Annotated in this window: 55 protein-coding genes, 2 tRNA genes, 1 rRNA gene and 3 pseudogenes (1 of these 61 running past the window's edge); 37 read left to right on the top strand and 24 right to left on the bottom strand. The window is 60.0% G+C overall.

The window, feature by feature from the left end; translation table 11 throughout:
• Positions 1-2,859 carry the 3' portion of an autotransporter domain-containing protein gene (locus QMX88_RS11985; RefSeq protein ID WP_282369498.1) on the top strand. It extends 240 nt beyond the left edge of the window, so 2,859 of the gene's 3,099 nt are visible here — the last part of the coding sequence; its start codon lies off the left edge, out of view; the stop codon is at positions 2,857-2,859.
• A 4-nt stretch (positions 2,860-2,863) separates the two neighbouring features.
• Here the strand turns inward: QMX88_RS11985 and QMX88_RS11980 are convergent, their stop codons facing one another.
• Entirely contained in the window at positions 2,864-3,133 is a 270-nt protein-coding gene (locus QMX88_RS11980; protein WP_172609708.1) for a hypothetical protein, read from the bottom strand.
• Between the two features lie 140 nt (positions 3,134-3,273).
• Between QMX88_RS11980 and QMX88_RS11975 the strand changes: the two genes are divergently transcribed.
• Positions 3,274-3,477, top strand: a complete 204-nt coding sequence (locus QMX88_RS11975; protein WP_065991803.1) for a hypothetical protein — start codon at positions 3,274-3,276, stop codon at positions 3,475-3,477.
• Positions 3,478-3,578: 101 nt separating this feature from the next.
• Here QMX88_RS11975 and QMX88_RS11970 read toward each other — a convergent pair whose 3' ends face one another.
• Complete coding sequence (locus QMX88_RS11970) at positions 3,579-4,160, bottom strand: YajG family lipoprotein (RefSeq protein WP_192174929.1); 582 nt, start codon at positions 4,158-4,160, stop codon at positions 3,579-3,581.
• A gap of 221 nt (positions 4,161-4,381) precedes the next feature.
• On the opposite strand from QMX88_RS11970, the gene QMX88_RS11965 reads away from it, so the two are divergent.
• The 3 genes from QMX88_RS11965 (at position 4,382) to mqo (ending at position 6,855) form a co-directional block, all read left to right on the top strand.
• On the top strand, positions 4,382-4,615 hold the full coding sequence (locus QMX88_RS11965; protein WP_282369492.1) for a hypothetical protein: 234 nt from the start codon (positions 4,382-4,384) through the stop codon (positions 4,613-4,615).
• 540 nt (positions 4,616-5,155) lie between these two features.
• Positions 5,156-5,350 carry a hypothetical protein gene (locus QMX88_RS11960; RefSeq protein ID WP_133771915.1) on the top strand — a complete coding sequence of 65 codons (195 nt, stop codon included), beginning with the start codon at positions 5,156-5,158 and terminating at the stop codon, positions 5,348-5,350.
• Complete coding sequence (gene mqo, locus QMX88_RS11955) at positions 5,350-6,855, top strand: malate dehydrogenase (quinone) (protein WP_282369489.1); 1,506 nt, start codon at positions 5,350-5,352, stop codon at positions 6,853-6,855. Before QMX88_RS11960 ends, mqo begins: the two co-directional genes overlap by 1 nt.
• 117 nt (positions 6,856-6,972) lie before the next feature.
• Here mqo and QMX88_RS11950 read toward each other — a convergent pair whose 3' ends face one another.
• From QMX88_RS11950 to QMX88_RS11935, 4 genes are all read right to left on the bottom strand, one after another.
• Positions 6,973-7,434, bottom strand: coding sequence for a hypothetical protein (locus QMX88_RS11950; protein WP_282369488.1), 462 nt, complete (start codon positions 7,432-7,434; stop codon positions 6,973-6,975).
• A gap of 226 nt (positions 7,435-7,660) precedes the next feature.
• A complete protein-coding gene (locus QMX88_RS11945; protein WP_282369487.1) occupies positions 7,661-7,948 on the bottom strand; it encodes a PA4642 family protein in 288 nt (95 codons plus the stop codon).
• A gap of 67 nt (positions 7,949-8,015) precedes the next feature.
• Positions 8,016-8,501, bottom strand: a complete 486-nt coding sequence (locus QMX88_RS11940) for a hypothetical protein (RefSeq protein WP_192174934.1) — start codon at positions 8,499-8,501, stop codon at positions 8,016-8,018.
• Positions 8,502-8,610: 109 nt separating this feature from the next.
• Positions 8,611-9,168, bottom strand: a complete 558-nt coding sequence (locus tag QMX88_RS11935; protein ID WP_282369484.1) for a hypoxanthine-guanine phosphoribosyltransferase — start codon at positions 9,166-9,168, stop codon at positions 8,611-8,613.
• Between the two features lie 197 nt (positions 9,169-9,365).
• Here QMX88_RS11935 and upp point away from each other — a divergent pair, with 197 nt between their 5' ends.
• Both upp and QMX88_RS11925 read left to right on the top strand, forming a co-directional pair.
• Positions 9,366-10,004 (top strand): uracil phosphoribosyltransferase, encoded by a 639-nt coding sequence (gene upp, locus QMX88_RS11930; protein WP_133771905.1) that lies wholly within the window; start codon positions 9,366-9,368, stop codon positions 10,002-10,004.
• Positions 10,004-11,284 carry a uracil-xanthine permease family protein gene (locus tag QMX88_RS11925; RefSeq protein ID WP_037018282.1) on the top strand — a complete coding sequence of 427 codons (1,281 nt, stop codon included), beginning with the start codon at positions 10,004-10,006 and terminating at the stop codon, positions 11,282-11,284. The genes upp and QMX88_RS11925 overlap by 1 nt, the downstream gene beginning before the upstream one ends.
• 217 nt (positions 11,285-11,501) lie before the next feature.
• Here QMX88_RS11925 and hemH read toward each other — a convergent pair whose 3' ends face one another.
• Together hemH and QMX88_RS11915 are read right to left on the bottom strand one after the other, a co-directional pair.
• A complete protein-coding gene (hemH, locus tag QMX88_RS11920) occupies positions 11,502-12,530 on the bottom strand; it encodes a ferrochelatase (protein ID WP_282369477.1) in 1,029 nt (342 codons plus the stop codon).
• A 14-nt stretch (positions 12,531-12,544) separates the two neighbouring features.
• Positions 12,545-13,447, bottom strand: coding sequence for a TIGR01777 family oxidoreductase (locus QMX88_RS11915; RefSeq protein ID WP_282369475.1), 903 nt, complete (start codon positions 13,445-13,447; stop codon positions 12,545-12,547).
• A 299-nt stretch (positions 13,448-13,746) separates the two neighbouring features.
• Here QMX88_RS11915 and QMX88_RS11910 point away from each other — a divergent pair, with 299 nt between their 5' ends.
• The 6 genes from QMX88_RS11910 to QMX88_RS11885 all read left to right on the top strand — a co-directional run bounded on the left by QMX88_RS11910 (position 13,747) and on the right by QMX88_RS11885 (position 18,856).
• The gene (locus QMX88_RS11910) at positions 13,747-14,733 is read left to right on the top strand and encodes an NAD(P)/FAD-dependent oxidoreductase (RefSeq protein ID WP_282369473.1); all 987 of its coding nucleotides are present in this window, start codon (positions 13,747-13,749) and stop codon (positions 14,731-14,733) included.
• Positions 14,730-14,945: a TIGR02450 family Trp-rich protein gene (locus tag QMX88_RS11905; protein WP_192174940.1), complete on the top strand. Its 216-nt coding sequence runs from the start codon at positions 14,730-14,732 to the stop codon at positions 14,943-14,945. Before QMX88_RS11910 ends, QMX88_RS11905 begins: the two co-directional genes overlap by 4 nt.
• Before the next feature lie 169 nt (positions 14,946-15,114).
• Entirely contained in the window at positions 15,115-16,095 is a 981-nt protein-coding gene (locus tag QMX88_RS11900; RefSeq protein ID WP_192174941.1) for a YbgA family protein, read from the top strand.
• Between the two features lie 2 nt (positions 16,096-16,097).
• A complete protein-coding gene (locus QMX88_RS11895) occupies positions 16,098-17,036 on the top strand; it encodes a MerR family transcriptional regulator (protein ID WP_192174942.1) in 939 nt (312 codons plus the stop codon).
• Positions 17,037-17,045: 9 nt separating this feature from the next.
• Positions 17,046-18,491, top strand: coding sequence for a deoxyribodipyrimidine photo-lyase (gene phrB / locus QMX88_RS11890; protein WP_282369470.1), 1,446 nt, complete (start codon positions 17,046-17,048; stop codon positions 18,489-18,491).
• A gap of 53 nt (positions 18,492-18,544) precedes the next feature.
• Positions 18,545-18,856, top strand: coding sequence for a YkgJ family cysteine cluster protein (locus QMX88_RS11885; RefSeq protein ID WP_122536194.1), 312 nt, complete (start codon positions 18,545-18,547; stop codon positions 18,854-18,856).
• 186 nt (positions 18,857-19,042) lie between these two features.
• On the opposite strand, the gene QMX88_RS11880 is transcribed toward QMX88_RS11885, so the two are convergent.
• From QMX88_RS11880 to hemA, 6 genes are all read right to left on the bottom strand, one after another.
• Positions 19,043-19,561, bottom strand: a complete 519-nt coding sequence (locus QMX88_RS11880; protein WP_192174944.1) for an acyloxyacyl hydrolase — start codon at positions 19,559-19,561, stop codon at positions 19,043-19,045.
• A gap of 113 nt (positions 19,562-19,674) precedes the next feature.
• The gene (gene murI / locus QMX88_RS11875) at positions 19,675-20,475 is read right to left on the bottom strand and encodes a glutamate racemase (RefSeq protein ID WP_192174945.1); all 801 of its coding nucleotides are present in this window, start codon (positions 20,473-20,475) and stop codon (positions 19,675-19,677) included.
• A complete protein-coding gene (locus QMX88_RS11870; RefSeq protein WP_282369462.1) occupies positions 20,468-21,241 on the bottom strand; it encodes a molybdopterin-synthase adenylyltransferase MoeB in 774 nt (257 codons plus the stop codon). The genes murI and QMX88_RS11870 overlap by 8 nt, the downstream gene beginning before the upstream one ends.
• Positions 21,235-22,068: a peptide chain release factor N(5)-glutamine methyltransferase gene (prmC, locus tag QMX88_RS11865; RefSeq protein ID WP_282369460.1), complete on the bottom strand. Its 834-nt coding sequence runs from the start codon at positions 22,066-22,068 to the stop codon at positions 21,235-21,237. The genes QMX88_RS11870 and prmC overlap by 7 nt, the downstream gene beginning before the upstream one ends.
• Complete coding sequence (gene prfA, locus QMX88_RS11860; protein WP_192174948.1) at positions 22,069-23,151, bottom strand: peptide chain release factor 1; 1,083 nt, start codon at positions 23,149-23,151, stop codon at positions 22,069-22,071.
• Positions 23,148-24,425, bottom strand: coding sequence for a glutamyl-tRNA reductase (gene hemA, locus QMX88_RS11855; RefSeq protein WP_192174949.1), 1,278 nt, complete (start codon positions 24,423-24,425; stop codon positions 23,148-23,150). The genes prfA and hemA overlap by 4 nt, the downstream gene beginning before the upstream one ends.
• A 258-nt stretch (positions 24,426-24,683) precedes the next feature.
• On the opposite strand from hemA, the gene QMX88_RS11850 reads away from it, so the two are divergent.
• From QMX88_RS11850 to ychF, 8 genes are all read left to right on the top strand, one after another.
• Positions 24,684-26,411 carry a tetratricopeptide repeat protein gene (locus QMX88_RS11850; RefSeq protein ID WP_282369452.1) on the top strand — a complete coding sequence of 576 codons (1,728 nt, stop codon included), beginning with the start codon at positions 24,684-24,686 and terminating at the stop codon, positions 26,409-26,411.
• Positions 26,412-26,415: 4 nt separating this feature from the next.
• The gene (gene lolB / locus QMX88_RS11845; RefSeq protein ID WP_282369450.1) at positions 26,416-27,033 is read left to right on the top strand and encodes a lipoprotein insertase outer membrane protein LolB; all 618 of its coding nucleotides are present in this window, start codon (positions 26,416-26,418) and stop codon (positions 27,031-27,033) included.
• Between the two features lie 2 nt (positions 27,034-27,035).
• A complete protein-coding gene (gene ispE / locus QMX88_RS11840; protein WP_282369448.1) occupies positions 27,036-27,887 on the top strand; it encodes a 4-(cytidine 5'-diphospho)-2-C-methyl-D-erythritol kinase in 852 nt (283 codons plus the stop codon).
• 36 nt (positions 27,888-27,923) lie between these two features.
• Positions 27,924-27,998, top strand: a tRNA-Gln gene (locus tag QMX88_RS11835).
• A 47-nt stretch (positions 27,999-28,045) separates the two neighbouring features.
• On the top strand, positions 28,046-28,987 hold the full coding sequence (locus QMX88_RS11830) for a ribose-phosphate pyrophosphokinase (protein WP_037018241.1): 942 nt from the start codon (positions 28,046-28,048) through the stop codon (positions 28,985-28,987).
• Between the two features lie 140 nt (positions 28,988-29,127).
• Entirely contained in the window at positions 29,128-29,739 is a 612-nt protein-coding gene (locus QMX88_RS11825; RefSeq protein ID WP_065991778.1) for a 50S ribosomal protein L25/general stress protein Ctc, read from the top strand.
• A gap of 75 nt (positions 29,740-29,814) precedes the next feature.
• Complete coding sequence (gene pth, locus QMX88_RS11820) at positions 29,815-30,399, top strand: aminoacyl-tRNA hydrolase (RefSeq protein ID WP_108120616.1); 585 nt, start codon at positions 29,815-29,817, stop codon at positions 30,397-30,399.
• 21 nt (positions 30,400-30,420) lie between these two features.
• Positions 30,421-31,521, top strand: coding sequence for a redox-regulated ATPase YchF (ychF, locus tag QMX88_RS11815; RefSeq protein WP_282369436.1), 1,101 nt, complete (start codon positions 30,421-30,423; stop codon positions 31,519-31,521).
• A gap of 123 nt (positions 31,522-31,644) precedes the next feature.
• On the opposite strand, the gene QMX88_RS11810 is transcribed toward ychF, so the two are convergent.
• Together QMX88_RS11810 and QMX88_RS11805 are read right to left on the bottom strand one after the other, a co-directional pair.
• Positions 31,645-32,301, bottom strand: a complete 657-nt coding sequence (locus QMX88_RS11810; RefSeq protein ID WP_282369434.1) for a class I SAM-dependent methyltransferase — start codon at positions 32,299-32,301, stop codon at positions 31,645-31,647.
• 147 nt (positions 32,302-32,448) lie between these two features.
• Positions 32,449-34,506 (bottom strand): methyl-accepting chemotaxis protein, encoded by a 2,058-nt coding sequence (locus tag QMX88_RS11805; RefSeq protein WP_282369432.1) that lies wholly within the window; start codon positions 34,504-34,506, stop codon positions 32,449-32,451.
• Between the two features lie 431 nt (positions 34,507-34,937).
• Here QMX88_RS11805 and QMX88_RS11800 point away from each other — a divergent pair.
• The 4 genes from QMX88_RS11800 to QMX88_RS11785 all read left to right on the top strand — a co-directional run bounded on the left by QMX88_RS11800 (position 34,938) and on the right by QMX88_RS11785 (position 39,112).
• A tRNA-Met gene (locus tag QMX88_RS11800) sits at positions 34,938-35,014 on the top strand.
• Between the two features lie 803 nt (positions 35,015-35,817).
• Positions 35,818-36,261 carry a helix-turn-helix domain-containing protein gene (locus QMX88_RS11795; RefSeq protein ID WP_336620227.1) on the top strand — a complete coding sequence of 148 codons (444 nt, stop codon included), beginning with the start codon at positions 35,818-35,820 and terminating at the stop codon, positions 36,259-36,261.
• A 424-nt stretch (positions 36,262-36,685) separates the two neighbouring features.
• A complete protein-coding gene (locus QMX88_RS11790) occupies positions 36,686-37,390 on the top strand; it encodes a hypothetical protein (RefSeq protein WP_282369428.1) in 705 nt (234 codons plus the stop codon).
• A gap of 141 nt (positions 37,391-37,531) precedes the next feature.
• A complete protein-coding gene (locus QMX88_RS11785) occupies positions 37,532-39,112 on the top strand; it encodes an aldehyde dehydrogenase (NADP(+)) (RefSeq protein ID WP_282369426.1) in 1,581 nt (526 codons plus the stop codon).
• Between the two features lie 81 nt (positions 39,113-39,193).
• On the opposite strand, the gene QMX88_RS11780 is transcribed toward QMX88_RS11785, so the two are convergent.
• A complete protein-coding gene (locus QMX88_RS11780; protein WP_282369424.1) occupies positions 39,194-39,802 on the bottom strand; it encodes a flavin reductase family protein in 609 nt (202 codons plus the stop codon).
• Positions 39,803-39,984: 182 nt separating this feature from the next.
• Here QMX88_RS11780 and QMX88_RS11775 point away from each other — a divergent pair, with 182 nt between their 5' ends.
• The 5 genes from QMX88_RS11775 to QMX88_RS11755 all read left to right on the top strand — a co-directional run bounded on the left by QMX88_RS11775 (position 39,985) and on the right by QMX88_RS11755 (position 43,444).
• Positions 39,985-40,122, top strand: a complete 138-nt coding sequence (locus QMX88_RS11775) for a hypothetical protein (protein ID WP_282369422.1) — start codon at positions 39,985-39,987, stop codon at positions 40,120-40,122.
• Positions 40,119-40,871, top strand: coding sequence for a metal ABC transporter ATP-binding protein (locus QMX88_RS11770; RefSeq protein ID WP_282369420.1), 753 nt, complete (start codon positions 40,119-40,121; stop codon positions 40,869-40,871). The genes QMX88_RS11775 and QMX88_RS11770 overlap by 4 nt, the downstream gene beginning before the upstream one ends.
• Positions 40,868-41,737: a metal ABC transporter permease gene (locus tag QMX88_RS11765; protein WP_282369418.1), complete on the top strand. Its 870-nt coding sequence runs from the start codon at positions 40,868-40,870 to the stop codon at positions 41,735-41,737. Before QMX88_RS11770 ends, QMX88_RS11765 begins: the two co-directional genes overlap by 4 nt.
• Before the next feature lie 27 nt (positions 41,738-41,764).
• Entirely contained in the window at positions 41,765-42,652 is an 888-nt protein-coding gene (locus tag QMX88_RS11760; RefSeq protein ID WP_282369416.1) for a metal ABC transporter substrate-binding protein, read from the top strand.
• A 141-nt stretch (positions 42,653-42,793) separates the two neighbouring features.
• Positions 42,794-43,444, top strand: a complete 651-nt coding sequence (locus QMX88_RS11755; RefSeq protein ID WP_282369414.1) for an HD domain-containing protein — start codon at positions 42,794-42,796, stop codon at positions 43,442-43,444.
• A 13-nt stretch (positions 43,445-43,457) separates the two neighbouring features.
• Here the strand turns inward: QMX88_RS11755 and QMX88_RS11750 are convergent, their stop codons facing one another.
• Positions 43,458-43,739 carry a BrnA antitoxin family protein gene (locus QMX88_RS11750; protein ID WP_282369412.1) on the bottom strand — a complete coding sequence of 94 codons (282 nt, stop codon included), beginning with the start codon at positions 43,737-43,739 and terminating at the stop codon, positions 43,458-43,460.
• 9 nt (positions 43,740-43,748) lie between these two features.
• Positions 43,749-43,970, bottom strand: coding sequence for a BrnT family toxin (locus tag QMX88_RS29450; protein ID WP_336620225.1), 222 nt, complete (start codon positions 43,968-43,970; stop codon positions 43,749-43,751).
• A 216-nt stretch (positions 43,971-44,186) separates the two neighbouring features.
• Between QMX88_RS29450 and QMX88_RS29660 the strand changes: the two are divergent.
• The 3 genes and pseudogenes from QMX88_RS29660 to QMX88_RS11740 form a co-directional block, all read left to right on the top strand.
• A pseudogene (locus tag QMX88_RS29660) lies at positions 44,187-45,017 on the top strand (MCP four helix bundle domain-containing protein); the annotation flags it as partial.
• Positions 45,012-45,875: a methyl-accepting chemotaxis protein gene (locus QMX88_RS29655; RefSeq protein ID WP_442969449.1), complete on the top strand. Its 864-nt coding sequence runs from the start codon at positions 45,012-45,014 to the stop codon at positions 45,873-45,875. The pseudogene QMX88_RS29660 and the gene QMX88_RS29655, both read left to right, overlap by 6 nt.
• Before the next feature lie 120 nt (positions 45,876-45,995).
• Positions 45,996-47,162: a hypothetical protein gene (locus tag QMX88_RS11740; protein WP_282369410.1), complete on the top strand. Its 1,167-nt coding sequence runs from the start codon at positions 45,996-45,998 to the stop codon at positions 47,160-47,162.
• Between the two features lie 122 nt (positions 47,163-47,284).
• Here the strand turns inward: QMX88_RS11740 and can are convergent, their stop codons facing one another.
• Positions 47,285-47,926 (bottom strand): carbonate dehydratase, encoded by a 642-nt coding sequence (gene can, locus QMX88_RS11735; protein WP_065991764.1) that lies wholly within the window; start codon positions 47,924-47,926, stop codon positions 47,285-47,287.
• Positions 47,927-48,087: 161 nt separating this feature from the next.
• Here can and QMX88_RS11730 point away from each other — a divergent pair, with 161 nt between their 5' ends.
• Complete coding sequence (locus QMX88_RS11730) at positions 48,088-48,501, top strand: serine kinase/phosphatase (RefSeq protein ID WP_282369396.1); 414 nt, start codon at positions 48,088-48,090, stop codon at positions 48,499-48,501.
• 56 nt (positions 48,502-48,557) lie between these two features.
• Here QMX88_RS11730 and rimI read toward each other — a convergent pair whose 3' ends face one another.
• From rimI to QMX88_RS29650, 3 genes and pseudogenes are all read right to left on the bottom strand, one after another.
• The gene (rimI, locus tag QMX88_RS11725; protein WP_282369395.1) at positions 48,558-49,010 is read right to left on the bottom strand and encodes a ribosomal protein S18-alanine N-acetyltransferase; all 453 of its coding nucleotides are present in this window, start codon (positions 49,008-49,010) and stop codon (positions 48,558-48,560) included.
• Positions 49,003-49,605 (bottom strand): annotated as a pseudogene (locus QMX88_RS11720) (energy transducer TonB); the annotation flags it as partial. The pseudogene QMX88_RS11720 and the gene rimI, both read right to left, overlap by 8 nt.
• A gap of 68 nt (positions 49,606-49,673) precedes the next feature.
• Positions 49,674-49,809: pseudogene (locus tag QMX88_RS29650) on the bottom strand (energy transducer TonB); the annotation flags it as partial.
• 144 nt (positions 49,810-49,953) lie between these two features.
• On the opposite strand from QMX88_RS29650, the gene mksB reads away from it, so the two are divergent.
• From mksB to mksF, 3 genes are read left to right on the top strand one after another with little or no spacing between them, the layout of a single operon-like run.
• Positions 49,954-51,231, top strand: coding sequence for an Mks condensin complex protein MksB (gene mksB, locus QMX88_RS11715; protein WP_192174971.1), 1,278 nt, complete (start codon positions 49,954-49,956; stop codon positions 51,229-51,231).
• Complete coding sequence (gene mksE, locus QMX88_RS11710; protein WP_122536222.1) at positions 51,221-51,928, top strand: Mks condensin complex protein MksE; 708 nt, start codon at positions 51,221-51,223, stop codon at positions 51,926-51,928. The genes mksB and mksE overlap by 11 nt, the downstream gene beginning before the upstream one ends.
• Positions 51,925-54,759, top strand: coding sequence for an Mks condensin complex protein MksF (mksF, locus tag QMX88_RS11705; protein WP_282369390.1), 2,835 nt, complete (start codon positions 51,925-51,927; stop codon positions 54,757-54,759). The genes mksE and mksF overlap by 4 nt, the downstream gene beginning before the upstream one ends.
• Positions 54,760-54,946: 187 nt before the next feature.
• Here mksF and rrf read toward each other — a convergent pair.
• Positions 54,947-55,062, bottom strand: a 5S ribosomal RNA gene (gene rrf, locus QMX88_RS11700).
• Positions 55,063-55,064: the final 2 nt, after the last annotated feature.

The raw sequence follows: 55,064 nt of genomic DNA, 5'->3' as shown, positions 1-55,064 counted from the left end.
CGTACCCTCGCTCAGGAAACAGCCGCTTACTTCGATGACCGCCGTGATCAGAGTTACAGCGCCATCAGCGGCCTTGGCTCGTTGAGCGCTGCCTACAAGGCAGGCGCTGGCGCCTTCACGACCATCACGCAGTTCGACGACAGCAACAAAACCGTCAAGTACGACGATAAAGGCAATGGCGCAGGCAGTTCGTCTTCGGCGCTGGGCAAAGTCGTCGATCTGGTCGGCGCTGTACGCAACGACGCCTCGACAACGCCCGCCAAATCCCACTATTTGTATCCGCGGCCATGGCGGCAAAGTCTGGACGGTCAGAGCCTGGCCTTCGTGGTGGCGCCCTCCCTGCGCCCGGCAGAAAGCACCACGCCGGCCAGCGACTCGGGTTTCCCCAGCGGCCATACCAACGCCGCGTACCTGTCTTCATACGCACTGGCCTATGCCATTCCCGAGCGTTTCAGCGAGTTGATGCTGCGCGCCTCGGAAATTGGCGACAACCGCATTGAAGCCGGCATGCACTCGCCGTTCGACGTGATGGGCGGGCGCATCACCGCGACGTACTTCGCCATCGACAACCTCTCCAATCCGGCCAACGCCCAACTGCGCGCCGATGCGCGTGCTCAGGCACTGAGTTATTTCACGGCGCAATGCGGCGGCGACGTCAACGACTGCATGGCGAGCATTGACCCGGCCACCGATCGCACGTCTCAACACGCTCAGGACAAGGCGCTGTTCACCTCGCGCATGACCTACGGCTTCGATCCGGTGGGCCCGACCAACCTGGCCGCCGTTGTACCGACCAACGCCGAAGTGTTGCTGGAAACCCGCTTCCCGTACCTGGACGCCAGTCAGCGGCGCGAGATACTGGCGACCACCGAGATTTCATCCGGCTATGCGGTGATCGATCAGTCAGGTGGCTACGGCCGTCTGAACCTGTATGCAGCGGGCGATGGTTATGCAGCGTTCAATTCCAACGTCACGGTCAACATGGACGCCAGCCTGGGCGGCTATAACGCCATCGACGCCTGGCGCAACGACATCAGCGGCAGCGGCGGGCTGATCAAGAACGGCAGCGGCAATCTGATGCTGACCGGCAATAACACTTACTCGGGCGGCACCGTGATCAACGGTGGCGTGCTGACCGGCCATGCCAAGGCGTTCGGCAGCGGGACGATCACCGACAACGCGACGCTGGTCGTCGATCAGTCGACCAACGACACCCTCGCCAACAGCCTGACGGGCAACGGTGCGTTGATCAAACGTGGCATCGGCTCGCTGAACCTGACGGGCAACAACAGCCTGTCCGGCGCAACGACGGTGCAAGGGGGTCGGCTGGCGGTCAATGGCAATCTGGGCAACTCCATCGTCAGCGTGCAGCAAGGCGCAACGCTGGGTGGCAATGGCACCGTCGGGGGCATCAATGTCGCTCGGGGCGGCGTGGTTGCACCGGGTAATTCGGTCGGGCAACTGAACGTCAACGGTGATGTGAACCTGGCTCAGGGCTCGGTCTACCAGGTCGAATCGGACGCCAATGGCAATGCCGACCGCATCGTCGCCAGCGGCCGTGCAACCCTCAATAACAGCACGCTGTCGCTGGTTGAAGGCGGTAACTGGCTGGCCGCGAGCCGTTACTCGATTCTCTCGGCAGCCGGTGGCGTCAGCGGTGCGTTTGCCAATGTGCAAACCAACTTCGCCTTCCTCACCCCGACGCTGAACTACACGGCAACCGATGTCGGGCTGACGCTGGACCGTAACGCACAAACGTTCGCCAGCCTGGCGACGACCCGCAATGCCCGAGCGGTCGCGCAAGGGCTGGACAGCGCGGGCGCTGGCAACACGCTCTGGCGTGAGGTGGTGCAGGACGACGCGTCGACCGCACAGGCCACGTTCAAGGCGTTGTCCAACGAGCTGCATGCGTCGACGCAGTCGGCGCTGATCGAAGACAGCCGTCTGGTGCGCAACGCCGTGAACGATCGCTTGCAACAAGCGCAGTCAGCACCGGCACTTCGCGGCACGACGCAAACCCTCGTCGGTGACGACTCCCGTGGCGTGGTTTGGACTCAGGCCATCGGTGCGACCGGCAAAACCGACAGCACCCGTGATGTGTCGGGCCTCGACACGCACACCAGCGGTTTGCTGTTCGGCGCTGACGTGCCGCTCGACGACACCTGGCGCGTGGGCGCGATGGCCGGTTTCAGCAACAGCAGCTTCGACCTGCGCCATGCCTCCGGCTCCACCGACAGCGACAACTACCATCTGGGCGTCTATGCCGGCGCCAAGTGGGGCCAGTTGGGCCTGCGCCTCGGCGCGGTACGCACCTGGCACGAGCTGACAGCCAAGCGCACGCTGGACTTGCCCGGTGCTTCCGAGCACTTCAAGGAAGATTACAATGCGGCGACCAATCAGGTATTTGGCGAACTGGGTTACGCCATCGAGCTGGGCAATGCGCAACTTGAGCCCTTCGCCAACCTCGCCCATGTGCGACTGGACACAGATTCCTTCGATGAAAACAGCAACGCGATCAGGCTGGAGAACAAGTCTCAGGACAACAACATCACCTTCAGCACCCTCGGCCTGCGTGCGGCTACTCGCTTGAAGGCGGGCAGCGTCGCGATCAAGCCCAACGCGACACTGGGCTGGCGTCGCGCCTACGGTGACGTGACGCCAGAGAGCCGCGCGGCCTTCAGCGGCGGCGACACCTTCGATCTCTCCGGCGCACCGATTGCCCGCAACGCAGCAGTGCTTGGTGCGGGGGTCGATCTGGGCTTGAGCGACACGCTGAGCGTCGGGCTGAGTTACAACGGACAAGTGAGCAGCGATGCGTCGGATCAAACCCTGAACGCCAGGGTGACGCTGGCCTTTTAAGCGATCACAGCTTAGTGCTCACCCACGACAACAGCAGCGCGAACGCGAGGCACGCCGTGCCGAACCGATAGCTCAGGCGGATCATGCGCAAGGTGGGCACATCCATCAGGTGCATCGGTTCGTCGATTGGGGCTTGTTCGGTGAGATGGTGCAGATGGGCCATCTCCCGCTGCTCGCGAGTGCGGGTGGTGTGCAGCAGCCAGATGCCGGGGCCGGCGGCGAGCAAGGCGCAGAGGTTGATGGCTAGACCGGGGGCGTGATGGATAAGCGACATGGTGCCTCGATGACGCCGGATTAATGGGCGCCGCAGACTCTGTTTGGATCTGCCGCTCACACTAGTCGCTGTCACCTTAACGTCACCTGAACCGGGCACTGTGTGGGACCTCAAATCGACCCACCGCCACGGAGAGCGTCATGCTGCACGCCCACAACCAGGACCGCCTTTACCTCATCGCCCCCAGCGACGAACAGGAAGCATTGATCGACGCACTGGCGTTCAACGTTCAGGACAGGCACTGGCTGGTGTACTGCGCGCTCGGCGGCCATGCGCACAACGATCTGCCGGAAGTGGATCTGCAGACCGGTTTCAGTTTTCTGGATTTCTATCAGGCGGCTTGACCCCCGCGCTGCGAGCCCAAGGTGACGTCGCTGAACAAACAAAAAGCCCCGGCTTCTCGCGAAACCGGGGCTTTTTTGTACGTCAGAAGCAGGCGCTGAACTTACTGGCCGAGGGTGCGGCCAATCGTCTGATCCTGGAACAGGCGGGTCAGTGCGTCACTGAGCACGTCGCTGATCAGCTTGGTGTTGGTCTCTTCGTTTGGCGCCATGCCGAAGCGTTGATCCAGTGAGGCCGCGTAGCGACCGCTGTAGTTACGGCCGGCGTTCTGAACGTCAGCGCGGAACGTAGAGCTGATGTTGGCTTCGGTGACGTACAGGCCTTCTTTCGGCGATTGATACTTCAGGTCTGCCAGGGTGACGGTCAGCTGCGGACCATTACCATTCTGCACGGGCGTGAAACCCAGCAACCGCACGCCGGCTTCAGCCTGAGCCTGCAGCTGCGGCAGCAACTGCTGACCGTTGACGGTGATCGAACTGGTTTCCGGGTACAGGCCACCACGGGTGCCCAGTTGCTGCGACTGACGACCGTCAACCACGCGCACGACCACTTGCTGGCCGTGGCCGACCGGCGCCAGTTGAGCGTTCAGCTTGGGTTCCGGGGTAAGGGATTGCGGGCTGTGGGCACAGCCCGCCAGGGTCAGACTGCCAGCGGCAAGCAAACCGAACAGAACGCGACGCAACATGCTCATTTCTCCATGGGCCAAGGCACAAAATGTGCCGCAGTATAGCGACCTCCCAAGGCCGCTCACTAGGGTAAAGATACGACAAAGTGCCATCCCACCGGTTCCGGGTAGACGACGGTGTCCACACGATCAAAATCAACACAATTGCGCAATCGCAACGTCACAGCGGTGTCATGCCTGCCGACCATACTTTTTTCAACTCTCCAGCAAGGAGTCCTGCCATGGACTTTCTTTGGTCGTTGTTCTCGTTGCGCCGCCGTCATCGTCACTATGCCCGTCTGGACCAGCACGGCATTTGCCTGGCATTCAAGCACTGCGCAGAAACGCCCTGTGGTCAGGGCTGGGTCGAAGTCCACGAAGCAAACCTGTGCTGGCTGCAGCGCCCACTCCCCTCCAGCGCCTGCGTGACTTCCCGGTCACGGGCGATTACCGCCCGACATATGCTCAGCATCTGACCAAAAGACGAATAAAAGTCATCTTTCCTGGATCATTTCTGCCCGTTTCATCGCTATAATCTTCCCCCGATTATAAGGACGTCTCCTGATCGGGCCTCGCAGCATCGTCGATAGCCATTATCGACTCCTTCGTAACGCCCACAGAGAGCCTTCCACACAGACATGTGCAGCCCGATGTGGCCGCAGCGCAGACGCCGGATCGTCGACTAATCCGAACGTCCTTCGCCAGTTCTTGCCTCACATCGCGTATGAACCTGATCTGCAGAGCTGCCATCGCGCAGCCCTTTTTGAGGTTCGCGTCTCCAAAAGAGCGTGAAAAAAAACGGGTTTTCACAACTTCACAAGAGTGTGGCAAGCAAATGAATAGTTTCGCGTTTGTAAATGCACCGTTAGCGTCTGACCCAGCCCCCTTGCAAAGGACCGACCGCACCGCAGTCTCCGTCAAAAGAGCCTGAAGCCTGTCCGCTACGGATTTGGTTGCACAACCGGACGCCTTGACGATAGTCGAATGGCTGTACGGGCCGAAAAATGCGTTCATGCTTGCCTTATAAAAGCATCAACCAGGCTCGTTCGGTGGCGTCCGCTGAAGATGCAAAAAATTGCGAAGAATCGGACATGGCGATCCCGGCCAGGTTGAACGAGGCACTGCGCGAACACCGCGCCGCCCGAACCTGGCGACTGACCACGGGAACGCATGCCGTCAATTTGGTGCTGCAGATTTTGGAGACGCGTTAATGGCGCATAACGAAGCAGTCGATGTAGTGCTGGTCGGGGCAGGCATCATGAGTGCCACCCTCGCCGTACTGCTCAAAGAGCTGGACCCGAGCCTCAAGGTTGAAGTCGTCGAGCTGATGGATTCCGGTGCTGCAGAGAGCTCCAACCCCTGGAACAACGCAGGTACCGGCCACGCCGGGCTGTGCGAGCTGAACTACACGCCGGAAGCGGCCGACGGCTCGATCGACACCAAGAAAGCGATTCACATCAACACCCAGTTCGAAGTCTCCAAACAGTTCTGGGCCTACCTGGCTCGCAAAGGCACGTTCGGCTCCTCGCGCTCGTTCATCACGCCGGTTCCGCACCTGAGTTTCGTTCAGGGCGAAAAAGGCATGGCGTACCTGAAAAAACGCTACGAAGCACTGCGTCCGCACCACGCCTTTTCCTCGATGGAATACACCGAAGACAAAAGCAAGCTGGCAGAGTGGATGCCGCTGATGATGCCCGGCCGTCCAGCCGATGAGCCTATCGCGGCGACGCGGGTCATGCACGGCACCGACGTCAACTTCGGCAACCTGACCAACATGCTGCTCAAGCATTTGGCCAACGCGCCCGATGCGCAGGTCAAATACTGCAAACGCGTCACCGACCTGAGCCGCCAGGGTGACGGCTGGACCGTCACCATCAAGGACGTGACCAGCGGCGAGACTCGCAACATCGACGCCAAATTCGTGTTCCTGGGCGCAGGCGGCGCGGCGTTGCCATTGCTGCAGATGTCCGGCATTGAGGAAGGCAAGGGTTTCGGCGGCTTCCCGGTGAGCGGCCAGTGGCTGCGTTGCGATAACCCTGAAGTGGTGAAGCATCATCAGGCCAAGGTGTACAGCCAGGCGGCAGTGGGGTCGCCACCGATGTCGGTGCCTCACCTGGACACCCGCGTTGTCGACGGCAAGAAGTCCCTGCTGTTCGGACCTTACGCCGGCTTTACCACCAAGTTCCTCAAGCACGGTTCGCTGCTGGACCTGCCGCTGTCGATCCGCGCAGCCAACATCGCGCCGATGCTGGCAGTGGCCCGCGACAACATGGACCTGACCAAGTACCTGATTAGTGAAGTTCGGCAGTCGATGGAACAGCGGCTCGATGCACTGCGCCGCTTCTACCCGGAAGCCAAAGCCGAAGACTGGCGCCTGGAAGTGGCCGGTCAACGGGTACAGATCATCAAGAAAGACCCGAAAAAAGGCGGCGTTTTGCAGTTCGGTACCGAGCTGGTGTCGGCGAAGGACGGCTCCCTTGCCGCACTGCTGGGCGCCTCGCCGGGCGCTTCAGTGACCGTTTCGATCATGCTGGACCTGATCGAGCGTTGCTTCCCGGACAAGGCGCGCACCGAGTGGGCCACCAAGCTGAACGAGATCTTCCCGGCTCGCGAAAAGGCACTGGAAACCGATGCGCAGCTTTATCAGCGTGTCAGTGCTCAGAGCGATGCCAGCCTGGATCTGGTGCAGAACAGCGAAGCAGCCACTTTCGCCTGATCGTTGGGTTGCTTCAAAAAGCTGTAAAAGAAAACCCCGCCAAACCAGGCGGGGTTTTCTGTTTTTGCACTCAATGGCAGCCGCTTTAACCGGAAGATCCGGGCTGCAGCTTCAACGCTACTTCATCACGAATCTGACGGAGTACGCCTGCATCGAGTTCGTCCCTTTGGTCACCGATGCGATGCATTCCGCCGGTACTGTTCCGAGCGACCTGCCCGTTGCCGACTTCTCCGGCGCCGGTGTGATCGAGACCCAACTGAACGTCACCGAGTGGGCTGCCGTGAACTCGCAGGTCTTGCCTACGCCGCTCACGCGGAAGCTCGCAGAATCATTGCGAGGATTCTTCAGCGGGATGGACACAGATGCAGTGGGTGCGTCAGCCGAAAAGCCGTAACCGGTGTAATCAGCATTGGGTTTGGCCCAGCTGGACCATACCAGCGCGAGGTCGATGCCTGTCTGATTCCACATTTCCATGTTGAGCTGGATTTTATTGGGGTAAGCCGCCTGAGCGGATGCTGCCGCGACCATCATTGCGATGGCGGCGATTGTGCGCGTGAAGCAAGTCTTTACGTTTTTCATGTTACGAGTTCCTTTTCGCTTGATGATGCGAGCGTCCTGCTCGCGTTCCTGTAAGCATTGTCACGGGGCTGAGTATGAATCAGCGTGCCGCTTTCGATAGTCGCAAACGCCGAAGAAGGCGGTAGGAAGGGTCTTTCGATTCTGTAGTGAGAGCGCGTAAGCAGGAATCTGATTACCGGAGGGAAGCATCAGGCGCCGAGGGACGGCGCCCGGGAAGCGGGTCGAATCAGCCTTTCGCCCTGTCGATCAGTTCGATGTATTCCTCGGCGTTGCGTTGATCCTTGATCAGCGCCACGAAGTCATTGCCGTGTTCGTCTTTGCCGTCGAGGTCGTAACCGGCTTCCTTGAAGAACGTCAGAAACCGCCCGAAGTCGTCGATGCGAAGGCCGCGGTAGGCCTTGATCAGCTTGTGCAGCGACGGCGACGTGGCGTCGACCGGCTCGAAATCCAGGAACAGCTTGATCTGGGCGTCGCCGATTTCATCGCCAATCACCTGCTTCTTATCTTTACGCATTGCTGACTCCAACTGACTTGCGGGACATTTCACGGGCGGGCAGTTTACCCCCCGCCCGGTCGCCGGCTCAACGCGCGCGTACGCTGCCGGTGTGCAGGTCGGCCCAGACGTGACCGTTGGCATAGCTGAGGAACTGGCAGTAGACCTTTTCGTTACGCAGCAAGTCCACGAGCACGCGGTATTGCGTCGCCGGGTAATAGAGCGTCAGCGTGCGCGACGGCTCGTCGTACGTCGGTTTTTTCAGGCTTTTGCTTTCGCCGTCGAAGTGGATCAGCACGTCGGCAATGGTCGCTCCCTTGTTCATGGGCTTGCCTTTCAGGCGCAGAATCAGCGGCGAGGTGACCGGGATCGGTTGCTGATTGGACTGACGCTGGCTGCCGACCACCACCGAATACTCAGTGATCTGCAGCAATTGCTGCTGCTCGGGTTCGCCCTCGCGCACGGACAACTCGTCCGGCGGCAGGTACTGCGCGTGCATGGGTTCGGCGAGTGCGGGGAGCGGCAGCGTCAACAGCAACATCAACGCGGCGGTACTTCGAAACGATAACGGCATGGGCGCCTCCCGAAAAAGTGGGAGGCACTCTAGCATGGGCTATGCCCGGATCAGGCAGATCCTGTGGGAGCGGCCGGGTGGTGCTCCCACAATAAAGCGGTGCTTGCTGTTACATCCCCTTCACGGCATAGATCCCGGCCGCGTTGCGCCAGTAGCCTTTGTAGTCCATGCCGTACCCGAAGATGTAGCGGTCAATGCAAGGCAGACCGACGAAGTCTGCTTTCAGGTCAGGGCGCGCCTTGCGGTCGTGGTCCTTGTCGATCAGCACAGCGGTATGAACAGCGCTTGCACCGGCATGTTTGCAGAAGTCGATGATCGCCCCGAGGGTGTGACCTTCGTCGAGGATGTCGTCGATGATTAGCACATCGCGGTCGATAAACGAAACTTCAGGTTTAGCTTTCCAGAACAGGTCGCCACCGCTGGTTTCGTTGCGATAGCGGGTAGCGTGCAGGTAGGACGCTTCCAGCGGGAAATTCAGATGAGTGAGCAGCTTGCCGGCGAAGATCAGGCCGCCGTTCATGACGCAAAATACCACCGGGTTACGGTCGGCCAGCACGCTATTGATTTGCTCGCCGACGCGGGCGATGGAGGCTTCGACTTCGGCCTCGTTGTAAAGGCAGTCAGCCTCGCGCATGACTTGACGGATATGCTCGAGATCAGCGGACATGACGCTCTCCAAGGGGGCTGTGTAAGGAAAAGCGGGCAAAGGTACGCATCCGCCGACATCAGGGCAAGTGTTTCTGGACTAACGTTGCACTGCCGTTCCAGAAATCTCGACACGCGAACCTAACCGTCAGGACAAGTTACAGCTGAATAGATTAATCTAAGCCGTTTTTTTTGCCCGCCCGCTGGAGCCTTCCCCCTATGCCCATTCGTGAGATCCGCCATCCGCTGATCCGCCACAAGCTCGGCCTGATGCGCCGTGCCGATATCAGCACCAAGAATTTTCGTGAACTGGCTCAGGAAGTCGGCGCGCTGCTGACGTATGAAGCGACCAAGGATCTGCCGCTGGAAACCTACGAGATTCAGGGCTGGGCCGGCACGGTTCAGGTCGAGAAGATCGCCGGCAAGAAGATCACCGTGGTGCCGATCCTGCGGGCCGGCATCGGCATGCTTGAAGGCGTGCTCAGCCTGATCCCGGGTGCCAAGGTCAGTGCCGTGGGCGTCGCGCGCAATGAAGAAACCCTCGAAGCCCACACGTACCTGGAAAAACTCGCCCCCGAGATTGACCAGCGTCTGGCGCTGATCATCGACCCGATGCTCGCCACCGGCGCCTCCATGGTTGCCACCATCGACCTGCTGAAAAAAGCCGGCTGCCGCGACATCCGCGCGATGGTGCTGGTTGCCGCGCCGGAAGGCATCGCTACCGTCGAGAAGGCCCACCCGGACGTCAACATCTACACTGCGTCCATCGATCAGCAACTGAACGAACACGGCTACATCATTCCGGGCCTGGGCGATGCCGGTGACAAGATTTTCGGCACCAAGCAGAAGGACGCCTGATGAAGCCGGATGAGTTCAACGATCCACTCTGGCGCACCATCTTGTCGGGCGCGCAGATGCTGTTCGTGGCATTCGGCGCGCTGGTATTGATGCCGCTGATCACTGGCCTCGATCCCAACGTTGCGCTGTTCACGGCAGGCCTGGGCACCCTGTGCTTCCAGGTGGTGACAGGCCGTCAGGTGCCGGTCTTCCTCGCGTCGAGCTTTGCTTTCATTACCCCGATCATTCTCGCCAAGGGCCAGTTCGGCCTGGCGGCGACCATGGGCGGGGTCATGGCAGCAGGCTTCGTCTACACCTTCCTCGGCCTGGCCGTTAAGATCAAAGGCACCGGTTTCATCGACCGCCTACTGCCGCCGGTGGTCATTGGGCCGGTGATCATTTCCATTGGTCTGGCGATGGCACCCATTGCCGCCAACATGGCAATGGGGCGGACGGGTGACGGCGCCGCAGAGCTGATCCCGTACAACACCGCCATCATCATTTCGATGGCGGCGCTGCTGACGACGTTGATCGTTGCGGTGTTCGGCAAAGGCATCTTCCGTCTGGTGCCGATCATCTCGGGTGTGCTGGTGGGTTTTGCGCTGTCGTTCTATTTCGGCGTGGTCGATGTGGCGAAAATTGCTGCCGCGCCATGGCTGGCCTTGCCGCACTTCACGGCACCGGAATTCAACTGGCAGGCGATCCTGTTCATCGTACCGGTGGCACTGGCTCCGGCCATCGAGCACATCGGTGGCGTGATTGCGGTCGGCAGCGTGACGGGCCGTGATTACCTGAAGAAACCCGGCCTGCACCGCACCTTGCTGGGTGACGGCATCGCGACGACCGTGGCTGGCGCTTTCGGTGGCCCGCCCAACACCACCTACGCCGAAGTGACCGGCGCAGTGATGCTGACCAAAAACTACAACCCGAAGATCATGACCTGGGCGGCCATTTTCGCCATTACCCTGGCCTTCATCGGCAAGTTCGGCGCGTTGCTGCAAAGTATTCCGGTGCCGGTCATGGGCGGGATTCTGTGCCTGCTGTTCGGCTCGATCGCGGCGGTGGGCATGAACACGCTGATTCGCCACAAGGTCGACCTGGCCGAAGCGCGCAATCTGGTGATCGTGTCCGTGACGCTGGTGTTCGGCATCGGCGGCGTGCTGATCGGCACCGGCAACGGCCCTGATGATTTCGGCATGAAAGGCATCGCGCTGTGCGCCGTGACCGCCATCGTGCTGAACCTGATCCTGCCGGGGAATGACGCGTGGAAGAACAAGCACCTGGATGATCAGTTGCCGTAGTTCGCAAGCGTTATGAGAGAGGGGGCATCACACACGTGATGCCCCCTTTTTTTGGGATTCTGTAGGAGTAGCTTAGATTTGCGGCGTACACCGAAACTGTGGGAGTGAGCTTGCTCACGAAGGCGGCGCATCAGGTTCATCAATGCCGCTTGAACAGACGCATTCGCGAGCAAGCTCGATCCCACGGGGAATGAACACAACACCTAATTTCAGGTTATTACACCACCATCGCCGGTGCCTTTTCGCACAATGTGTTCAGCGCCTTCGCCCAGTTCGGGTCGTCGTTCAGACACGGAATCAGCACCAGCTCCTCGCCCCCGGCTTCCCTGAACACTTCAGCCCCGCGATCACCAATTTCTTCCAGCGTTTCGATGCAGTCCGCGACAAACGCCGGGCACATGACCAGCAGTCGCTTCACGCCTTGAGCAGCAAGCTCCTCCAGATGCGGTTCGGTGTAGGGTTCGATCCACTTGGCGCGGCCCAGGCGCGACTGAAACGACACCGACCATTTGCCATCGGGAATCCCCATCAGCTTGGCGAATTCAGCCGATGAGCGCATGCATTGGGCGCGGTAGCAGACCGCCAGAACTTCGGGCGACGCCGTCTCACAGCAATTCCCGCTCTTGAAACAGTGGTTGCCGGTCGGGTCCAGCTTGGTGATATGCCGCTCGGGCAGACCATGAAAACTCAGCAGCAGGTGATCGTAATCCTGCTGCAGATGCGGCCGCACGCTCGCCACTAGGGCGTCGAGGTATTCCTGCTGATTGAAGAACGGCGTCAGCAGCGAGAAGTCAAAATTCAGCTTTTTCTCACGCACTACGCGCTTGGCTTCTTCAATCACCGTGGTAACGGTACTGTCCGCAAACTGCGGATACAGCGGCGCCAACGTGACCTTTTTGATGCCCTGGGCTGCCAGGCGCGTGAGCACGGTTTCAATCGAAGGCTCGCCATAACGCATCGCCAGCTCCACCGGCCCGTGTTTCCACTCCTTGACCATGGCCTGCTGCAGTCGCTTGCTCAGCACCACCAGCGGCGAACCCTCGTCCCACCAAATCGAGGCATAGGCGTGGGCCGACTGCTCCGGGCGCTTGATCAGAATCAGCGACACGATCAGGCGACGCACTGGCCACGGCACGTCAATAACGTAAGGGTCCATCAGGAACTGATTGAGGTAGCGGCGCACGTCAGCGACCGACGTGGACGCCGGTGAACCCAGATTAACCAGCAATAAAGCGTGATCGGTCATGCAACACCTTGATGTCAGTGGCGGCCCAAAAGGTTTTCCAGGGCCGCGCGCAGATCAGTGAATCGGAAAGTGAAACCCGCCTCTTGCAGGCGGTCTGGCCGGGCGCGTTGACCGCCCAGCAACAGGATCGATAGCTCGCCCAGCAACACTCGAAGCGCAACGGCCGGCATCGGCATGAAGGATGGTCGGTGCAGCACGGACGCGAGGGTCTTGGCGAAATCCCGGTTGCGGGCCGGTGACGGCGCGCAGGCATTATAAGGACCTCGGGCATCGTCCCGGCTCATCAGAAAATCAATCAGGGCGATTTGATCTTCTATATGAACCCACGGCATCCATTGGCGTCCGTTGCCGATTGGCCCGCCCATGCCCATCTTGAACGGCGGCAACAGCCGCTGCAGCATGCCGCCTTCGTCGGCCAACACCAGTCCGGTGCGCACCAGCACCACGCGGATGCCCAGGGTCTCGGCACGTTGCGCGGTCTCTTCCCAGGCAATGCACAGACGGCTGGCGAAGTCTTCGCTGACCGGTTGCGCATTTTCGTCGAGCTCGCGCTCACCGCCGTCGCCATACCAGCCTACCGCCGAGCCGGATATCAACACGTCGGGTTTCTGCTCGCGGCGCTCAAGCCACGTGACCAATTGCTCAGTCAGGGTGATACGGCTGTCCCACAGCAGTATTTTGCGTTTGCGGGTCCACGGACGGTCGGCGATGGGTGCGCCGGCCAGATTGATCACCGCGTCGACGTGCTGGCTGCCTATGTCGTCGAAGTGAGCTATCCCGCGAACGTTGGCGCCGCAGAGCCGCGCAACGTCATCGGGTTTGCGACTCAAGACCGTCAGCTGATGGCCCTGCGTGAGCCAGTGTTTACACAAACGACGCCCTATCAAGCCTGTACCGCCGGTCAGCAAGATGTGCATGACTGAGTTCCTTACGTGGCGTTCATCGCAATTGCGGAGTCTATTTCTTCACAAGCCATGAGCTCGTGCGCGGAGTGATCACTCAACTTTAGGTCAGGTTAGAGCGATCCACTTCACTGCTGTTCTTTAGGACAGCCCGATCGTGCAGTTGAACGATTGAAGCAAAGCGTCAGACTTGTCAGCGAGCCCTTGGAAAGGTCCGCGTCCTGCGTGTGCAGGGCGACAACTTATACCGAAAAACGGCATTGTACAGCTTTTGCCTGAGGCGTAGTCTGTGCAGACAAGGTAACGAGGCCCCTATGACTGTCCCCATTGCAATCATCGGTACCGGCATCGCCGGACTCTCCGCCGCCCAGGCGTTGCAAGCCGCCGGGCATAGCATTCATCTCTTTGACAAGAGCCGCGGCAGTGGCGGCCGGATGTCCAGCAAACGCAGCGATGCCGGCGCACTGGACATGGGCGCCCAATACTTCACCGCCCGCGACCGTCGCTTCGCCGCCGCCGTCCAGCAGTGGCAAGCCGAGGGCCACGTGGCCGAGTGGAAGCCGCTGCTCTACAACTATCATGGTGGAAAACTCAGCCTGTCGCCCGACGAGCAAGTGCGCTGGGTCGGCGCGCCGCGCATGAGTGCAATCACCCGGGCCATGCTCGGCGACATGCCGGTGACCTTTTCCTGCCGCATCACTGAAGTCTTCCGTGGCGAACAACACTGGAATCTGCTGGACGCCGACGGCCAAAGCCACGGCCCGTTCAGTCAGGTCGTGATCGCCATCCCCGCGCCCCAGGCCACCACCCTGCTGGCCGACGCGCCGAAACTGGCGAGCGTTGTCGCGGGCGTGAAGATGGAGCCGACCTGGGCGGTCGCGCTGGCTTTCGATACCCCGCTGGACACGCCCCTCGAAGGCTGCTTTGTGCAGGACAGCGCCATCGACTGGCTGGCCCGCAATCGCAGCAAACCCGGGCGCGACAGCCAGATGGATACCTGGATTCTGCACGCCACCAGCGCCTGGAGCCGCCAGCATGTGGACATGGCCAAGGAGGACGTCATCGATCACTTGCACGGCGCGTTCGCCGAGCTGATGAATTGCGCGATGCCTGCCCCGGCATTCACCCTCGCCCACCGCTGGCTGTACGCAAGGCCGGCTGGCGGACGCGAAGTCGGCGCGTTGTCCGATGCAGATCTGGGTCTGTACGTCTGCGGCGACTGGTGCCTGTCGGGCCGAGTCGAAGGCGCCTGGCTGAGTGGTCAGGAAGCCGCGCGACGTCTGCTGGAACACCTCAAATGAATCGAATCAACCCGCGCAAGCTGCTGCTGTCGAAATGGACGGCAGCGTCTCCTCAGAACCGTGAAAAGCACTTTTTGGTCACCGAGTTGTTTTGTGATGAAGAAGGGACGGTGCTGGAGATCGAACTGCAAGCCGTCATGACCAAGCGCAGCCAGACGCTGGCCTGGCAGACCCTGCAGAATGACCAGAGCTGGCAGATGGGCTGGAAGTAAACCCTTCCCAACTGCCGCCTCAGCCCGTCATTACGGCTGAATTCCCGCACCTTGTCGTTTCATTCACCGATCTTGTACAAATTATTTGACTTGCACTGCTACAAACCTATGATGGGCAAATGTTGTACAGAGAAACGGATCTGTATAAGAAGTTCATCGAGGGTTTGTCATGTCTGCTGTACTCGATCATTCATCAGAGCAAGCCTCCAAACCCAAGCTGGGCGTCAGCGCCTGCCTGATGGGTGTGGAGGTCAGGTTCAATGGCGGGCACAAGGAATCGCACCTTCTGACCCGGGCCCTCAACGAATACTTCGATTTCGTGCCGGCGTGCCCCGAGGTCGCCATCGGTATGGGCATCCCTCGCGAAGCCATTCGTTTGGTGGGAGACACAGATCACCCTCGGGCGATCGGCACGGTTCATCACGCCATGGATGTTACCGAGCAACTGGCTGATTACGGCGAGCACATGGCTACTGAGATGAGCGACATCTGCGGCTATATCTTCATGCAGAAATCGCCGTCGTGTGGCCTGGAGCGGGTCAAGGTGTACCGCGATAACGGCGTGCCGTTCGAAACCGGCGGACGTGGCATTTATGCCCAGGCGTTCTGCGCGCGTCATCCTGATCTGCCGGTTGAAGAAGACGGCCGTTTGAACGACCCGGTGCTGCGGGAGAATTTCATCACCCGCGTGTTTGCCTATGCCGCGTGGCAAGAGCTGCTGAAAAGCGGCATCACCCGCCGTGCGCTCACCGAGTTTCACGCCCGCTATAAATACCAATTGATGGCCAACGATCCCGTCCAGTACAAGGCGCTGGGGAATCTGCTGGGCACCATGGGCCGGAATGACCCTGCCGAGATCGCCCCGCGCTACTTCAGTCAATTGATGAGCGCGCTGAAAAAACCGGCGACCCGGCGCACCCACACCAATGTGCTGCAGCATCTGTGCGGTTATCTGCGCCAGACCCTCAGCGCATCCGACAAGAAAGAAATTCAGGGCGTCATCAATCAGTACCACCAGGGCATCGTGCCGCTGGTTGTGCCGCTGACGCTGCTCAAACACCATTTCCGCCGACACCCCGATCCGTACATTGCGCTGCAGGTTTATCTGCAGCCGCATCCGGAAAACCTCAGTCTGCGCAACGCGATTTGAACATGACAACTACCGAGCAAGAACCGCCGGAAGGCGACCCGCAGGACCCCGCGAACGCCTTTGAAAACGGCTGGCTGCCGATTCGCGAAATCGCCCGACTGACCGGTGTGAACGCAGTGACCCTGCGCGCCTGGGAACGTCGATATGGCCTCATCGTTCCGCACCGTACAGCCAAGGGCCATCGTCTTTACAGCAACGAACATGTCGACCGCGTGCTGACCATCCTCACGTGGCTGAATCGCGGCGTGTCGGTCAGTCAGGTCAAGCAGTTGATCGACGATCAGCAGGCGCCAGCGCCCAGTGTCGAGAATGACTGGGACATTCTTCGCCAGACTCTGCAGGAAGCCATCGGCGCCCTGGCCGAGCGGCGACTCGATGATTCCCTCAACCGCGCGATGTCGCTGTATCCGCCGCGCACGCTTTGCGAACAACTGTTGCTGCCGCTGCTGGCGTCACTTGAGCAGCGCTGGCAGGGCCAGTTCGGCGCGCAGCTTGAGCGGGTGTTTTTCTACTCGTGGCTGCGCAGCAAGTTCGGCGCCCGGCTGTACCACAACAACCGTCAGGTCAGCGGCGCGCCCTTGCTGCTGGTCAATCAGTCCGACCTCCCGCTCGAGCCGCATCTGTGGCTGACCGCGTGGCTGCTCAGCAGCGCCGATTGCCCGGTGGAAGTGTTCGACTGGCCATTGCCGGCTGGCGAGCTGGCCCTGGCCTGCGAATACCTCAAGCCGCGCGCAGTGCTGTTGTATTCCAGCAAGTCACTGAACGTCGGCCAGTTGCCTCGCCTGCTGCACAACATCGAGTGCCCTAAGCTGATCGTCGGGCCTGCGGTGCGTATTCATTCGACGGAATTATCTGCAGCCGAGGGTGAAGTCTCCGGCCTGTCCCTCGCCGAAGACCCTTTGACCGCCCAGGCTGCCTTGCAGCGGCTGGGGCTTATCTAAGGAATAACTATGCAATTGATATGGCTGCGCAGTGATCTGCGTGTGCACGACAACACCGCGCTGAGCGCTGCCATGGAGCAGGGCCCGACTCTGGCCGTGTACATGATCAGCCCGGGCCAGTGGCAGAGCCATGACGATGCCCCATGCAAAGTCGATTTCTGGCTGCGCAACCTTCGCGAATTGAGCAAGTCACTTGCGGCGCTCAACGTCCCTTTGCTGATTGTCCATGCGGACACGTGGGCGCAGGCACCCAAGGCGATCCTGAAGCTGTGTCAGCAACACGGGATCGAAGGCGTACACGTTAACGACGAGTACGGCATCAACGAGACCAAACGAGACCGTGAAGTGGAGGCGGCTCTCGACGGCGCCGGCATTCCGTTTCGTCGTCACCTCGACCAGCTGTTCTTTCAGCCGGGCAGCGTGCTGACCAAAAGCGGCGGCTATTTCAAGGTCTTCACCCAGTTCCGCAAGGTCTGTTACGCCCGCTTGCATTACTCGATGCCGGCGCTGGTTGCACGGCCCAAGCCGCAACAGAAGCTGTCCGTCAAAAGTGACGTCGTTCCCGATGGCGTCAAGGGCTTCGCTGCGCCGACCGAGACCCTGCGCTCGCTGTGGCCGGCCGGTGAAGATGAGGCGCGCGATCGCCTGCACAACTTCACCGACGAGCAGGTGCATTACTACGATCAAGAGCGCGACTTCCCCGCCAAGCCCGGGACCAGCCAGCTGTCTGCGTACCTGGCGGCCGGGGTGATCTCGCCCCGCCAATGCCTGCATTCAGCACTGCGCAGCAACAACGGCGAATTCGAGACCGGTAATCCGGGCTCAGTCACCTGGATCAACGAGCTGCTCTGGCGTGAATTCTACAAGCACGTGCTGGTGGGCTTCCCCCGTGTCTCCCGTCACCGCGCCTTCCGCCCGGAAACCGAAGCGCTGAAGTGGCGCAATGCGCCGAAGGATCTGGAAGCCTGGCAACAGGGTCGTACCGGGCTGCCGATTGTCGATGCAGCCATGCGCCAGCTGCTTGAAAACGGCTGGATGCACAACCGCCTGCGGATGATCTCGGCGATGTTCCTGACCAAGAATCTGCTGATTGACTGGCGCGAGGGTGAACGCTATTTCATGCAGCACCTGATCGACGGCGATCTTGCGTCGAACAATGGCGGCTGGCAGTGGAGCTCATCGACCGGTACCGACGCATCGCCCTACTTCCGGATTTTCAATCCACAAAGTCAGTCGGAGCGCTTCGACCCTGAAGGTCGATTCATCAAGCAATGGGTGCCTGAACTGGCTGAGTTGAACAAGCGAGACATTCATAACCCGTCCGCGCTGGGCGGGCTGTTCGGCGTGGAAGGCTATCCCGCGCCCATCGTCGATTTGAAAGCCAGCCGCGAACGCGCCCTGCAAGCGTTCAAGTCGCTGCCCCAGCGGCAAGCCGAGACGCAGGAGAATGGGTGAGCATTCGTCACGCCGGTTAGCGGTCTACTGCGCGGTGATTTAAACTGCCGCCCATGACGACTGTGATCCCTTCGCTTCAACTCCCTGACGAACCCGCAATCACGTGTTCCACCTGCGCGGCCTGCTGCTGTCAGCTGGAAGTCATGTTGATTACCGACACCGGCGTGCCCGAGCGTTACATCGACACCGATGACTGGGGCGGCGAAGTGATGCTGCGCCTGGACGATGGCTGGTGCGCGGCACTCGATCGCGACACGATGATGTGCACGATCTACGACCGTCGACCGTTGATTTGCAGGGAGTTCGAAATGGGTGCGCCGGAGTGTATTGCCGAGCGAGAAGGAATCGCGACCGCTTATCTGTGATGGTCGCGGCAAGCAGGAAGCACGGGATTTGATGTTTGCCTGGCTCAGCTGCTTTGGCTGACACGTTCCCGGCTAAAGCCGGTCCTACAAGGTGGTTTTTCAGTAGGACTGGCTTTAGCCGGGAAGAAGCGGGTAGTGCATTGCAGGTGCGGTTAAATCCGCTCGTGCAATAACGCAATCAAACGCTTAGAACGGCATCGTGTAGTGAATCGCGTAGCTTTCGATACCGTCGTTATTGGTGGTCATGCCGCCGTTGGAGTAGTGAGTGGCGCGCAGGCCAACTTCATGTCCACCGGCAAAGCGCAGACCGAAACCCAGACGGTCTTCAAACTGGAACGCGCTGCCCAGCTTGTTGCCTTCCACTTCGGTGCGCTGGAATACAGCGGCGCCGATACCGGCTTCAATGTAAGGCTTGACGCTCTCACCCGAAAACTCATAAACGAATACCGGAGAGAACGACAGGCTGTTGTTGCTGGAGCTCTTGTCGCCTTCCCAGTAGGTGTAAGCGCCGCTCCAGTAACCGGTCAGGCGACCGACACCGGTTTGCCACCAGCTTTGATCCCAATCAAATTGCGCGCCCAGACGATAAGTCATCGTGGATTCGCCAGTGTGTCCTACGGAAAACTCGACCCCATCAGCTTGAGCAATTGCGCTTTGCCCCAACAACGCAGCCGCAATCGCAGCCAAACAAAACAGTCGCTTCATCTGAAACATCCTATTTTCGAAAGCAGTTAAAAATTTTTTATATCGACAGAAGTGCTGTAGAAGCCGGCGGCTGAACTTTAGTTCACCCACAGCCGAAGCGATTCACGTTTTTTTCACGAAACGAAGCTTCGCACATTGTCGGAGTTGATACAAAGCACGCGTAGGACGTTTCTGAAATCTTCTGGATCACCGGTCGTCCAGAACTGAGCAGTCCGAGGATGACCGCTCGCCAGCAGCTCGCGCTCGCCCAGTAACCGCTGCAACTGCCGGGCTACAGCGGCACCGGTGTCGATCAGCGTGATGGAGGCAGGGATCATTTCCCGCAGCAATGGCTTGAGAAACGGGTAATGGGTGCAGCCCAGAATGATGGTGTCGCAACCCGCCGCGAGTAACGGCGCGACGTAACCCTGAAGCAACTGGCGAATCGCCGGGCTGACCAGATCGCCCGTTTCGATCAGCTCCACCAGGCCCGGACACGGCTGCGTGATGACTTGCACGTCTGCCGCAAAGCGATCGAGCAACGCGGCGAACTTGGCGCTTTGCAAAGTGCCGGTGGTCGCCAGCACGCCGACGACGCCGGTCCGCGTCGCCGCAGCCGCAGGCTTGACCGCCGGCTCCATGCCCACAAGTGGCCAGTCAGGGTAGCGGACGCGTAAGTCGGCGATGCCGGCCACTGTTGCCGTATTGCAGGCGATCACCAGGGCCTTGGCGCGCTGGCTGTGGAAAAACTCGGCAATCGTCGCGCAACGTTCGCGAATGAATTCGGGGGTTTTCTCGCCGTAGGGAATGTGGCCGCAATCAGCGACGTAGAGCAACGATTCCCGTGGCAGCAACTGCTGTATTTCCGCCAGCACCGACAACCCGCCGACGCCGGAATCAAACACCGCCACCGGCGCATCGCTGTCTCTATTCATGCTCGGCGGTAGCTCGCAGCCCGGTACCGCACACACTGCAGCCAGGGTCGCGTTTGACTTTCAATTCGCGGAATCGCGTGCTCATGACATCAATCACCAGCAGTCGCCCTACCATCGGCTCGCCAAATCCGGCCAGCAGCTTCAGGGCTTCGAGGGCCTGCAAACTGCCAACCAATCCTACCAACGGGCCGATCACGCCAGCCTCGCTGCAGGTCAGTTCGGTCTCGCTGCCGTGCCCGTACAGGCAGTGGTAACAAGGGCTCTCCGGACGACGCGGATCGAACACCGACAACTGCGCCTCCAGGCGAATCGCAGCGCCGCTGACCAGTGGTTTGCAGGCGGCGACGCAGGCGGCATTGACCGCTTCACGCGTCGAAAAATTGTCCGAGCAGTCCAACACCAGATCGACCCCGGCAACGGCTGCGGCCAGTGAGTCAACATCAAGGGCGGCGCGATGGGGCACCAGTGTGATCAGCGGATTGATCGCAGTCAGCCGCGCAATGGCTGAATCAACCTTACTCAGCCCTACGCTCTGGGTGTCGTGAATGATCTGGCGTTGCAGGTTGGTGAGATCGACGCTGTCGAAATCCGCCAGATGCAGTTCGCCGACGCCGGCCGCCGCCAGGTACAACGCCACCGGCGAACCCAGCCCGCCAAGGCCGACGATCAACACGCGGCTCTGCTTGAGGCGCAGCTGACCGTCGATGTCGACCTGTTGAAGAAGGATCTGCCGGCTATAGCGCAGCAGCTCTTCGTCCGTCAGCACGGCACTCGCCCGAAGGTAATGCGCTCGTGGTCGCCCAGGTCGCGGCGGGTCTTGATCTCTTCGAATCCGTGCGCAAGCAACAACTCGCGAACCGCTGCGCCTTGATCGTAGCCATGCTCCAGCAACAGCCAGCCGCCAGCTTCAAGGTGCGCGGGCGCTTGCGACACAATCAGGCGCAGGTCGTCCAGGCCATCGGCGCCGGAAACCAGCGCACTGCTTGGCTCGAAGCGCACATCGCCTTCGACCAGATGCGGGTCATTGGAGGCAATGTAGGGTGGGTTGCTCAGGATCAGGTCAAAACGCTGACCTTCGACGGCACTGAACCAGTGGCTGTGAAAGACCTTCGCGTTGTCCAGATGCAGGCGCTGACGATTGCGTTCGGCAAGCTCGACCGCCTCTTCAACGCGATCCACCGCCGTGACGCTCCACTGCGGACGATCCTTGGCCAGCGACAGAGCAATCGCGCCGGTGCCCGTGCCGAGGTCGAGCAGCGTGTGAGGAATCGCACCAGGCAGAAGCTCCAACGCGGTTTCCACCAGCATCTCGGTTTCGGGCCGGGGGATCAGCGTATGGGGAGCGACTTCCAGGTCGATGTTCCAGAACCCTTGCAGGCCCAGGATGTACGCGACGGGTTCGCCGGTTCGACGACGCTTGAGATAGCCGTCGAAAGCGTGCGCCGCTTCGGTGCTGACAATACGCTCGGGCCAGGTGTGCAAAAAGCTGCGTGGCTTGCCCAGGGCAGCGGCCAGCAACAATTCTGCATCCAAGCGCGCTGTCGGAGAATCCGGCAACTCGGCGCTTCTTAACAAGCTGGCGATGATGGTCATTTAATCACCCAGTGCCGCAAGTTGGTCTGCCTGATACTCGGCAAGTAACGGTTCTATCACTGCATCGACCCCGCCGGCCAGAACTTCATCAAGGGAGTAGAGCGTCAGGTTCACGCGGTGATCCGTGACTCGCCCCTGTGGGAAATTGTAAGTACGAATGCGTTCCGAGCGATCCCCGGAACCGACCAGCAATTTACGCTCACTGGCGATGGCGTTGGCCGCCGCAGCGGTCTGCTGATCGTTGAGCTTGGCCGACAGCCAGGACATGGCCCGCGCACGGTTCTTGTGCTGCGAGCGTTCTTCCTGACACTCCACGACAATGCCGGACGGCAAGTGCGTAATGCGGATGGCCGAATCGGTCTTGTTGACGTGCTGACCACCGGCGCCGGACGAGCGATAGGTGTCAACGCGCAAGTCGGACGGGTTGATCTCGATGGTCTGCTGTTCGTCAGGCTCTGGCAACACCGCGACGGTACACGCAGACGTATGAATGCGGCCCTGGGATTCGGTTTCCGGCACGCGCTGAACGCGATGCACACCCGACTCGAATTTCAGCTTGCCGTAGACGTGCTCGCCTTCGACCCGCGCAATGACTTCCTTGTAACCGCCATGCTCGCCCACGTTCTCCGACAGGATCTCGACACGCCACCCACGCCGCTCGGCATAACGGGAATACATGCGGAAAAGGTCGCCGGCAAAGATCGCGGCTTCGTCACCGCCCGTGCCGGCGCGGATTTCCAGAAACACGTTACGGCCATCGTTCGGGTCTTTGGGCAGCAGCATTTTTTGCAGGTCAGCTTCAAGAACCAGCAACTGATCCTTGGCTTCGCGCACTTCCTCGACTGCCATTTCGCGCATGTCGGGATCGCTGTCCTTGAGCAGCGCCTGCGCGCCTTCGAGGTCGCTCTGCACTTTCTGCAGCTGCCGGTATACCTGAATCACTGGCTCGACTTCGGCGTACTCACGGGAATACGCGCGAAATTTGGTCTGGTCGGAGATGACTTCGCCATCGCCGAGCAGCGCGGTCAATTCCTCGAAACGGTCGCTGAGCACGTCCAGCTTATTAAGCAGTGAAGCTTTCATTGCGGGGATTTATCCGTGGAGCCCTCGTTGAGGGCAAAGAGTTCCTGGGCCATGGCCAGCGCATCGACGCGGCCTTCAGCGGAGAGCTTTTTGAGCTGCACGCTGGGGGCGTGCATCATTTTGTTCGTCAGGCCACGTGCCAGCGCCATCAATACATCTTCGGCGTTGCTGCCATTGGCCAGCATGCGCTGGGCTTTCTGCAATTCTTCGTCACGCAGGCGTTCGCTCTGCTGACGATACGCCTTGAGCACGTCGACCGCCGCCAGTTCGCGCAGCCGCGACATGAAATCGTCGACGCCCATGCTGACCAGTTCTTCGGCCGCCTGCGCCGCGCCCTGGCGGCTTTTGAGGTTTTCAGCGACGACTTCATGCAGATCGTCGACGGTGTAGAGATAGACGTCGTCCAGCTCGCCGACCTCAGGCTCGATGTCGCGTGGCACGGCGATGTCGACCATGAAGATCGGCTTGTGCTTGCGCAGTTTCAGCGCGCTTTCCACGGCGCCCTTGCCCAGAATCGGCAACTGACTGGCCGTGGAGCTGATGACGATGTCGCTGTTGACCAGCTCGGCCGGGATGTCGGCCAACAGCACCGCATGAGCACCGAACTGCTCGGCCAGAATATTCGCGCGCTCGAGGGTGCGGTTGGCAACAACGATACGCTTGACTCCGAGATCATGCAGGTGACGCGCGACAAGCGTGATGGTCTCCCCTGCCCCGATCAACAGCGCCTGGCTGCGCTGCAGGTCGCTGAAAATCTGCTTGGCCAGGCTGACGGCGGCAAAGGCGACAGACACCGGGTTCTCGCCGATGGCCGTGTCGGTGCGTACCTGTTTGGCAGCGCTGAAAGTGGCCTGAAAAAGACGCCCGAGCAGTGGGCCGACGGTGCCGGCCTCCCGGGCAACGGCATAGGCCGATTTCATCTGACCCAGGATCTGCGGCTCGCCGAGCACCAGTGAGTCCAGGCCCGACGCCACGCGCATCATGTGTCGCACTGCCGCGTCGTCTTCATGCACATAGGCACTGGCGCGCAGCTCATCGACATTCAGGTGGTGATAATCCGCCAGCCAGCGCAACACGACGTCGGCGGTCAGCTGATCCTGTTCGATATAAAGTTCGCTGCGATTGCAGGTGGAGAGAATGGCCGCTTCCCGGCTGCGGGTCAGGCGGCAGAGCTGCTGTAGCGCCTCAACCAGCTGCTCAGGCGTAAATGCCACGCGCTCGCGGACATCAACTGATGCAGTCTTATGGTTGATACCCAGAGCAAGAAAGGCCATTCAAGGTCGCTGATGGTGACGTGAAGCCGGCAATTGTCCTACTTCGATAGAGTCAGGACAACCACCGCAATACATTCAGAACGTCCGCAGCACACTATTGTCCCTATACAGGTTGCTTATCACCGCCTCTGGCCTGCGACAAAATGTCCACGCACAGGCTGTAGATTAAGCATATCCAGATTTCGCGCGGGCTGTGGGTTTGCTCCCGGCCTTGTGTCATGATGCTTCCAAACCGCAGGTAAGCCGCCCCTCCTCTATATGAATAAATCCTCCGCGTTGTTCCTTGCCCTTGTCGCTCTGAGTGGCTGCCAGTCTACGGCCTCCGTTTCTACGGAGCCTTCTGCTCCCGCGAAAGAAGCGCCGCCCGCACCCGAGGCCAAACCTCAGGTGTACGGCTCGTTTACTCAAGAAACCGTCGTCAGCCTGCTGACCGCCGAGCTTGCCGGCCAGCGCAACCGCTTCGACATCGCGCTGGACAACTACGTGACCCAGGCGATCCAGACCCAGGATCCGGGGATTTCCGAGCGCGCCTTCCGCATCGCCGAATACCTGGGGGCCGATCAGGCCGCCCTCGACACCTCAATGATCTGGGCGAAAAACGACCCGGGCAATCTCGAGGCACAGCGCGCGGCAGCCATCCAGCTGGCGCGGGCCGGGCGCTACGACGATTCCATGCGCTATATGGAGAAGGTTCTTCAGGGCCAGGGCGACACGCATTTTGATTTCCTCGCGTTGTCTGCGTCGGAAACCGATTCCAATACGCGCAAAGGGCTCATCACCAGCTTCGATCGCCTTCTGATGAAGTATCCGAAAAACGGCCAACTGATCTTCGGCAAGGCGCTGTTGCTTCAGCAGGAAGGCGACAGCGCCGCCTCGCTGAAACTGCTCGAAGACAATCCGCCGGGTGAAGGTGAGGTGGCGCCGATCCTGTTGCGTGCCCGACTGCTGCAAAGCATGAACCGCGGCAAGGAAGCGATCCCGCTGCTCGAAAAAAGCATCAAAAAATACCCGGATGACAAGCGCCTGCGCCTGACTTATGCGCGCATGCTAGTGGAACAGAACCGCATGGAAGACGCCAAAGTGCAGTTCTCCAGCCTGGTTCAGCAGTACCCGGATGACGACGAGCTGCGTTATTCGCTTGCCCTCGTCTGCCTGGAAAACAAGGCATGGGATGAAGCGCAGGGTTATCTCGAAGACCTCGTTGCACGCGGCAGTCACGTCGACTCGGCCCACGTAAACCTCGGCCGCATCTACGAAGAGCGCGACGATCCGCAAACCGCGCTCGCCGAATACGCTCAAGTGGGCCCCGGCAACGACTTCCTGCCTGCGCAGCTGCGTCAGGCCGATATCCTGATGAGCAACGGCAACACTGCAGAAGCGTCGAAGCGGCTGGCCCAGGCACGTGCCGATCAACCCGATTACGCCATTCAGCTGTACCTGATCGAAGCCGAGACCCTGGCCAACAACAACCAGAGCGACCGCGGCTGGCAAGTGTTGAGTCAAGCGCTCAAGCAGTACCCGGATGATCTGAATCTGCTCTACACCCGCTCGATGCTGGCCGAGAAACGCAACGATCTGAAACAGATGGAGAGTGACCTGCGAGCCATTCTCAAGCGCGAGCCGGACAACGCCATGGCGCTGAACGCTCTGGGCTATACCCTCTCGGACCGCACCACACGCTACGCCGAGGCCAAGGAATTGATCGAGCGCGCGCACCAGCTCAATCCGGAAGACCCGGCGGTGCTCGACAGCCTCGGTTGGGTCAACTACCGCTTGGGCAATCTGGATGAAGCCGAGCGTCTGCTGCGTCAGGCGCTGGAGCGCTTCCCGGATCACGAAGTTGCCGCGCACCTGGGCGAAGTCCTGTGGGCCAAAGGCGAGCAGCGTGAAGCTCGCAAAGTATGGGGCAAGGCCCTTGAACAACAACCTGACAGCCCGGTTCTGCGCAGCACCATCAAACGCCTGACCGGCGCCGAGACCCTTTGAATTTATGCAATTGCGCCACGTACTCGTATTCAGTCTGATCGCCCTGCTCGCCGGCTGTGCCGGCATGTCCTCCCGCGAAGCCGTGCAAGGCAAGGGGGACGCCAATCAATGGCGTGTGAACAAAGAACAACTCAGCAGCCTCGATGGCTGGCAGATCAACGGCAAGGTCGGCATCCGCGCGCCAAAGGATTCCGGCAGCGGCACGCTGTTCTGGCTGCAACGCCAGGATTACTACGACATTCGCCTGTCCGGCCCGCTGGGGCGCGGTGCTGCCCGCCTGACCGGTCGACCTGGCGCGGTGTCGCTGGAAGTCGCCAATCAGGGCCGCTACGACGCGCCGGACCCGGAAACCCTGCTCAAGGATCAGCTCGGCTGGAAATTGCCGGTGTCGCATCTGGTCTGGTGGGTGCGCGGTTTGCCCGCGCCGGACAGCAAAAGCAACCTGACCCTTGACGGTGACAGTCGCCTGGCCAGCCTTGAACAGGATGGCTGGCAGATCGAATACCTGAGCTACACCCAGCAAAACGGTTTCTGGCTGCCTGAACGCATGAAGCTGCACGGGCAGGATCTGGACGTCACGCTGGTCATCAAGGACTGGCAACCACGCAAACTGGGGCAATGAGCATGTCGCAACCACGACTGACACTGCCCGCCCCTGCCAAACTGAATCTGATGCTGCACATCACCGGACGCCGCGCCGACGGTTATCACGAACTGCAGACGCTGTTCCAGTTTCTCGATTACGGCGACGAGCTCAGCTTCGCGCTTCGTGAAGACGGCGAAGTGCGACTGCAGACGGAAATTGCCGACGTCCCCCACGACAGTAATCTGATTGTCAAAGCGGCTCGCGCCCTCAAGCAACAATCCGGTTGCCCGCTCGGCGTTGATATCTGGCTGAAAAAAGTCCTGCCCATGGGGGGCGGCATCGGCGGCGGAAGTTCCGACGCGGCAACCACACTGCTGGGCCTGAATAATCTCTGGCAGCTTGGCTGGAATGAAGATCGGCTGGCGGCGCTGGGCCTGCTGCTTGGGGCTGACGTGCCGGTTTTCGTGCGCGGACATGCTGCTTTTGCCGAAGGCATCGGCGAGATCCTGACCCCCGTAACCCCCGAAGAACCTTGGTATCTGGTGCTAGTGCCGCAAGTATCTGTAAGTACAGCAGAAATTTTTTCAGATCCACTGTTGACACGTGACACTCCTCCCATTAAAGTGCGCCCCGTTCCCAAGGGAAACAGTCGAAATGACTGCTTACCGGTTGTAACGAGGCGGTATCCAGAAGTTGGTAACGCTTTGAATTTGTTAGGTAAATTTACCGAAGCAAAATTAACCGGAACTGGAAGTTGTGTGTTTGGGGCCTTCCCAAGCAAAGCTGAAGCTGATAAAGTCTCGGCCCTTCTTACAGAGACCCTTACAGGGTTTGTAGCAAAAGGCGCAAACATCTCGATGTTGCACCGGAAGTTACAGGCGCTGCTCTAAAAGGAACCGAGTGCCAGGCACTCGTGCAACAGATACAGGGGCGTCGCCAAGCGGTAAGGCAGCAGGTTTTGATCCTGCCATGCGTTGGTTCGAATCCAGCCGCCCCTGCCATTTTCCTATAGTCATCCAGGCATACCCTAAGCCTCCAGGTACTGCGCGTGTCCAAGATGATGGTCTTTACGGGGAACGCCAACCCCGATCTGGCTCGGCGTGTCGTACGTCAGCTGCATATCCCTCTCGGTGACATCTCTGTTGGAAAGTTCTCCGACGGTGAGATTACCGCTGAGATCAATGAAAACGTTCGCGGTAAAGACGTCTTCATTATTCAGCCGACCTGCGCTCCGACCAACGATAACCTGATGGAACTCGTCGTGATGGCAGACGCCTTCCGTCGCTCCTCGGCCACTCGTATCACTGCTGTAATCCCTTACTTTGGTTATGCCCGCCAGGATCGCCGTCCGCGTTCTGCCCGTGTGGCTATCAGCGCTAAAGTGGTTGCGGACATGCTCACTGTCGTCGGTATCGACCGTGTGCTGACTGTCGACCTGCACGCTGACCAGATTCAAGGCTTCTTCGATATTCCGGTAGATAACATCTACGGCTCCCCGGTTCTGGTGGATGACATCGAAGACCAACGCTTCGAAAACTTGATGATTGTCTCCCCGGATATCGGCGGCGTCGTGCGTGCACGTGCTGTTGCCAAATCCCTGGGCGTCGATCTGGGCATCATCGACAAGCGCCGCGAGAAGGCCAACCACTCCGAAGTGATGCACATCATCGGTGACGTGGAAGGTCGTACCTGTATTCTCGTCGACGACATGGTCGATACCGCGGGCACTCTGTGCCATGCGGCCAAGGCGCTGAAGGAACACGGCGCTGCCAAGGTCTTCGCGTATTGCACACACCCTGTTCTGTCGGGCCGTGCGATCGAGAACATCGAAAATTCCGTGCTGGACGAACTGGTGGTGACGAACACTATCCCGTTGTCCGCTGCTGCACAGGCCTGTGACCGTATCCGCCAACTGGATATCGCACCGGTAGTCGCTGAGGCGATGCGTCGCATCAGCAACGAAGAATCGATCAGCGCGATGTTCCGATAAGGGCCCTGCCCTGCCGAACCATCCGTTGACGAAAAGCGCCCCGCCCCGACACTCAATGCCGGGGCGGGGCTTTTTTGCCCATACCGTGTCAGGCGCTGGTCGCAAACGCCGCTCGGTCATGGCTATTTTGGAGATACAAAATGAACGAATTTACTCTGAACGCCCAAGCGCGTACTGACCTGGGGAAAGGTGCGAGCCGCCGCCTGCGTCGTCTCGCCGCCTCCGTCCCAGCCGTTGTCTACGGTGGTGGCCAGGAAGCTACTTCGATCACCATCGAAGCCAAAGAACTGGCCAAGATGTTTGAAAACGAAGCTGCCTACAGCCACGTTATCGAGCTGAACATTGCTGGCGCCAAGCAGAACGTCATCGTTAAAGCGATGCAGCGTCACCCTGCCAAGCAGTTCATCATGCACGCCGACTTCATCCGCGTCGTGGCTGGCCAGAAACTGACCGCTATCGTTCCAGTGCACTTCATCAACGAAGAAGCACCGGTCAAGAAAGGCGGCGAGATCTCGCACACCACCACTGAGCTGGAAGTGACCTGCCTGCCGAAAGACCTGCCTGAGTTCATCGAAGTTGACCTGGGCGCGCTGGAAATCGGCGACAACGTTCACCTGTCCGACGTTAAAGCACCTAAAGGTGTTGAATTCGTTGCTCTGGCGCACGGCAAGGACCTGGACATCGCAAACGTCCACGCTCCTCGCATCGTCCAGGACGAAGAAGAAGGCACTGCAGAAGGCGAAGCAGAGTAATCATTACTCGCTAGCCGGTTGAACCCGTGATGATGCTCGCCATCATCACACTCGACCCAAGGAAGAGCCCCTGACGTGACCGCCATCCAACTGATCGTCGGCCTGGGAAATCCAGGCCCCGAATACGAACAGACCCGGCATAACGCAGGGGCTCTTTTCGTTGAGCGCATTGCCAGCGCACAGCGTGTCAATCTGACCGCTGACCGCAAATATTTCGGCCTGACGGCTAAGTTCAGTCATCAAGGCCAGGACGTTCGTCTGCTGATTCCCACCACCTACATGAACCGCAGCGGCCAGTCCGTGGCAGCTCTGGCGGGTTTCTTCCGGATTCCTCCGCAAGCCATTCTGGTGGCCCACGACGAACTCGACCTGCCTCCGGGCGTCGCCAAACTCAAACTGGGTGGCGGGCACGGCGGGCATAACGGGCTACGCGACATCATTGCGCAGCTCGGCAACCAGAACGGCTTCCACCGCCTGCGGCTTGGCATCGGCCACCCGGGCGACGCCAGTCTGGTGTCCAATTTCGTCCTGGGTCGTGCGCCACGCGCCGAGCAGGAAAAACTGGACGCCAGCATCGACTTTGCCCTCGGCGTGCTGCCGGATGTACTCGCTGGCGACTTCGCCAAGGCGATGCGCGTCCTGCACAGCCAGAAGGCCTGACATCACTCGAGGGGAAACACCATGGGATTCAACTGCGGCATCGTCGGCCTGCCCAACGTCGGCAAGTCCACCCTGTTCAACGCCCTGACCAAATCAGGTATTGCGGCGGAGAACTTTCCCTTCTGCACCATCGAACCGAACACCGGCATCGTGCCCATGCCGGATCCGCGCCTGCAGGCCCTGGCTGACATCGTCAACCCGAAGCGCATCCTGCCGACCACGATGGAGTTCGTCGACATCGCCGGGCTGGTAGCCGGTGCCTCCAAAGGTGAAGGCCTGGGCAACAAGTTCCTCGCCAACATCCGCGAGACTGACGCCATTGCTCACGTCGTGCGCTGCTTCGAAGACGAGAACGTGATTCACGTCTCCAACAGCGTCGACCCGAAACGCGACATCGAGATCATTGATCTGGAACTGATTTTCGCTGACCTCGACAGCTGCGAGAAACAACTGCAGAAAGTCACGCGCAACGCCAAGGGCGGCGACAAGGACGCAGTGGTCCAGAAAGGCTTGCTGGAGCAACTCATCGCTCACTTCACACTGGGCAAACCTGCGCGCAGCCTGATGAAGAGCATGAGCGCCGATGAGAAAGCCGTCATCAAGGGCTTTCATCTGCTGACCACCAAACCGGTCATGTACATCGCCAACGTCGCTGAAGACGGTTTCGAGAACAACCCGCACCTGGACGTGGTTCGCGCCATCGCTGAAGAAGAAGGCGCCATGCTGGTGCCGGTCTGCAACAAGATCGAAGCGGAAATCGCCGAACTCGACGACGGCGAAGAAAAGGACATGTTCCTGGAGGCCCTGGGCCTTGAAGAGCCTGGCCTGAACCGCGTGATCCGTGCCGGCTACGAGATGCTGCACCTGCAGACCTACTTCACTGCCGGCGTCGAAGAAGTGCGTGCATGGACCGTCCGCGTCGGCGCTACCGCGCCACAGGCTGCGGGTGTGATCCACACCGATTTCGAAAAAGGCTTCATCCGCGCCGAGTGCATCGCCTACAACGACTTCATCCAGTACAAGGGTGAGGCCGGTGCCAAGGAAGCGGGCAAATGGCGCCTGGAAGGCAAGGATTACATCGTCAAGGACGGTGACGTTCTGCACTTCCGTTTCAACGTCTAACGCGCGCGTGGACCTCCACGAACCCCGTTGAACATCAAAGCCCGCGTATCACTCAGTGATTCGCGGGCTTTGTGCTTTCAGCGCTTTGTATCTGTCAGCAGCGCCCGCCTGCCTCGGTGCAGCTCAGACAATCGGCTGTGCTGCGCGGAACAGCAGCACGACCCCTTCACGCTTGAGCGTTACCTCGTGAAAGTGCTTCCGCAAATGCGCCTCGAAACCGGCCTGGGTGTCGTGGCTGTTTCCAAAGATGCCTTTTTGGTTGTAGACCGCCATCAGCTTGCGACCGAAGCCATTGTGCCCCGCCTCGTCCCCCAGAATCGTTGCGCCAAACAATACGCCGTCAGGGTTCAGGTTGTGCTTGAGGTGAGCAAAGATCGCCGCCTTGGCGGCCAGCGGACCTGGCAGGCAATGCAGCAGGTAAAACAGCGATATCGAATCGAAGCGCTCGTTTCCGGGTATCGGCGTCATCACGTCATGCTGGAGGGTACGCGTGTCTGGCCGGCCGATCCTGCGCTTGGCGGCGGCGAGGCTGCTCGGGTTGAGGTCCATCAGGGTGATTCGGGTGTTCGGCGGCAGCTTGGCTTTCGCCAGGTAGTAACCCGTGCCGACGCCAATATCCAGATGATGAGCACGTACGTTGGCGCGGAAGAACGGCAACAGCACGTCATCGGTCGGGCAACTCCAGGCATACCGGTTGGAAATGCCCAGCACCCACGCGTCGTACAACGCTAACGTCAGGGGCGAATAAACCGCCGCACCTGCGGCACTGCTGTCGGTCATGGAAAAATCCCTACGGCGATGGGTATCGAAATACGGTGAGAAAGCGACAAATCTTATACGTCGCCTGGCTTTCGTCTTTCAACCCACACCCCATGCGCACCCGTGAAAACGTGCGCGCTGATCGCCCTCGTGCCTTGCTTGCTCGGCTTACCCCAGCTGGAATCTCGCGGTGTTGTCGCTCAAGGCCCGGCTGCCTTTGGTCAACGTGTCTGCAGCCTGATTGACCGCACGCGCGCCGTCCAGCAGACGGCCTGCAGCCTGATCCACCTGTTGGATGTTGCCACTGACCTCGTCCGCTGTTGCGGCCTGCTCTTCAACCGCGGTGGCGATCTGCGCCAGCGTGTCGGTGACGATCTGCACGGCGCTGGCAATCTCTTCCAGCCGCTCGCCCAGCCCGGTCACCGACTGCGCATCACTCACCGCCTGGCCACACGCCGCTTCCATCAGGCTGACGGCTTGGCTGACGGTCGAGCGCAAGCTGTCCACGGTCCCGGCAATTTGCGCGGTCGACGCCTGGGTCCGCTGGGACAAACTGCGCACTTCGTCAGCGACCACGGCGAAGCCACGGCCCTGCTCGCCCGCACGCGCCGCCTCGATGGCGGCATTGAGCGCCAGCAGGTTGGTCTGTTCGGCGATGCCGCGAATGGTGTCGACCACAGACTGGATCTGCTGCCCCTGCTCACTGACCTTGCCCAGCGCGTTGGCGGTATCGGTCAGTTTCTGGTTCAGTTGCTGAATGCTCGCGGTGGTGCGCTGACTGTCGCGGCTGCTGTCCTCGGCGATGCGTCGGGTGGCCTGAGCGCTGCCGGACGCCGCTTCACAGCTGCGGGCAACGCCCATGGAAGTCGCGGCGAGCTCAGTAGCCGCCGCTGCAATCTGGCTGATCTGCTGTTGTTGATCTTCGACTTCGTTGAGCGTGCTGCCGGACTGCGCATTAAGGGTCAGCACCGCAGAGCCCAATTGCTGGGTTTCGTGGTTGACGCCTAGCAGACTGGTGCGCAGTTGCACCACGGCAACGTTGAGCGCGGTGCTAATCGCAGCCAGTTCGTCACGCCCTTCAACGGCGACCTCGACGCACAAGTTGCCGTCACGCAGGGACTCGGCCAAGGTCGTGATGCCTTTGGCGCTGCGCTGAATCGACGCCTGGAGGCACATGAAGAGGTACAGCGCCGCGAGCGCGAGAATGCTGAATATCGCGGCCACCGGCACAAACTGCTGAGTAGCCTGTTCATGGTAATAATCGAGCCGGCTGGTGAGTGACGACAGTGACTGCTTGCGCAGGGCCGCCAGTCCGTCGCTGACGTTATCGACGCTGCGTTCGAAGCCGGCCGGGTCGAGCTTGATGCTGCCGCCGAACACACCGTCGTCGAGCACTTTCAGTTCGGTATCGAGGCGCTGAAGACTGTCTTCATACTGACGCGTCCAGACCTCCATACCCGGGTAAGCCTTTGCTTTTAGCGAGCCTACTGCTTTGACCAACTGATCGCGGGCGTCGCCGATGCGACTGCGCAGGTCGCGCATCTGAAGACGGCTTTGCAACGAGAACTGTCCGGACGCGATCGACGACTGGCCGATACTCGCCATGCGCCCTACCCGCTCGACAAGGTCCGGCGCCTGCTGCGTCGCGATCTGCATCAGCAAGTAGGTTTCAAGCCAGGGGTCTAGGATCAAGCCGCTGTCCATGGCGATCTGTTCGCGCAGACTTTGCAGCGCTGTAAGAGCGGATGTGAAGCGGTCGTAGCCGTCCGGCCACCAGCCAACCGTGCGCAGGGAGTCTGAATCCATGCCTTTGACCGAGGCTTGCAGCGCCTGATACCGCGTCAAGATGTCCTCGCTGGCGTTCTGTGCCTTGAGCTCATCGCCGAGGGACGCCAGGGTTCGGGTCAATTCAGGATTCGCTGCATCCAGCGCGCCCATGGCTGCCTTCGCGGCCGGCGTCGGATCATGAAGAATGTCAGCGGCCTTCCAGCGCGCGGCGCGGTTGCGCTGGGCCGTCAGCTGCACATCCAGCGCATCAAGCGCCATGAGCTGGCGCACGCCGGCTTGCTCCTGAGAAATCACCGCCAGCTTGCTGCGGTAATCCTGGCCGATCATCCACAGGCTGCCGGCCAGCGGCAAAATAAACAGAAAGAAGAGCACCTGAAACTTGCGTGCGAACCCGAGACGTCCGAGCAGGCGGATGCCTGGCGACAAAAGACTCTGCATAGCCGACTACTCCTCACCGACAAACGCTGCATGACAAATGATCGTCGCTGCGTTGCCTTACATTCTTACCGGCAAAATGCCATGTCTGTGTTTTGAAAACGATAACCGCCCATCTTTTGAGCAAAGGACGCGCTTGGGCCTATCGAAATCTGCTGCCGCTTCCATCTATAACGGCAGCGTTGCGGCAGGCATAAGCAAGAACCGGACCGATAGCACGAAGCCATCAAACCGGGCACGAGCCCGAGGACGGTGCAGGATGGATGCGCGAAAGTGGGGCAAAAGCACTCAGCGTCGAGTTAGAAACTGTCACCGACGTGCAGGGATGAGGAATGGCTGAAGGGCCGCGAGGCTAACCGATTGATCGTGTGGATAAATTTTTTCAAAGAGACGCTTGACACATATCCCGTCTGAGCGAATAATGCGCGCCACTTGGCTACATAGCTCAGTTGGTTAGAGCATAGCATTCATAATGCTGGGGTCCGGGGTTCAAGTCCCTGTGTAGCCACCAAGTACCTCAACAAAGCCCGCCTTGTGCGGGCTTTGTTGTTTCTGGCGTTCTCTTTCTGTATCCCCCTCCCGCTGTATCCCTGCCAATCATTGAACCGAAGGGTTACAAGCGTCTCCACTTTTTTCAAACCTTTGAACCCGGCGACCTCGACCGCGTGTGCGCGATGGAGCGGGAGAGGCGCTTCCGGCTATTCAGGTATTGCCACCATTTGTTTCGTCGACGGCCCAGTCTTTGGAGATAAAAGCCCTGCAGGGCAAACAGCCCAAGCAAATGCAGGACTCCAACCTTCATATGAAAATTATCCCCGGACGTACAAGGAGATCATGGGGGGTAAGCTGAGAGTGGACTCTGCAGTGGGCCGCCTCCGATCTCGATGAAGCTTCATAAGCAGTTGAAACAGGCGCCTGATGCTTGAGCGAAAATATCCGTTATTTACGATCTTGAGCTGACACCCTACCATGGTGTCACCTATAACAATTATAGGTAATCATGAAGAGCAAAGAGCCGCTATGGACGAGGCAGCAACTGGAAGATCTTGTGCACGTGCTAGCGCGAGATTCCAATAAGGTGGTGTTCCGCGAGCATTGCATGGAACGACTATACGAGCGAGGTGTGACCCTCACGGAAGCGTTCAGATGTCTGCGCCGAGGGTCAATTGTTCGAGGTCCCACCTACAGCACAAAATACAAGAATTTTGAGTTTAGGATGAGCGAGCCGCCGCCGCGAGACATCGTCTGCATGGTGGTGGCCGTGAACCCGAACCCCGAGCCTGGCGAGCTTTTCGCCATTACGGTATGGGAGGTATAGCGATGTACAAATACACAGGCAGCGGCCTGGATGGCATCTTTCTGAAAAACGGCTATACGATCGTCGATACGCCCTATGGCCAAGGCGTGAGGATCGAAAACGTAGATGGCTTGCATCGCGCTATCGCTGCAGAAATTTTGCGCCAGAAAACCCCCATGACGGGCCATCAGTTTCGGTTTTTGAGAAAGGAACAAGACCTCATTCAGGAGGAAGCTGCAGCGATCTTCCGCGTGGATGTCCAGACGATCGCGAACTGGGAGAAGCGCGGGCCCCAGGAAATACCTGGACCGCCAGATATTGGGATGCGCGCCTTCTATTCAGCGTACGTACATGCGAACTTCGGCCCGATTAAGTTTGAACCCAGCGCAAAGGCCAATGAAAGCACGTCATTCGAGATCGAAGATTCGAATTGGATTGAGTCCGAGCCTGCCGCCGCCTGATGACGAGGAGCGCGGGCTTTGTTGTTTCTGGCGTTCCGTGGCTAAAGTGGGATCCCAATACGCCGATAGCCCTGTACTGCATCTCGCAGTGCACGGAGGCAATATGAAGAAGATCGCTATCGCTGGACTGGTCGCTCTGCTTTCCATCGTTTCACTCTCCGCGTCGGCGTGTCCGAAAGGCACCCATCCGACAGGCGGGACGGGCTCTCACCACAAAGGCGGGACCTGCGTATAAGACCAGCCCGGCAATTGCCGGGCTTTTTGATGCTGTGGTCTAGTCTGAGGCGTCCAACGCCAATCTTCCTGTGGTCCGGGTGCAAGCGGCAATCCGTGACAACCGCGCCCTCGTCCAATAGATTACGCCCCTCGAAACGCCCCGAGCTTTTCGCGCCTCAACCCCAGTTAACGAAGCAGTGGATGTTCAATGTCTGATTCCCATACCGATCCGGCGGCAAACGCCGTGTCGTCGAAGCAAGCCTACGAAGAAGCCATCAATCTTTCACAACACGTGCCACAGGCCAAAACCATCAGCGAGATGGTGCTCGACGCCTTCCAGAGCGCGAAGGAAAGCGACCAGATTCGCGATCTGCGCCTGGCCATACGCGCCGCCCATGACCGATTCGATGATGACCAGGCCTACGAACTGATGGGTCAGCTTAAACAGCTCAAGGACGCCGAAGCCGCTGACATGGCCGCGCTCGAAGACCTGAGCGCGAAGTTTCCGATCAGCCGGATTCTCTCCAGCTATAAAGACGATCCGAGTTTTCAGGAGCTCGTCTACAGCCTGGCGTTGAAGGTGCTGAACCAGACGCATCAAGCGGTCAGCAACCCGAGTGGCGGCAAGGGCAAAGCGACACGGCCGAAGAAGGAAGCCGAGGTTTTCGTCATCAGCAAGGACGGCGCCAGCGTCACCCTGCCCCTGCGCACCCCGCGCTCCAAAGCCAACGCTGACCGCGAAGCCTTTGAATTCCTAGGGTTCTCGTTCGTGGGTGAAGGCGATGAGGCCGAACTGCAGAGCGAAGTGTTCGTGGACAAGGACGGCAACCAGCAGCCCGCCACGCGCAAGAACATCGTCAGCGCGATCCAGCAGCAGACGGCGTTTGAAGGGTTCAGCGCCGTTCAGCAATAAGCGGCAGCAATACGCTCGGCCCTAAGCCGGGCGGCAAGCTCAACACCAGGACCGGTGGCGATCGTAGCGCCATGATGTAACCTCAGAGGCTGGCCACAGCGGTACCCACTGACGGTCGCCGCCCTCGAGAGGTGTTGAGCAATGCAGATTCTTGGTGAAACGATCATCGGGCAACGTGCTGTGCGGGGCCAGGCCGGAGAGGTGTTCGCCCTCGCCGCCACCACGGGTGAACCCCTGACACCTTCGTTTGGCGCCAGCACGCTGGAAGACGTCAATGCCGCGTGCGAACTGGCCGAAGCTTCGTTCGACAGTTATCGACAACTGAGTGACGACCAACGCGCCACCTTTCTTGAGGCCATCGCCCAAGGTCTTCTCGATCTGGGCGATGTGCTCACCGAACGCGTGCATGTCGAAAGCGGCCTGCCCAAGCCGCGCCTTGAAGGCGAGCGGATGCGTACGGTCAACCAGCTCAAGCTGTTTGCCAGCCTGCTGCGCGATGGGCGTTGGCACGGTGCCGTGGTCGATACCGCGCTGCCAGAGCGCCAGCCACTGCCTCGCGCCGACTTACGTCTGCGGCGCATCGGCCTTGGTCCGGTGGCAGTGTTCGGTGCGAGCAACTTCCCCCTGGCCTTCTCGGTCGCCGGCGGCGACACCGCCTCAGCGTTGGCGGCCGGTTGCCCGGTCATCGTTAAGGCGCACCCGGCTCATTTGGGGACCAGCGAACTGGTGGGGCGCGTGATCCAGAAAGCTGCGCGCGACACCGGCATGCCAGAAGGCGTGTTCTCGTTACTGATCGACAAAGACATTGCTGTCGGCCAGGCGCTGGTCAGCCACCCGTTGATTCAAGCCGTGGGCTTTACTGGCTCCCGCCGTGGCGGTCTGGCACTGGTGGCAGCGGCTCAAGCGCGTGCGGTACCGATCCCGGTGTACGCCGAGATGAGCAGCATCAACCCGGTGTTCCTGCTGCCGGCCGCTTTGCTGGCCCGCGCCGAAACCATCGCCAAAGGTTTTGTCGAATCGCTGGTCATGGGCGCGGGGCAGTTCTGCACCAACCCCGGCATTCTGCTGGCACTGGAAAGCGACGCGCTGGAAACGTTCGTGTCGGCTTCGGCCAAGGCGCTGTCCGAGAAACTGCCGACCACCATGCTGACGCCGAACATCCACGGCGCTTACTGCAACGGGCTGAATAATCTGCACAGCGCATCCGGCGTGACGCTGGTGGCGGAGGGTCAGGAGGCCGAAGGTTCATTCCAGGCCCGCCCCGCCTTCTTCCGTACCGACTCGGCCACCTTCCTCGCCAACCCTGCGCTGGAAGACGAGAACTTCGGGCCAAGCGCGTTGTTGATCGTCTGCACAGACGTCGCCGATCTGCAGAAGGTCGCCGCCAGCTTCGATGGTCAACTGACCGTAACCCTGCAATTTGACGATGGCGATGAGGCAACTGCTCTGGCGCTGCTGCCGATACTGGAGCGCAAGGCGGGACGGATTCTGTTCAACGACTTCCCGACCGGTGTCGAAGTGAGTTATTCGATGGTCCATGGCGGGCCGTCCCCGGCCACTTCCGACAGCCGCAGCACCTCGGTGGGCGCGACCGCTATTGATCGCTTCCTGCGGCCCGTCTGTTATCAGAACGTCCCGGACTCGCTGCTGCCCCCTGCGTTGAAAGCCAGCAATCCGTTGAAGACCTGGCGTCTTGTGAACGGCGAACTGTCGAAGGACTGAGGTGCATCCACGTCCGGCCACTTAAAGCTGCTTCACCGCGCCCCTTCCACCAAGGGGCGCGCCTTCCAAGCCGGACGTGGGTCAGTCAGCGGACCGCTCCAGCACCTTGCCATCCACGCCATCGCCGATCACCAGAAAATGCCCGCCTGCCACATGGTGAAGGGTGCGCAGCGCATCATGCCCCTCGAAATGCCAGTGCCCTTCGGAGAACACGCGCTCATCCGCCCATGCTGCGACCACTTCGCCAATGAACAGATCATGCGCGCTCTGATTGTGCGGCTCGGGAATCAATCGGCACTCCAGCCAGCCCGCGCAGCCTTCCAGCAACGGCGCTTCAACGTGGGAGCCTGCGAAGGTCTCCAGACCATAAGCCTTGAATTTATCCAGGCCCTGTTCCTGGGAGATCTCCAGCCCTGAGGTCGAGCCGACCGTTTCGACGATATCGATCTGGCTGAGGGTCGGCACGTTGATCACGAACGTGCCCGAGCCTTCGAGCAACTGCCGCGTCCACACCGACTTATCCAGCACAACCGTGACTTTCGGCGGCTGGAAGTCCAGCGGCATCGCCCACGCTGCCGCCATGATGTTGCGCTGACCCTCGTGAGCGGCGCTGATCAGTACAGTCGGGCCGTGGTTGAGCAGGCGATAGCATTTGGCGAGGGGTACCGGACGCCGGTGGGAAGCGCTCATGGGGATCATCCTGACAAAGAGAAAAGTGATCGAAAACTACAGGGTTTATCGCGCCGGGGAAACGCCACCCTCCGCAGCGTGGTGGAAACTGTCGCCTGCCTGAACTTCGCCCAAATCGCGCTTTTCAGATCAACCCAAAGGTGATGTAATACTATAACAAAGTATTTCAGGCAGTCTTTTTTGTGAAACGCGATTCCCGGCTTCCTTCCTCCCTTGCAACGTCCGCACTGGCTCAATCGGCCGGCAAACGCGTGTTGATTTCCTTCGCCATGCTGGTCTTGCTGTGGATCGGCGTAGCCTGGGCGGTGGCGATCCCATGAGCGCCGCCATCGACCTCCATGACCTGACACTGACCTACGAACGCCGGCCAGCGGTGCATCACGCCAACGGCCGATTCGCGGCGGGCAGCCTGACGGCGATCGTCGGCCCCAACGGCGCCGGTAAATCCACGCTGATCAAAGCCATCGCCGGCACGCTCAAACCCGCGGTCGGGCGCGTCGAGCGCAACCAGTTGGCAACGCGGCACATGGGTTACCTGCCGCAAGCTGCCGAGATCGACCGGAGCTTTCCGCTCAGCGTGGCCGACACCGTAATGATGGGCGCCTGGCGCAGCATCGGGGCGTTCCGGGGCGCCACGCGACAGCATGCTCAACAGGCTCAAGAGGCGCTGGGAGCCGTAGGTCTCGCAGGATTCGATCAACGCAGCATCAGCTCGTTGTCGTCGGGTCAGTTTCAGCGCGTGCTGTTCGCCCGGCTGTTATTGCAGGACGCCTCGGTGATTCTGCTCGACGAGCCCTTCACGGCGATCGATGCACGCACCACGCGGGACTTGTTGCAGTTGATCAGCACCTGGCACGGCCAGGGCCGAACCGTCATTGCTGTGCTGCATGACATCGAGCAAGTGCGCCAGCATTTTCCGAGCACGCTGTTGCTGGCGCGAGAAATCATTGCCTGGGGCGACACCGCCGACATCCTCAACGACGACAACCTGCGCCGCGCCAAGAACATGGCCGAGCACTGGAACCCTGACGCACAACCGTGCGACGCCGATGCGGAGCAAACGCTGTGACGCTCTATAGCCTCTTGATCCAGCCCTTCGTTGATTTCGGTTTCATGCGCCGCGCCCTGGTGGCATGCCTGGCGCTGGGCATCGGCTCCGGCCCGGTCGGCGTGCTGCTGATGCTGCGGCGCATGAGTCTGGTGGGCGACGCCATGAGTCACGCGGTGTTGCCGGGTGCCGCCGTGGGCTTCCTCTTCGCCGGGTTGTCACTGCCAGCCATGGGCTTCGGCGGTTTGATCGCAGGTCTCGCCGTGGCGTTGCTCTCAGGGTTGGTGAGTCGCTACACAACGCTGCGCGAAGACGCCAGTTTCGCCAGTTTTTACCTGACGTCCCTTGCTGCCGGCGTGCTGATCGTTTCTCTGCACGGCTCCAACGTGGATCTGCTTCACGTGCTGTTCGGTACCATTCTGGCCATCGACGATCAGGCGATTTTCATGGTCGGCGGCATCGCTTCATTCACCTTGATTCTGCTCGCGCTGATCTACCGCCCGTTGATCCTCGAATGCTTCGATCCGGGCTTCCTGCGCGCGGTGGGCGGGCGCGGGTCGCTGTATCACGTGCTGTTTCTGCTGCTGGTGGTGCTCAATCTGGTGGCGGGCTTTCAGGCGTTGGGCACGTTGATGGCCGTCGGCATGATGATGCTGCCCGCCACGGTCGCGCGGTTCTGGGCGCGCTCGTTGACCGGCATGATCGTGATTTCGACTGCAGTCGCCACGCTTTCGGGCTTCATCGGCCTGATCGTCTCCTACCACGCCAGCGTCGCTTCGGGCCCGGCCATCGTGCTCACCGCCAGCGCCTTCTACGGGTTCTCACTGTTCTTTGGACGCAGCGGCTTTGTGCGCCGACTGTTCCCGAGGGTTCATCTGTCCAGCTGATCGTTCTCTTACCGCAAGGAAACCACCATGAAACGTTTCACGCTTCTGACCGCCGCGCTGGCGTTGTCGGGCCTGGCCAACCTCGCCCAGGCAAAAACCCTGGAGACCGTCGCATCCTTCACTGTCATCGCCGACATGGTGCACAACGTCGGCGGCGATCACGTGCACGTGACCTCGCTCATCGGGCCCAACGGCGATCCTCACGTCTACGAGCCCACCCCCAATGACGCCCAGGCGCTGAAAAAAGCCGACGTGGTGTTCGTCAGTGGCTTGCATCTGGAGGGTTGGCTGGATCGGCTGATCACTGCCTCCGGCTACAAAGGCCAGCCGATCGTGCTGTCTGACGGGATCATGACCCGCAGCATGGAAGAAGACGGCAAGAAGATTACCGACCCCCATGCCTGGAACAGCGCGGTAAACGGCGTCGTTTACGTCAGAAACATCATCAAGGCCCTACAGAAAGCCGACCCGGACAATGCCGCCGATTACAAAGCCAACGGTGAGAAATACATCGTCCAGCTGCAGGATATGGATGCCTACGCCCGCGCGCAGATCAGCGCCATCCCGCTCGCACAGCGCAAGGTGCTGACGTCCCACGACGCCTTCGGCTATTTCGGCGATGCCTATGGCGTGACCTTTCTCTCGCCACTGGGCTTTTCCACTGAAACCGAAGCCTCGGCAGCTGACGTTGGCAAGCTGATCCAACAGATCAAGCAGGAGCACGTCAGCGCCTACTTCTTCGAGAACTCTGGCGACCCGCGTCTGGTGCAACAGATCGCAAAAGCCAGCGGCGCGCACCCGGGCGGCGAGCTGTATGTGGAATCGCTGTCACCTGCAAACGGCCCGGCGGCGACCTACGTGGCGATGTTTCGTTACAACGTGGACAAGCTGACGGCGGCAATGAAAGGCCAGTGATGTAGCGTCGCGACGGCTCACTGATCTCTTCTGCGCAACGTGGGCGGCAGAGATCCGCGAACCGACTCAGCGAACCGGCAGCGCAGGCGCGGGTCAATCTGTATGCTGGCGCACCGTTCGCCGACATCGACAGGATGATCCATGACCGCCCTCTCCTTCGCGCCTTTTCAGTCCCTCGCCGACCTGCTGATTCCCCACACCGTGGCGGAAAGGCTCGACGGCTCCCACGACGTATCCCACCTGCACCGGGTCTGGACCAACGTCTGCGCCATTCGCGACACCGAAGGCGGCGATCATCAAATCCTGCTTGCCGCCACCCTGCTCCACGACTGCGTCTCCGTGGAAAAGAACTCGCCGTTTCGCTCAAGTGCCTCGCGTCTGGCAGCGGCAAAAGCGACGGATCTGCTCGCAGAGATGGGCTGGGACGAAGAGCGCACCCAGGCCGTTGCCCACGCTATCGAATCCCACAGCTATTCGGCCGACATCACGCCCACCTCGCTGGAAGCGAAGATCCTGCAGGACGCCGACCGTCTCGACGCCCTCGGCATGGTCGGCGTGGCACGGCTGTTCTACGTGTCCGGGCGCATGGGCAGCCACCTCTACGACCCCGCCGACCCCCAGGCGCAACAGCGCGACCTGGACGACAAACGCTTCGCCGTCGATCACTTCACCACCAAGATATTCACTTTGGCGCAGGGCTTTCAAACGGCCACGGGGCGTCACATGGCGCAGGTCAGGCATGCACGCGCGGAGCGGTTCTTGATGGAGTTTATGGAGGAGATTGGTGCTTAGGGGGCCTGGAAGGTCATAGCGCTATTTCGGACGGCTCATGGGTTTTTAGCCAGTCTACCAGCGCGGCATTCATTCGCGTCTGCCAGCCCGGTCCTGACGCCCGGAATTGCTCCACCACGTCATGCTCCAAGCGAATGGTAATCCGCTCTCGCACAACCACAGCACGTGGTCGGCCACGCTTGACCAACTGATCACCCACGTCTTCATCAGCCTGATCGAAGTATGCATCGGACAATTCGGGTGCATCGTCGGGATCAACCCAGTCGATGCCGGTAGAGGTTTTGTTCGCGCTCATTGGCTTTTCTCATGGAAATGATCGGCGAGCCGCGCCGTGCGGTGTCCAGACCAGGACCACCATACGTTCTGACAACAGACCAACCGTGATGTAGCGGGCCTCCCCGTGATCCTGCCGGCAATCTTCGCCGGTCAAATGTCTGCCGGCGAATACCAAGCCGGCATCCCCAAAGTCGAGGCAACGCTTAAGAAGGGTGATGTCGCGTTCTGCGATGTCGAAGATTATCTGCATTGAATTATTGTATGTACAGAAAATAACTCAACAAGGTCGCCGAGACTCGCAGAGACCTATCCCACAAACAGCGTTGACATTGCCCACCCGACTACCCCCTCACATCATTTTCAATCGCATCATCTGACCGTACCGCAACAATTCCGAAACATCTCCAGCAATGTCATAAAGACATCACGGAACACCTCTATAACCATCTCTCCGGTGTTTTCGTCGATGGGATGGGTGGCAGTGAAAAGGTTATTGCGTCGTGTGGTCCGTCCTTCCTCCAAACCTGCATTCCTGCGTCGTTTCAGGATTACCCAGCGGTTGGTGCTGTGCTTCGGCGTGACCGCGCTCTTGCTGGTGGCGCTCGGTGTGTTCTGCCTGTTGCAGATGCAGAGCATCCGGGATCAGGGCGAAGCGGTTGAGAGCGGGTCGCTGCCCAGTATCGCCATGGCGGACGCGATCGCCATCGACCTGATCAAGTTGCGCGGCGAGAGCGCCAGGCTGATTGCCAATGCCGACGACCCCGGCGCAGTGGTGACCAGCAAAATCAACGTCGAGCAGCTTAAGAACGAGGTTGAGAAAGGCTTCGTCGATTATCTCGCCCATGCCACCGACAGCACCGAGCGGGATTCCATCAAGGCCCTGCAAGATGCCTATAACGCTTTCATGCCAGGGCTGCACGACGAAATCACGCTGATCGAACAACGCAAACTCGACGACGCGCGCATGCTGCTCAACACCACGCTGAGCCTGCAGGGTGACCTGATGGACATGCAGGTGCAGTTGCTGCGCGAGTTGAACAAGCAAAGTGCGGCGGGCACCGTCGACGCGGCCGGCGTGCGGTTCCAGCAGACCCGAATCATTGCCGTCAGCGCCATCGTGGTGGCGTTGGTGCTGACGTTGCTGCTGGCGTGGCGATTGAGCCTGAGCATCATTCGTCCCCTGCGTCAGTCACTGCATATCGCCAGCACAATTGCTCAAGGCGATCTGAGCCCGCAGCCGATTCCGGAAGGCAAGGACGAAACGGCTCAACTGCTGAAGACCTTGGGCCTGATGCGCGCCAATCTGCATGGCACGATCGATCAGATTTACGCTGCAGCGGGCCAGTTGAGCCAGTCGGTCCACGAAATGGGCGCGATTGCCGAGGCCAGCGCGAAGAACCTGCAATTGCAGAACGATGAGATCGAACAGGCGGCAGTTGCGGTGAACCAGATGAGTAAGGCTGCCGGAGAAGTTGCCGACAACGCCAGCAGCACGTCCAGCGAGTCGAAGGCGTCCAACGAAGCGGCCGCCGAGGGTCGTCTGCGCCTGACCGGCACCATTGATTCGATCAAGGAGCTGACCGACAACGTCCTGGATTCTTCTCACCAGGCCGACGGTTTGGCCGAGCGCACGCTGAGCATCAGCAAGATTCTCGAAGTCATCCGCGCGATTGCCAACCAGACCAACCTGCTTGCACTGAATGCCGCCATCGAGGCCGCACGGGCAGGCGAAGCAGGCCGCGGGTTCGCCGTGGTCGCCGATGAAGTGCGCTCTCTCGCCCAACGCACCAGCGCGTCGACCACCGAGATCGAAACCCTGATCAATGATGTACAGAAAAGCACTCAGGAGACCGCGCAAACCCTGCGCGTCACCGCAGCCCAGGCCAATCTTACCCTGGAGCAGGCCGCTGCAACCGGTCACGCACTGACCGTCATCATCAGCGCAACGTCGACCATTAGCGACCGGAACACGCTGATCGCCAGCGCCGCCGAACAACAGGCGCAAGTGGCTAACGAAGTTGACCGCAACCTGAGCAGCATTCGCGATCTGTCGTCGCAATCGGCGTCGGGCGCTCAGCAAACCACGGTGGCGAGCAATGCGCTTTCGATGCTGGCCACCGACCTGAACACGATGGTTCAGCGGTTCGTGCTTTAACGAGCGCGCCATTAAAAATGGCCCCGCAGCCATCGTTGCCCATTCCCAGTCATGTCCAAGTGTTTCATCATCGAAACACCACCCACGCAGAGGGGTGTCTACGCCAACAAGGACATGAGCATGAAAAAAACAGCCGCATTGAGCATCGCCCTTACCGCGCTGACGCTGAGCCTCACCGCTCAGGCCGACGTCAACGTCAAACTGGGGAGCAAGGAACGCGTCACACACCTGTTCGCCTACCCGAACAACTGCAATATCATCTGCTTCCGAAACTGGACGCTGGAACAGACCGTCGAGCACTACCTCACGCAAAGCGTCCAGCGTGACGGTTACGCCGCGGCCAAGGTTGCGGTGCACAACGACAACGACGTGATCTACGCCGACATCACCGGCGTGCCGGACGGCTACGACAAACCGCTTTCAGCGCTGCTCGACGCAGGCGACCTGGCCTACGCTGGCGCAAGCAAACTCAACGCCGATAACAAGTTCGCCTACAACTGGTATCTGTTTTTGCCGCTGGGCATGGCGCTGGAAAATCGCAAGAGCGTCGAGCTGCTGCATTTCCCGCCGGACTACTCGCTGACTCAGGCTCAGGACTATCTGTTCTCGGCCACCACCGACCGCTGGTCCGAGCTGCTCACGGATAACGGCATTCCCAAGGAGCAGACGCCTGCCTATCAGACCATCATCGACATCGCGCCCATTGCTGCGCCCTCCAACGCCGGCAAGGACCTTGAGAACGTCTACAGCTACTTCACCGATTACCAGACCAACATGGTCAAGCAGCTGACCCAAAGCGCGGCGGGCACATCGCTGCCGATGGTCGCGTTCGGTGCGCCGGTGCGCGCGTGGCTCAAGCAGCAGTACAACGTCACCGTCCCGGTGTTGGGTCTGGCGAGCATCAGTCCGGCAGGCGGGCAAAGCGTCCCCGTGCTGGGTTCAAATCACCCAAGCTATATCTGGAATGCGGCGGACAAAAGCAATTACGGCGGGGACGAAACCAAGGCGGATGAAGCCGGCTTGAAGGTCATGGGCCAGGACCTGAGCGCGGCGTGCTGGCAAGCCGGCATGGGCCAGAAACCGACAAACGACCCGGCGGCGCTGTTGAAGCAGTGCACCACCAACTGGCAGGTGACCAACAAGGTTGAGACCTGCAAGCTGTTCTTCAGCACAGTGCGCAAGTTGACGCCGGATCAGGCGGCAGCGAAGTGCCGGACGGGTGAAGTGTCGCGGCAGATCAAGCAGCTGCAGAAGCCGCTGCCGGAAATGAAGAGCGCTCAGCTCTAACACAACGATCCTGCAGGAATGAGCTTGCTCGCGACGTCTTTAACTCACATCGATGTGACTGGACTAATGCTATCGCGAGCAAGCTCACTCCCACAATTTGGATGGACGCTTGCCCTACCCGATCACTCCCCCTGCGGACGCAAGCGATACTGTGGCGGCAATTGCTCCGGCCCGCTGATGGTCGCGTTCAGACTCTTCCATCGCCCATCCTTGATGCCATAGATGCAACCATGGACAGACAACTTCTGCCCGCGATGCCAGGCGTTCTGCACAATGCTGGTGTGGCCAACGTTGGCGACCTGCTGAATCACGTTCAGCTCGCACAGCCGGTCGACCTGTTCTTCCTCAGTCGGCAGCTTGGCCAGCAGCTCACGGTTTTCGTAGTACAGATCGCGAATGGTGCGCAGCCAGCCGTCGATCAGGCCGAACTGGCGATCCTGCATCGAAGCACGCACGCCGCCACACCCGTAGTGACCGGTGACGAGAATGTGTTTGACCTTCAGCACGTCGACTGCGTACTGAATCACCGACAGGCAATTGAGGTCTGTGTGCAGCACGACGTTGGCCACGTTGCGGTGCACGAACAGATCGCCTGGCAGCATGCCGACGATTTCATTGGCGGGGACACGGGCGTCCGAACAACCGATCCATAGGAATTCCGGCGTCTGCTGGCGGGCCAGCTTGGCAAAGAACTCGGGGTCTTCTTCCTTGATGGCGGCAGCCCAACGTTCGTTGTTGTCGATCAAGTCTTGTAGTTCGTTCATGCGTTGATGCCTCGGAAATGATGCTCAGCTATGACTGGGGCTCGGCGCTTCGGGTCACGCGGGAAGATCGACCGATCAGCGACGACCGATCAGGAACCGGATGGAATCTTCGCCATGTCGTCCGGTCCACCCATTAGGACCGACATTATTGAGGATTTGCCATGAACGATTCACGCCGTCCATTCGATGCCACTCAACCCGAGCCCATCGATGACAACGAAGACCGCATGGGATCAATGGAAGAGCTCAACTTCAACGACAACAATGAGCCTAGCGGGCGCATTGGCGACATGATTCCTGAAGATGAGCTTGAAACGTTGATTCCTGATGAACGCGTACGTGAGGCAGGACTGACCGGTGCATCCACCGAAGATCGCAACCCGACCGATGACGACATGAGCCCTGAAACATTGATCCGGGAAGACGGTGCGCGCGGTCCCCGTGAAGCAGGTGAAGATGGCCCGGCTGACCTGGATTTGAGCATCGTTGATGAAGATGACATCGGCGGTGGGGATGGTCTGGATGAAGAAGAGATGGCCATTCTTGATCCGCTGGATGGCAAGCCTGGCGTTTGATCAGCGGCTTAGTCGTGTGGGGATGAACCCTGTTCGCCCCCACGACAAACCTCTGACTATTCGAACAGCGTGCATCCCATGACGATTGCGTCTTCACGCCCGCCCACTGCCGGGTAGTAATCACGACGACGGCCAATTTCGTTGAATCCGTATCGCTCATACAAACGATAGGCCGACCGGTTGCTGTCTCGCAGTTCAAGAAAGCATTCCCGGCCATTGATCTCGTAAGCGCGCTTCATCAGCTGTTCCAGCAGCATCAGCCCCAAACCACGGCCCTGACTCTCCGGTTTAACGGTGATGTTGAGCAAGTGCGCTTCATCGATGATCACGTTGATCACCCCGTGCCCCACCTGCTGACTGCCTTCGAACATCAGCCATACTTCGTATGACTTCAGCGCATCGATGAAAATGCCCCGCGTCCAGGGATGACTGAAAGCGGCGTATTCGATCTTCAGCACGGCATCCAGGTCAGCTTCGGTCATGCGGCGAAACGTTACTGCGTCATTCATCTACGGTCTTCCAACGGCCCATCAATTGACGCATGGAGCGCCACACTTCGGCCTTTCGCTGCGGCTCGTCCATCAACAGTTCCAGACCCGGCAGCGCCCAGGCTAACCCCAGGCCATCGACCTGGAGTTCAAGATTGTAAGATTCCGCATCCGTTTCAGCCGCGAAACGCAGCGCCGGAAGTCCAATCAGCCACAGGCAGGTGCAAGGTTGTTCCTCGACGCGGGCGTAGAGAAAACCCTGAACGAAATCCCGCGCTGCTTCGGGCCCTTGATCCATTTGCCCACGCACCAGCAGCGGCCAGCGCACAGGCTCACCGATGATCTGCGGGCTGTCCGGCAGACCGGCAGCGCGGAGCATGTCTTTGAGCAACAGATAGGAAGGGTCGCGGCTCTGGAACGGCTCGCCGGTCACCAACTCCACGAGCAACAGGCAACTCCCGGCGCGCAGCAGTTGCAGGGCAAAACGTGGCGGCGGCGCAACCGGCGCTTTCACCACGGCCGGTGCGGCCTCTTCCTCCTGCACCACTTTTGGCTTGGGCGCGCTGGAGGGGCGAGGGATTTCGATCTTTGGCCGCTCGACGGTACGCGCAACGGGTGTCGGCGCGACGGAGGGCGAATCGCGATCCGGCGCGCGAGGCGTATCCGCCTGAATAATCGGCGCAGGCACCTCTTCAAGCTGCGGCACCGGCGCAAGTAATTCGGGACGCGATGGCGCAGCAAAAGGCAATTCAGTGCGCGGCAGCCAGCTGACCACCTGCATGGCGGTCAGATAAGCGCGACGACGAGGCTCGTTGAGCAAAGGTCAGCTACCTGTGGATAAAGTCAGGCGGAAGATTCTACAGGCCTTCACCGCTTCCCGCCGCTGTTGATCGACTGCGGGTGAAAAACGAGCCCGGCGATGCAGTACAATCGCCGCTTTTATTTGCCAGTCAGCGACCATCCGATGATCGAACCTAAGCGCGTCCTGCGCGCCCTTGCCGAACACTGGGCGCTTCTCGAGCCACTTTGCGAGCACTTCGACCAGGGCACTCTGAGCCTGAGCGAACTGCGTTTGCAGCTGGCGGCCCAGCAACTGGAAAGCACGCCCCAGGACATCACCACTCTGCTGGACGTCTGGATTCGGCTCGACATTCTGGTACCTGTGGCGAAAAGCCCGAACCGTTTCGAGCTGAACGCGCAGATCCACGATTTCCTGTCCTACCTGCGGCGCGAGCATCGGCTGGGCTTGTGCCTGGAAATCGAAGCGTACCTGCGCCATCTCGAACGGCTGGCCGGCTATATACAGGAAGCCTTCGACGCCCGCGACGCCAATGACCTGGCGCGGCAACTGCGCCTGCTCGACATGCGCGTACGCGACGTCCTGAAGAAGCTCGCCAATGACGAACAGGCCCTTGTGTCCGTGGCCGAACGCGCCAAGACCAGTGACCGGCAGATTCCGCTGCGTCAGCGTTACGCGGAAGTGCTGGCCACCTGGGATGAATACGTCGAGCCGATGATCCAGTTGGTGAACGCCGATGGCGCCTTCGAACAGGGCGTGCGCAAGGTCGAGAACGTGCTGCTGCGCATGCTCACCGACCAGCAGCGTCTCGGTCACCTGGTCGACGACGACATGCTCCTGCGCACCCACGCCCGCATCCTTGAAATGCAGACCAGCGCGCAACTGACCTTGCGCCATGCGCGTGAACTGCTGCTGCCGCTGCGTGAAGAAGCGCGTCGCCACAACGCCGTGACGCGCGGTGCTGCCCTCGCGCTGTCGGCGATTCGTCGACGAGGGCTCGACGCGGTGCCACAAGCGGCGATGCCGATGTTCACCCGCCCGCAAAGCACGTTCCTCGGCAGTGCCAATCAGGTTGAAGCGTACGTGTATGCGCTGGCGCGCTTCGAGCCGAAACCGGCGCGCTTCCCCAAGGCCAATATCACCCGAAAGGGCGAGCCGCCTCGCGCGCCGCGCACGGTCAGGGAAATGGTCGAGCGCTGCGAAGACGCCCTGCCGATGCCGGATCTGATGGTCTGGCTCCTAGAGCAGGAGCCCACCGGCGCGACCGATGAATTGCTGTATTGGTTTTCGCGGCTGTCGCGAGACAAACGCTTCAAGCGCGAGCGCCTTGAGCGCCGCGAATACCTGACCCAGGAGCACCGCGTCAGCCTGCGCTCCTTCGCCCTGCTCTCGAGCAAAGACGCCACCCCAGAGAATTCCGAGGGCACCGCCCATGCATCTTGATCTATCCGAAATGACCCAGCTGGCGCCGATCTTCCGCGAGCTGTTCAAGGGCTACCACGTCAGCCGCCGCGATCCCGAGCTGTACGCGCAACTGTCCAATCTTCAGGACCAGTACCGCGGCCTGTTCAAGGCGTTGGGCTTCGAGCTGGTCTGCGACACTCGTGGGTTCTACTACTTCGTGCCTGATCTGGCAGCCGCGCAGGTCAACAAGACCGCGCAACGTCTGGCGCTGTTCACATTCATCCTCGTCGAGCATTTGGCCGACCAGGGCCGCGATCCGGTCGCCGTGCTCGATGGCGGCAGCCTGGGCCGTGACGAATTGCCCTCGCTGCTGGAAAAGTACCGCGATCTGTTCCTGCAAGCTGAGGTCCAGACCCAGGAAGAGCTGGAAGAAAAAATCATGCGCCGCATGACCCAGCTGGGATTCGCCGCCGAAGAAGTAGGCATTTATCGCTTCCTGCCGCCGATGCATCGCTTCCTCGACGTCTGCCTGTCCGTGCAGCAGGACCGTGATCTGGCGGCCAGCCTGCACAGCGCACTGCCGTTGCCGGCCCCGGTGCTGATCGACGAAGACAGCGATGAGCGACTGCTGGAAACGGACGACCCGCTGGACCTCACCGAATTCGATGAATCCGCAGAAACCGAAGAGCAAGCGCTAGCCCGGGCGATCGCTGAAGAACAGGAGCATGACGCATGAGCCAGGAACGCTACGGCATACGCCGCTTTGCGCTGCTGAACACGGCCGGTTACAGCCTCGGGTTGTTTCCACTGGAGCATCCGCTGTCGGTCTACGGCGCGAATAACCTGGGCAAAAGTGCGTCGATCAACGCTCTGCAGTTCCCGATTCTGGCGCGCATGTCGGACATGAGCTTCGGCAAATACAGCCTTGATCAATCGCGCCGCTTCTACTTCGCTTCCGACACCAGCTACATCCTCGTCGAAGTCTCCCTGCCCCACGGCCCCCATGTGATTGGCGTGGTCGGTCGAGGCCCGGGCGGCGGTTTCGGTCATCAGTTCTTCGCCTATGCCGGCAAGCTGGACCTGGCTCACTACCAGAAAGACGACACCTGCCTGCGCCAGAAGGAGCTGTTTGCCAATCTGGAAAGCCAGGGCCTGAAAGCCTATGAGCTGAAGCCCGATGAACTGCGTCGTTTGCTGGTCGGTGGCCATACGTCGATCCCGCTGGACCTGACGCTGATTCCCCTGCGCTCGACCAGTGAGCAGAGCCTCAAAACGTTCCGCGCGCTGTTCATCAACTTGCTGCACATGCGCGAGATCACCGCTGCCAAATTGAAGCAGCTGTTTCTCGACGCGTTTGAGCACAGCCTGCGTTCCGGCAGCGTCGATTACATCGCCGCGTGTGAAGAAGCCTTCCGTGACGTACGACGCATGGAGCAGGACTACAACGCACTGGTGCTCGCCGGGCCGCTGGTTGAAGCGTTGGCCAATGGCGTGAGACAGCGCGACATCCTCCGCGGCAAGCTGCATCGCCTGTCGCCATTGCTCGACTCGTTGCTGGGCACATGGCAGGACTACTCCAACGCGCGCAAAGAAGAGTTGGTCATCCAAAGCGAGCACTACCGTAACGAACAGGATTCGCTGCAGAACGACCAGCGGGGCAGCACTCAAGAGCTGATGCGGCTGGAGCGTGAGATCAGCAACATCCAGCGCTGGATCGGCGAATTGGCGGTATTGAAGAACCGCTTCGCGCTGGTCGACGACGTTAAAATCCTGGAACAACATTTACTGGCTGCAAAAGACGCCCACGATGAACTGGCCGGCGCGCTCGCGCAGTCGCGTCAATTCAGCGCCGAGGATCTGGATGAGCGCCTGCGCGATCTGGAAAAACGCCTGAAATCAGTCAAGCAACAGCTCGATCATGCCGACAACAACAGTTATGCCCGCCTCCGCGAAGAGTTCTCGCAGCCTGATGTAGAGCGTCTTATGCGCCTGTTCAACAGCGCGCTGTTCAGCTTGCCACTGGGCGAGCAAGGCATCGCGCTGGATGATGGCGATGCATGGGTCAAATCCCTCGAAGCGATTCTCGATGGGTTCAAGGGTGAGCGCTTTGAAGTACCCGGCCTGACTGTCAACCTGTCGAACATCGAGCCACCTGCCCTCCAGGCGCTGGCCGATCGCGCCGCGTTGCGTGATCAGAAGGAACGCCTGGAGAAGGAACTCAAGCAGCTAAAGACCCAACAAGCCGTCGCGGCCGACCGTGCGGCGAGCAAAACCCAGACTGAAGCGTTGTATCAACAGGTGCTGGACGCGCAGAAGGCGCTCGAAGACTTCCGCCGCGCTCAAACATTGAGCGCCGAAGAGGGCGAGAAGCTTGAGCAGTTGGCCCAGATGGAAGCGGCGCAGGATGAGCTCAAGCGCTCCAGTGATGCATTCACCGAGCGCGTTCAACAACTGTCGGCCAAGCTGCAGCTGATCGGTCGTCAGATCGGCGATCTCGAATCCAAGCAACGCACGCTGGATGACGCGCTGCGTCGTCGTCAGCTGCTCCCGACCGATCTGCCATTTGGCACGCCGTTCATGGAGCCGGTTGATGACTCGCTGGAGAACTTGCTGCCACTGCTCAATGATTATCAGGACAGCTGGCAGGGCCTGTTGCGCTGCGATGGTCAGATCGAAGCGCTGTACGCGCAGGTGCGTTTGAAAGGTGTCGCCAAGTTCGACAGCGAAGATGACATGGAGCGGCGTTTGCAACTGCTGATCAACGCTTACGCTCACCGCACTGATGAAGCCCTTACCTTGGGCAAGGCACGTCGTGCCGCTGTAACCGACATTGCTCGGACGCTGCGCAACATCCGAAGCGACTACGACAGCCTCGAGCACCAACTGGCGCTGTTTAACCGTGAGATCAACCGCCGGCAGGTTTCCAACCTGGAGAGCTTCCGTATTGTGCTCGCGCCGAACAAGGAAGCGCTCAAGCACATCGACCAGATCATCCATAGCGCCGGTCAGTACGAAGAGGGCGAGACACTGTCGGTGTTCGATCTGAGCCAGAGCGCCGAGCAGGACAACAAGAACGAGGAAGCCAAAGAGTATCTGGCTCGCCTGGTTGCAGCTAACCACAACCAGCTCGGCTTGAAGGACTTGTTCGAACTCGCGTTCGAGATCACCAAGGTCAACAGCCAGCCGGTTATCCACACCGACATCGATGGGGCAGCGTCAAACGGCACGACGATGACCATCAAGGCACTGACCAACATGTACCTCTTGCTGCACCTGATGGATCGCGAGCAGGCTGGACGGATTCGTCTGCCCTACTACCTCGACGAAGCCGCTGACATTGATGAACGGAACCAGGCAGCGTTGCTGGAAACTAGCCTACAACTGGGCTTTGTACCGATTCTGGCGAGCGTTAAGCCTCAAGTGTCGGCACATGTGGCGATTGACCTGGAAGGCGGCAGTGGGCCAGCCGGGATCTACATTGACGAAGCAGACTGGAAGTACATTCAACGTCGTGATGGGGCTACTCCGTTAAAAGCGACCCAAGCAGTTGAAACGCTAAGCGAGTAAGTAAGTCGCCTGGTAGCAGAAAGCCCCGCAGTGATGCGGGGCTTTTTTATGGGCGCTGATTATTGGCTGCTTGCTGTTGGCTGTTGGCTGTTGGCTGTTGGCTGTTGGCTGTTGGCTGGGCAAATAACTTTTCCGCACCCAAAAACAAAACCCCATCTGCTTTCGCAAATGGGGTTCTGGAATTTAATCTTGACGATGACCTACTCTCACATGGGGAAACCCCACACTACCATCGGCGATGCATCGTTTCACTGCTGAGTTCGGGATGGGATCAGGTGGTTCCAATGCTCTATGGTCGTCAAGAA

It is taken from the genome of Pseudomonas sp. PS02290, assembly GCF_029960075.1.
Taxonomy (GTDB): Bacteria; Pseudomonadota; Gammaproteobacteria; order Pseudomonadales; family Pseudomonadaceae; genus Aquipseudomonas.
The sequence above is the reverse complement of the archived record's forward strand: the minus strand, read 5'-3'. Positions and strand labels throughout refer to the sequence as shown.

What these genes read in the sequence shown, in the direction of transcription:
- QMX88_RS11895 (WP_192174942.1), top strand. Translation starts at nt 16,098, where the DNA reads ATGACAACTACCGAGCAAGAACCGCCGGAAGGCGACCCGCAGGACCCC.
- QMX88_RS11885 (WP_122536194.1), top strand. Translation starts at nt 18,545, where the DNA reads ATGACGACTGTGATCCCTTCGCTTCAACTCCCTGACGAACCCGCAATC.
- QMX88_RS11975 (WP_065991803.1), top strand. Translation starts at nt 3,274, where the DNA reads ATGCTGCACGCCCACAACCAGGACCGCCTTTACCTCATCGCCCCCAGC.
- QMX88_RS11940 (WP_192174934.1), bottom strand. Translation starts at nt 8,501, where the DNA reads ATGCCGTTATCGTTTCGAAGTACCGCCGCGTTGATGTTGCTGTTGACG.
- QMX88_RS11770 (WP_282369420.1), top strand. Translation starts at nt 40,119, where the DNA reads ATGAGCGCCGCCATCGACCTCCATGACCTGACACTGACCTACGAACGC.
- ispE (WP_282369448.1), top strand. Translation starts at nt 27,036, where the DNA reads ATGTCGCAACCACGACTGACACTGCCCGCCCCTGCCAAACTGAATCTG.
- QMX88_RS11730 (WP_282369396.1), top strand. Translation starts at nt 48,088, where the DNA reads ATGAACGATTCACGCCGTCCATTCGATGCCACTCAACCCGAGCCCATC.
- QMX88_RS11790 (WP_282369428.1), top strand. Translation starts at nt 36,686, where the DNA reads ATGTCTGATTCCCATACCGATCCGGCGGCAAACGCCGTGTCGTCGAAG.
- QMX88_RS11980 (WP_172609708.1), bottom strand. Translation starts at nt 3,133, where the DNA reads ATGTCGCTTATCCATCACGCCCCCGGTCTAGCCATCAACCTCTGCGCC.
- QMX88_RS11740 (WP_282369410.1), top strand. Translation starts at nt 45,996, where the DNA reads ATGAAAAAAACAGCCGCATTGAGCATCGCCCTTACCGCGCTGACGCTG.
- hemH (WP_282369477.1), bottom strand. Translation starts at nt 12,530, where the DNA reads ATGACCGATCACGCTTTATTGCTGGTTAATCTGGGTTCACCGGCGTCC.
- mksB (WP_192174971.1), top strand. Translation starts at nt 49,954, where the DNA reads ATGATCGAACCTAAGCGCGTCCTGCGCGCCCTTGCCGAACACTGGGCG.
- QMX88_RS11785 (WP_282369426.1), top strand. Translation starts at nt 37,532, where the DNA reads ATGCAGATTCTTGGTGAAACGATCATCGGGCAACGTGCTGTGCGGGGC.
- QMX88_RS11970 (WP_192174929.1), bottom strand. Translation starts at nt 4,160, where the DNA reads ATGTTGCGTCGCGTTCTGTTCGGTTTGCTTGCCGCTGGCAGTCTGACC.
- mqo (WP_282369489.1), top strand. Translation starts at nt 5,350, where the DNA reads ATGGCGCATAACGAAGCAGTCGATGTAGTGCTGGTCGGGGCAGGCATC.
- QMX88_RS11810 (WP_282369434.1), bottom strand. Translation starts at nt 32,301, where the DNA reads ATGACCGACAGCAGTGCCGCAGGTGCGGCGGTTTATTCGCCCCTGACG.
- QMX88_RS11850 (WP_282369452.1), top strand. Translation starts at nt 24,684, where the DNA reads ATGAATAAATCCTCCGCGTTGTTCCTTGCCCTTGTCGCTCTGAGTGGC.
- hemA (WP_192174949.1), bottom strand. Translation starts at nt 24,425, where the DNA reads ATGGCCTTTCTTGCTCTGGGTATCAACCATAAGACTGCATCAGTTGAT.
- prfA (WP_192174948.1), bottom strand. Translation starts at nt 23,151, where the DNA reads ATGAAAGCTTCACTGCTTAATAAGCTGGACGTGCTCAGCGACCGTTTC.
- QMX88_RS29655 (WP_442969449.1), top strand. Translation starts at nt 45,012, where the DNA reads ATGCGCGCCAATCTGCATGGCACGATCGATCAGATTTACGCTGCAGCG.
- QMX88_RS11755 (WP_282369414.1), top strand. Translation starts at nt 42,794, where the DNA reads ATGACCGCCCTCTCCTTCGCGCCTTTTCAGTCCCTCGCCGACCTGCTG.
- QMX88_RS11965 (WP_282369492.1), top strand. Translation starts at nt 4,382, where the DNA reads ATGGACTTTCTTTGGTCGTTGTTCTCGTTGCGCCGCCGTCATCGTCAC.
- QMX88_RS11880 (WP_192174944.1), bottom strand. Translation starts at nt 19,561, where the DNA reads ATGAAGCGACTGTTTTGTTTGGCTGCGATTGCGGCTGCGTTGTTGGGG.
- QMX88_RS11935 (WP_282369484.1), bottom strand. Translation starts at nt 9,168, where the DNA reads ATGTCCGCTGATCTCGAGCATATCCGTCAAGTCATGCGCGAGGCTGAC.
- mksF (WP_282369390.1), top strand. Translation starts at nt 51,925, where the DNA reads ATGAGCCAGGAACGCTACGGCATACGCCGCTTTGCGCTGCTGAACACG.
- QMX88_RS11900 (WP_192174941.1), top strand. Translation starts at nt 15,115, where the DNA reads ATGTCTGCTGTACTCGATCATTCATCAGAGCAAGCCTCCAAACCCAAG.
- QMX88_RS11780 (WP_282369424.1), bottom strand. Translation starts at nt 39,802, where the DNA reads ATGAGCGCTTCCCACCGGCGTCCGGTACCCCTCGCCAAATGCTATCGC.
- prmC (WP_282369460.1), bottom strand. Translation starts at nt 22,068, where the DNA reads ATGACCATCATCGCCAGCTTGTTAAGAAGCGCCGAGTTGCCGGATTCT.
- QMX88_RS29450 (WP_336620225.1), bottom strand. Translation starts at nt 43,970, where the DNA reads ATGCAGATAATCTTCGACATCGCAGAACGCGACATCACCCTTCTTAAG.
- QMX88_RS11805 (WP_282369432.1), bottom strand. Translation starts at nt 34,506, where the DNA reads ATGCAGAGTCTTTTGTCGCCAGGCATCCGCCTGCTCGGACGTCTCGGG.
- rimI (WP_282369395.1), bottom strand. Translation starts at nt 49,010, where the DNA reads ATGAATGACGCAGTAACGTTTCGCCGCATGACCGAAGCTGACCTGGAT.
- QMX88_RS11825 (WP_065991778.1), top strand. Translation starts at nt 29,128, where the DNA reads ATGAACGAATTTACTCTGAACGCCCAAGCGCGTACTGACCTGGGGAAA.
- lolB (WP_282369450.1), top strand. Translation starts at nt 26,416, where the DNA reads ATGCAATTGCGCCACGTACTCGTATTCAGTCTGATCGCCCTGCTCGCC.
- QMX88_RS11945 (WP_282369487.1), bottom strand. Translation starts at nt 7,948, where the DNA reads ATGCGTAAAGATAAGAAGCAGGTGATTGGCGATGAAATCGGCGACGCC.
- murI (WP_192174945.1), bottom strand. Translation starts at nt 20,475, where the DNA reads ATGAATAGAGACAGCGATGCGCCGGTGGCGGTGTTTGATTCCGGCGTC.
- mksE (WP_122536222.1), top strand. Translation starts at nt 51,221, where the DNA reads ATGCATCTTGATCTATCCGAAATGACCCAGCTGGCGCCGATCTTCCGC.
- QMX88_RS11915 (WP_282369475.1), bottom strand. Translation starts at nt 13,447, where the DNA reads ATGCACATCTTGCTGACCGGCGGTACAGGCTTGATAGGGCGTCGTTTG.
- QMX88_RS11925 (WP_037018282.1), top strand. Translation starts at nt 10,004, where the DNA reads ATGAAGCCGGATGAGTTCAACGATCCACTCTGGCGCACCATCTTGTCG.
- can (WP_065991764.1), bottom strand. Translation starts at nt 47,926, where the DNA reads ATGAACGAACTACAAGACTTGATCGACAACAACGAACGTTGGGCTGCC.
- upp (WP_133771905.1), top strand. Translation starts at nt 9,366, where the DNA reads ATGCCCATTCGTGAGATCCGCCATCCGCTGATCCGCCACAAGCTCGGC.
- QMX88_RS11910 (WP_282369473.1), top strand. Translation starts at nt 13,747, where the DNA reads ATGACTGTCCCCATTGCAATCATCGGTACCGGCATCGCCGGACTCTCC.
- QMX88_RS11950 (WP_282369488.1), bottom strand. Translation starts at nt 7,434, where the DNA reads ATGAAAAACGTAAAGACTTGCTTCACGCGCACAATCGCCGCCATCGCA.
- phrB (WP_282369470.1), top strand. Translation starts at nt 17,046, where the DNA reads ATGCAATTGATATGGCTGCGCAGTGATCTGCGTGTGCACGACAACACC.
- QMX88_RS11760 (WP_282369416.1), top strand. Translation starts at nt 41,765, where the DNA reads ATGAAACGTTTCACGCTTCTGACCGCCGCGCTGGCGTTGTCGGGCCTG.
- QMX88_RS11905 (WP_192174940.1), top strand. Translation starts at nt 14,730, where the DNA reads ATGAATCGAATCAACCCGCGCAAGCTGCTGCTGTCGAAATGGACGGCA.
- ychF (WP_282369436.1), top strand. Translation starts at nt 30,421, where the DNA reads ATGGGATTCAACTGCGGCATCGTCGGCCTGCCCAACGTCGGCAAGTCC.
- QMX88_RS11750 (WP_282369412.1), bottom strand. Translation starts at nt 43,739, where the DNA reads ATGAGCGCGAACAAAACCTCTACCGGCATCGACTGGGTTGATCCCGAC.